This is a genomic window from Neisseria mucosa, from assembly GCF_013267835.1.
Lineage (GTDB): Bacteria > Pseudomonadota > Gammaproteobacteria > Burkholderiales > Neisseriaceae > Neisseria.
In genome coordinates, this window is sequence record NZ_CP053939.1 from 173,015 (window position 1) to 230,066 (window position 57,052).

The 57,052-nt window shown below is 49.1% G+C and carries 53 protein-coding genes (2 of these 53 cut by a window edge); 27 read left to right on the forward strand and 26 right to left on the reverse strand.

Annotation, left to right across the window (positions count from 1 at the left end; all coding sequences use genetic code 11):
- The 3 genes in view from infB to rimP are tightly spaced (at most 27 nt apart) and all read right to left on the reverse strand, a layout consistent with a single transcriptional unit that may run on beyond the window.
- On the reverse strand, window positions 1-1,431 hold the start of the coding sequence (gene infB, locus FOC66_RS00760) for a translation initiation factor IF-2 (protein WP_003745681.1). Its footprint begins 1,500 nt before the window's first position; only the first 1,431 of its 2,931 coding nucleotides appear in the window; its start codon is at window positions 1,429-1,431; its stop codon lies beyond the left edge, outside the window.
- An 11-nt stretch (window positions 1,432-1,442) separates the two neighbouring features.
- Entirely contained in the window at window positions 1,443-2,948 is a 1,506-nt protein-coding gene (gene nusA, locus FOC66_RS00765; protein WP_036493524.1) for a transcription termination factor NusA, read from the reverse strand.
- A 27-nt stretch (window positions 2,949-2,975) separates the two neighbouring features.
- Entirely contained in the window at window positions 2,976-3,407 is a 432-nt protein-coding gene (rimP, locus tag FOC66_RS00770; protein ID WP_003745685.1) for a ribosome maturation factor RimP, read from the reverse strand.
- A 343-nt stretch (window positions 3,408-3,750) separates the two neighbouring features.
- Between rimP and serC the strand changes: the two genes are divergently transcribed.
- Window positions 3,751-4,857, forward strand: a complete 1,107-nt coding sequence (serC, locus tag FOC66_RS00775) for a phosphoserine transaminase (protein ID WP_036493527.1) — start codon at window positions 3,751-3,753, stop codon at window positions 4,855-4,857.
- Between the two features lie 62 nt (window positions 4,858-4,919).
- Here serC and FOC66_RS00780 read toward each other — a convergent pair whose 3' ends face one another.
- From FOC66_RS00780 to rnhA, 3 genes are all read right to left on the reverse strand, one after another.
- Window positions 4,920-6,113, reverse strand: a complete 1,194-nt coding sequence (locus FOC66_RS00780; protein ID WP_003745688.1) for an LD-carboxypeptidase — start codon at window positions 6,111-6,113, stop codon at window positions 4,920-4,922.
- Between the two features lie 73 nt (window positions 6,114-6,186).
- Complete coding sequence (locus FOC66_RS00785; protein ID WP_003745690.1) at window positions 6,187-6,585, reverse strand: HIT family protein; 399 nt, start codon at window positions 6,583-6,585, stop codon at window positions 6,187-6,189.
- A gap of 248 nt (window positions 6,586-6,833) precedes the next feature.
- The gene (gene rnhA / locus FOC66_RS00790) at window positions 6,834-7,271 is read right to left on the reverse strand and encodes a ribonuclease HI (protein WP_036493767.1); all 438 of its coding nucleotides are present in this window, start codon (window positions 7,269-7,271) and stop codon (window positions 6,834-6,836) included.
- 325 nt (window positions 7,272-7,596) lie between these two features.
- Here rnhA and FOC66_RS00795 point away from each other — a divergent pair, with 325 nt between their 5' ends.
- The 4 genes from FOC66_RS00795 (at window position 7,597) to tehB (ending at window position 9,708) form a co-directional block, all read left to right on the forward strand.
- Window positions 7,597-7,992, forward strand: a complete 396-nt coding sequence (locus FOC66_RS00795) for a DUF5376 family protein (RefSeq protein ID WP_003745696.1) — start codon at window positions 7,597-7,599, stop codon at window positions 7,990-7,992.
- Window positions 7,989-8,339, forward strand: coding sequence for an EndoU domain-containing protein (locus FOC66_RS00800; protein ID WP_003745697.1), 351 nt, complete (start codon window positions 7,989-7,991; stop codon window positions 8,337-8,339). The genes FOC66_RS00795 and FOC66_RS00800 overlap by 4 nt, the downstream gene beginning before the upstream one ends.
- Window positions 8,340-8,341: 2 nt before the next feature.
- The gene (locus FOC66_RS00805) at window positions 8,342-8,716 is read left to right on the forward strand and encodes a DUF5376 family protein (protein ID WP_003745698.1); all 375 of its coding nucleotides are present in this window, start codon (window positions 8,342-8,344) and stop codon (window positions 8,714-8,716) included.
- Between the two features lie 122 nt (window positions 8,717-8,838).
- A complete protein-coding gene (gene tehB / locus FOC66_RS00810) occupies window positions 8,839-9,708 on the forward strand; it encodes an SAM-dependent methyltransferase TehB (protein WP_003745701.1) in 870 nt (289 codons plus the stop codon).
- A gap of 56 nt (window positions 9,709-9,764) precedes the next feature.
- Here the strand turns inward: tehB and FOC66_RS00815 are convergent, their stop codons facing one another.
- On the reverse strand, window positions 9,765-10,265 hold the full coding sequence (locus tag FOC66_RS00815; RefSeq protein WP_003745702.1) for a GNAT family N-acetyltransferase: 501 nt from the start codon (window positions 10,263-10,265) through the stop codon (window positions 9,765-9,767).
- 13 nt (window positions 10,266-10,278) lie between these two features.
- Window positions 10,279-10,815 (reverse strand): isochorismatase family protein, encoded by a 537-nt coding sequence (locus tag FOC66_RS00820; RefSeq protein ID WP_003745704.1) that lies wholly within the window; start codon window positions 10,813-10,815, stop codon window positions 10,279-10,281.
- Between the two features lie 153 nt (window positions 10,816-10,968).
- Between FOC66_RS00820 and argS the strand changes: the two genes are divergently transcribed.
- Window positions 10,969-12,687: an arginine--tRNA ligase gene (gene argS / locus FOC66_RS00825; protein WP_003745707.1), complete on the forward strand. Its 1,719-nt coding sequence runs from the start codon at window positions 10,969-10,971 to the stop codon at window positions 12,685-12,687.
- Between the two features lie 157 nt (window positions 12,688-12,844).
- Here the strand turns inward: argS and FOC66_RS00830 are convergent, their stop codons facing one another.
- Together FOC66_RS00830 and FOC66_RS00835 are read right to left on the reverse strand one after the other, a co-directional pair.
- Window positions 12,845-13,201 carry an STAS/SEC14 domain-containing protein gene (locus FOC66_RS00830; protein WP_003745709.1) on the reverse strand — a complete coding sequence of 119 codons (357 nt, stop codon included), beginning with the start codon at window positions 13,199-13,201 and terminating at the stop codon, window positions 12,845-12,847.
- A gap of 18 nt (window positions 13,202-13,219) precedes the next feature.
- Window positions 13,220-14,110: a DMT family transporter gene (locus tag FOC66_RS00835; protein WP_003745712.1), complete on the reverse strand. Its 891-nt coding sequence runs from the start codon at window positions 14,108-14,110 to the stop codon at window positions 13,220-13,222.
- 175 nt (window positions 14,111-14,285) lie between these two features.
- Here FOC66_RS00835 and FOC66_RS00840 point away from each other — a divergent pair, with 175 nt between their 5' ends.
- The gene (locus FOC66_RS00840) at window positions 14,286-14,633 is read left to right on the forward strand and encodes a hypothetical protein (protein WP_003686176.1); all 348 of its coding nucleotides are present in this window, start codon (window positions 14,286-14,288) and stop codon (window positions 14,631-14,633) included.
- Between the two features lie 73 nt (window positions 14,634-14,706).
- Here the strand turns inward: FOC66_RS00840 and FOC66_RS00845 are convergent, their stop codons facing one another.
- A complete protein-coding gene (locus FOC66_RS00845) occupies window positions 14,707-15,459 on the reverse strand; it encodes a CPBP family glutamic-type intramembrane protease (RefSeq protein ID WP_003745714.1) in 753 nt (250 codons plus the stop codon).
- A gap of 204 nt (window positions 15,460-15,663) precedes the next feature.
- On the opposite strand from FOC66_RS00845, the gene FOC66_RS00850 reads away from it, so the two are divergent.
- Window positions 15,664-16,062: a DUF350 domain-containing protein gene (locus FOC66_RS00850; protein ID WP_003745716.1), complete on the forward strand. Its 399-nt coding sequence runs from the start codon at window positions 15,664-15,666 to the stop codon at window positions 16,060-16,062.
- Window positions 16,063-16,263: 201 nt separating this feature from the next.
- Here the strand turns inward: FOC66_RS00850 and FOC66_RS00855 are convergent, their stop codons facing one another.
- Window positions 16,264-17,106 carry an outer membrane beta-barrel protein gene (locus FOC66_RS00855; protein WP_003745718.1) on the reverse strand — a complete coding sequence of 281 codons (843 nt, stop codon included), beginning with the start codon at window positions 17,104-17,106 and terminating at the stop codon, window positions 16,264-16,266.
- A gap of 406 nt (window positions 17,107-17,512) precedes the next feature.
- On the opposite strand from FOC66_RS00855, the gene FOC66_RS00860 reads away from it, so the two are divergent.
- The 7 genes from FOC66_RS00860 (at window position 17,513) to FOC66_RS00890 (ending at window position 24,874) form a co-directional block, all read left to right on the forward strand.
- Window positions 17,513-18,526: an SPFH domain-containing protein gene (locus FOC66_RS00860; RefSeq protein ID WP_003745719.1), complete on the forward strand. Its 1,014-nt coding sequence runs from the start codon at window positions 17,513-17,515 to the stop codon at window positions 18,524-18,526.
- Between the two features lie 162 nt (window positions 18,527-18,688).
- On the forward strand, window positions 18,689-20,209 hold the full coding sequence (locus FOC66_RS00865; protein ID WP_003745722.1) for a DUF4178 domain-containing protein: 1,521 nt from the start codon (window positions 18,689-18,691) through the stop codon (window positions 20,207-20,209).
- 1 nt (window position 20,210) lies between these two features.
- Window positions 20,211-20,357 (forward strand): hypothetical protein, encoded by a 147-nt coding sequence (locus FOC66_RS00870; RefSeq protein ID WP_162837292.1) that lies wholly within the window; start codon window positions 20,211-20,213, stop codon window positions 20,355-20,357.
- On the forward strand, window positions 20,354-20,737 hold the full coding sequence (gene speD / locus FOC66_RS00875; RefSeq protein ID WP_003745725.1) for an adenosylmethionine decarboxylase: 384 nt from the start codon (window positions 20,354-20,356) through the stop codon (window positions 20,735-20,737). Before FOC66_RS00870 ends, speD begins: the two co-directional genes overlap by 4 nt.
- A gap of 78 nt (window positions 20,738-20,815) precedes the next feature.
- Window positions 20,816-21,343, forward strand: a complete 528-nt coding sequence (locus FOC66_RS00880; protein ID WP_003745728.1) for a hypothetical protein — start codon at window positions 20,816-20,818, stop codon at window positions 21,341-21,343.
- A 167-nt stretch (window positions 21,344-21,510) separates the two neighbouring features.
- Window positions 21,511-23,202, forward strand: a complete 1,692-nt coding sequence (locus tag FOC66_RS00885) for a DUF4178 domain-containing protein (protein ID WP_003745729.1) — start codon at window positions 21,511-21,513, stop codon at window positions 23,200-23,202.
- A gap of 67 nt (window positions 23,203-23,269) precedes the next feature.
- Complete coding sequence (locus FOC66_RS00890) at window positions 23,270-24,874, forward strand: NAD(P)-binding protein (RefSeq protein ID WP_003745731.1); 1,605 nt, start codon at window positions 23,270-23,272, stop codon at window positions 24,872-24,874.
- Between the two features lie 65 nt (window positions 24,875-24,939).
- Here FOC66_RS00890 and FOC66_RS00895 read toward each other — a convergent pair whose 3' ends face one another.
- Together FOC66_RS00895 and edd are read right to left on the reverse strand one after the other, a co-directional pair.
- The gene (locus FOC66_RS00895; protein WP_003745733.1) at window positions 24,940-25,578 is read right to left on the reverse strand and encodes a bifunctional 4-hydroxy-2-oxoglutarate aldolase/2-dehydro-3-deoxy-phosphogluconate aldolase; all 639 of its coding nucleotides are present in this window, start codon (window positions 25,576-25,578) and stop codon (window positions 24,940-24,942) included.
- 196 nt (window positions 25,579-25,774) lie between these two features.
- Entirely contained in the window at window positions 25,775-27,610 is a 1,836-nt protein-coding gene (gene edd, locus FOC66_RS00900) for a phosphogluconate dehydratase (RefSeq protein ID WP_003745735.1), read from the reverse strand.
- Window positions 27,611-28,091: 481 nt separating this feature from the next.
- On the opposite strand from edd, the gene zwf reads away from it, so the two are divergent.
- The 5 genes from zwf to pgi all read left to right on the forward strand — a co-directional run bounded on the left by zwf (window position 28,092) and on the right by pgi (window position 33,969).
- Window positions 28,092-29,537: a glucose-6-phosphate dehydrogenase gene (zwf, locus tag FOC66_RS00905; RefSeq protein ID WP_003745737.1), complete on the forward strand. Its 1,446-nt coding sequence runs from the start codon at window positions 28,092-28,094 to the stop codon at window positions 29,535-29,537.
- Window positions 29,538-29,600: 63 nt separating this feature from the next.
- Window positions 29,601-30,296 (forward strand): 6-phosphogluconolactonase, encoded by a 696-nt coding sequence (pgl, locus tag FOC66_RS00910; RefSeq protein WP_003745739.1) that lies wholly within the window; start codon window positions 29,601-29,603, stop codon window positions 30,294-30,296.
- Entirely contained in the window at window positions 30,277-31,257 is a 981-nt protein-coding gene (locus FOC66_RS00915; RefSeq protein WP_003745741.1) for a glucokinase, read from the forward strand. Before pgl ends, FOC66_RS00915 begins: the two co-directional genes overlap by 20 nt.
- A 76-nt stretch (window positions 31,258-31,333) precedes the next feature.
- Window positions 31,334-32,182 carry a DNA-binding transcriptional regulator HexR gene (gene hexR / locus FOC66_RS00920; RefSeq protein ID WP_003745745.1) on the forward strand — a complete coding sequence of 283 codons (849 nt, stop codon included), beginning with the start codon at window positions 31,334-31,336 and terminating at the stop codon, window positions 32,180-32,182.
- Between the two features lie 143 nt (window positions 32,183-32,325).
- Window positions 32,326-33,969 (forward strand): glucose-6-phosphate isomerase, encoded by a 1,644-nt coding sequence (gene pgi, locus FOC66_RS00925; RefSeq protein WP_003745746.1) that lies wholly within the window; start codon window positions 32,326-32,328, stop codon window positions 33,967-33,969.
- 51 nt (window positions 33,970-34,020) lie between these two features.
- On the opposite strand, the gene FOC66_RS00930 is transcribed toward pgi, so the two are convergent.
- The 7 genes from FOC66_RS00930 to FOC66_RS00960 form a co-directional block, all read right to left on the reverse strand.
- Window positions 34,021-35,118, reverse strand: a complete 1,098-nt coding sequence (locus FOC66_RS00930) for an NnrS family protein (protein WP_003745750.1) — start codon at window positions 35,116-35,118, stop codon at window positions 34,021-34,023.
- A 182-nt stretch (window positions 35,119-35,300) separates the two neighbouring features.
- The gene (locus FOC66_RS00935; protein ID WP_003703682.1) at window positions 35,301-35,915 is read right to left on the reverse strand and encodes a CadD family cadmium resistance transporter; all 615 of its coding nucleotides are present in this window, start codon (window positions 35,913-35,915) and stop codon (window positions 35,301-35,303) included.
- Window positions 35,916-36,112: 197 nt separating this feature from the next.
- Window positions 36,113-36,805 carry an ATP-binding cassette domain-containing protein gene (locus FOC66_RS00940; RefSeq protein WP_003745751.1) on the reverse strand — a complete coding sequence of 231 codons (693 nt, stop codon included), beginning with the start codon at window positions 36,803-36,805 and terminating at the stop codon, window positions 36,113-36,115.
- Window positions 36,805-37,602 (reverse strand): ABC transporter permease, encoded by a 798-nt coding sequence (locus FOC66_RS00945; protein WP_003745753.1) that lies wholly within the window; start codon window positions 37,600-37,602, stop codon window positions 36,805-36,807. Before FOC66_RS00945 ends, FOC66_RS00940 begins: the two co-directional genes overlap by 1 nt.
- 128 nt (window positions 37,603-37,730) lie before the next feature.
- Entirely contained in the window at window positions 37,731-39,575 is a 1,845-nt protein-coding gene (locus FOC66_RS00950; protein WP_003745755.1) for a DUF262 domain-containing protein, read from the reverse strand.
- Between the two features lie 215 nt (window positions 39,576-39,790).
- The gene (locus FOC66_RS00955; RefSeq protein ID WP_003745757.1) at window positions 39,791-40,768 is read right to left on the reverse strand and encodes an ABC transporter substrate-binding protein; all 978 of its coding nucleotides are present in this window, start codon (window positions 40,766-40,768) and stop codon (window positions 39,791-39,793) included.
- A gap of 57 nt (window positions 40,769-40,825) precedes the next feature.
- Window positions 40,826-42,745 (reverse strand): TonB-dependent receptor, encoded by a 1,920-nt coding sequence (locus FOC66_RS00960; RefSeq protein ID WP_036493534.1) that lies wholly within the window; start codon window positions 42,743-42,745, stop codon window positions 40,826-40,828.
- A gap of 308 nt (window positions 42,746-43,053) precedes the next feature.
- Here FOC66_RS00960 and fumC point away from each other — a divergent pair, with 308 nt between their 5' ends.
- Entirely contained in the window at window positions 43,054-44,442 is a 1,389-nt protein-coding gene (gene fumC / locus FOC66_RS00965; RefSeq protein WP_003745761.1) for a class II fumarate hydratase, read from the forward strand.
- Between the two features lie 50 nt (window positions 44,443-44,492).
- Here the strand turns inward: fumC and FOC66_RS00970 are convergent, their stop codons facing one another.
- Both FOC66_RS00970 and argH read right to left on the reverse strand, forming a co-directional pair.
- Complete coding sequence (locus FOC66_RS00970) at window positions 44,493-45,017, reverse strand: hypothetical protein (protein WP_003745762.1); 525 nt, start codon at window positions 45,015-45,017, stop codon at window positions 44,493-44,495.
- Between the two features lie 167 nt (window positions 45,018-45,184).
- Window positions 45,185-46,564, reverse strand: coding sequence for an argininosuccinate lyase (gene argH / locus FOC66_RS00975; protein WP_003745764.1), 1,380 nt, complete (start codon window positions 46,562-46,564; stop codon window positions 45,185-45,187).
- Between the two features lie 93 nt (window positions 46,565-46,657).
- Here argH and FOC66_RS00980 point away from each other — a divergent pair, with 93 nt between their 5' ends.
- Both FOC66_RS00980 and acnB read left to right on the forward strand, forming a co-directional pair.
- Complete coding sequence (locus FOC66_RS00980; RefSeq protein ID WP_172884816.1) at window positions 46,658-47,695, forward strand: sensor histidine kinase; 1,038 nt, start codon at window positions 46,658-46,660, stop codon at window positions 47,693-47,695.
- Window positions 47,696-47,896: 201 nt separating this feature from the next.
- Complete coding sequence (acnB, locus tag FOC66_RS00985; RefSeq protein WP_003745767.1) at window positions 47,897-50,482, forward strand: bifunctional aconitate hydratase 2/2-methylisocitrate dehydratase; 2,586 nt, start codon at window positions 47,897-47,899, stop codon at window positions 50,480-50,482.
- 161 nt (window positions 50,483-50,643) lie between these two features.
- Here the strand turns inward: acnB and FOC66_RS00990 are convergent, their stop codons facing one another.
- A complete protein-coding gene (locus FOC66_RS00990; protein WP_003745770.1) occupies window positions 50,644-52,035 on the reverse strand; it encodes a DEAD/DEAH box helicase in 1,392 nt (463 codons plus the stop codon).
- A gap of 432 nt (window positions 52,036-52,467) precedes the next feature.
- Here FOC66_RS00990 and FOC66_RS00995 point away from each other — a divergent pair, with 432 nt between their 5' ends.
- Window positions 52,468-52,803, forward strand: a complete 336-nt coding sequence (locus FOC66_RS00995) for a hypothetical protein (protein ID WP_003745772.1) — start codon at window positions 52,468-52,470, stop codon at window positions 52,801-52,803.
- A gap of 190 nt (window positions 52,804-52,993) precedes the next feature.
- On the opposite strand, the gene clpX is transcribed toward FOC66_RS00995, so the two are convergent.
- The gene (clpX, locus tag FOC66_RS01000) at window positions 52,994-54,259 is read right to left on the reverse strand and encodes an ATP-dependent Clp protease ATP-binding subunit ClpX (RefSeq protein WP_003745775.1); all 1,266 of its coding nucleotides are present in this window, start codon (window positions 54,257-54,259) and stop codon (window positions 52,994-52,996) included.
- A gap of 313 nt (window positions 54,260-54,572) precedes the next feature.
- Between clpX and FOC66_RS01005 the strand changes: the two genes are divergently transcribed.
- Entirely contained in the window at window positions 54,573-55,481 is a 909-nt protein-coding gene (locus FOC66_RS01005) for a serine hydrolase (protein WP_430224630.1), read from the forward strand.
- Window positions 55,482-55,589: 108 nt separating this feature from the next.
- A complete protein-coding gene (locus FOC66_RS01010; protein WP_003745777.1) occupies window positions 55,590-56,363 on the forward strand; it encodes a M48 family metallopeptidase in 774 nt (257 codons plus the stop codon).
- 63 nt (window positions 56,364-56,426) lie between these two features.
- Here FOC66_RS01010 and FOC66_RS01015 read toward each other — a convergent pair whose 3' ends face one another.
- Complete coding sequence (locus FOC66_RS01015; RefSeq protein WP_036493773.1) at window positions 56,427-56,921, reverse strand: DMP19 family protein; 495 nt, start codon at window positions 56,919-56,921, stop codon at window positions 56,427-56,429.
- Window positions 56,922-57,034: 113 nt separating this feature from the next.
- Between FOC66_RS01015 and FOC66_RS01020 the strand changes: the two genes are divergently transcribed.
- Window positions 57,035-57,052: the start of a zinc-finger domain-containing protein gene (locus FOC66_RS01020; RefSeq protein ID WP_003745781.1), read on the forward strand. 180 nt of this gene lie beyond the right edge of the window; only the first 18 of its 198 coding nucleotides appear in the window; the start codon lies at window positions 57,035-57,037; the stop codon falls past the right edge of the window.

The window sequence follows — 57,052 nt, forward strand, 5'->3', positions numbered from 1 at the left end:
ACGCGGCAATGCTTCGGCTTCCACGGCTTCCACGCCTTCATCCAAGAATGCCTCTGGATCGTCGGCAGCAGCAGGTTTGCCGATGTGGCCGAGTTCTTCCACCACAATCAGGGCAGTGTCTTGGTCGATGGATTGGTTGATGGTGACCATCATGCCCATTTTCATCAGGGCTTTGACCACTTCGACGCCTTTAACGGCCATTTTGTGCGCCAAATCGGCAACGGTAATGGTTTCGGGAACCAAAACTTCGTGTACGACAGGTTCGGTCGGTGCTTGGAAGGCGTGTTGGTTCGGCTCGAGTTTGAGTTTCTTGCCTTTTTTGCCGCTGCGTACGCGCTCGTCGTCGCCGTTGCGTGCATTGTTGCGGTCACGGCCGCCTTTGCCGCCTTTGCCTTTGGCGTTGCGGCCTTGGTTCTCTTCGTCACGATCGCGGCGGTCGTCTTTTTTATTGCGCGCGTTGTGTTCGGATTTGCCTTCGCCGGCTGAGGATTTGGTTTTCTCGGCAGATTTGTTGCGTTCGCCTGATTTGGATTTGGCTTCTTTGGCAGATTTTGCTTCTTGCTCGGCCTGTTGTTTCATGGCTTCGCGGCGTGCTTGACGCTCTTGTTTTTCTTTCAACAAGGCTTCTTGATGCGCACGCAGGGCAGCGGCACGACGGGCTTCTTCATCGCGTTGAGCCTGTTCTTCCTCGCTGACGACAGGTTGAGGTACGGCAGGCGCGGCAGGTTTGGCTGCCTTTTTCGCTTCTTTGCCTTTACCGCCTTTGTCTTGTTTGGCTTTAGCAGGTTTTTTGGCTTCGGCCGGTTTTTCAGCTTCAACGGATTTTTCAGACGGCTTGGTGTCTGCTTTGGCTTCTACTTTAGCTTCTACGGCTTCAACCGGTTTAGCTTCTTCTTTTTTGGCTTCGGCAGGCTTGCTTTCTGCTTTTGGTGCGGCTTTGGCTGCTTTCAGTCTGGCTGCTTCGGCCTCTGCTTTGGCGCGGGCTTCGGCTTTTGCGGCTGCTTCTGCTTCAGCTTTGGCTTTTTCTTCGGCAGCTTTGGCTTTTTCTTCGGCAGCTTTGGCTTTTTCTTCGGCAGCTTTGGCGGCTGCTTTTTCTGCTTCGGCTTTTTGGTTTTCAGCCGCTACTTTGGCTTTGGCCTCCGCGGCCAATTCTTCGGAAGAAGGAATGGTAACGGCACGGCTGCGGCGGCGTGTTTCCACTTTTACGCCGTCAACGGTGCTGACTTCGGTTTTTTTGCGGCGGATGCTGATGGTGCCGCTGTTGCTGCCATTTTTCTTTTGCAGGTAAGCGGTCAGCAGTTGTTTGTCGTCAGTGGTCAGGCTGTCATTACCGCTGTTTTTGTTGACGCCGGCTTCTTTCAATTGTTTAAGCAAATCATCGACGGGGCGGTTTAGTTCGGCGGCAAATTGTGCTACGGTTGTATTACTCATTCAGTACCCCCTTAGTTGTTTTCTTCAGTAAACCAGTGTTCGCGTGCAGCCAAAATCACTTTTTTGGCTTCTTCTTCGTCAACACCGGTAATTTCGACCAATTCGTCAACAGACAATTCGGCCAGATCGTCGCGTTGGGTCACGCCTGCTTCGGCAAGCTTGCGCAACATATCGGAATCTACGCCGTCCAGATTGCGCATGTCTTCAGACACTTCGCCCAGTTTTTCTTCTGCCGCGATGGTCATGGTCAGGATGGCGTCGCGTGCGCGGTTGCGCAGGGTTTCAACGATTTCTTCGTCAAAGCCTTCGATGGCGAGCAATTCTGCCGCCGGAACGTAAGCCACTTCTTCCAATGTGGCAAAACCTTCTTCAACCAAAATATCGGCGGTTTCATCGTCGATGTTCAAGTGGGTAGTGAAGAGGTTGCGGATAACGGCGTCTTCGGCGGCATTGCGCTCGTCGGCTTCTTCAACGGTCATGATGTTCAGCTGCCAGCCGGTCAGGATGGAAGCCAGGCGGACGTTTTGACCGCCGCGGCCGATGGCCAGCGCCAGTTGGTTTTCATCAACAATCACGTCAACGGCGTGTTTGTCTTCGTCAATCACGATGCGGCTCACTTCGGCAGGAGACAGCGCGTTCATCACGAATTGGGCAGGCTCGGGAGACCACAAAACGATGTCGATGCGTTCGCCGGACAATTCGTTGCTCACGGCGTTGACACGGGAACCGCGCACGCCGATACAAGTACCCTGTGGATCGATGCGTTGGTCGTTGGCTTTAACGGCAACTTTGGCGCGTTGGCCTGGATCGCGTGCTACTTCGCGGATTTCCAACAGGCCGTCTGCAATTTCAGGCACTTCGTTGGCGTAGAGTTTGGCCAAGAAGTCGCCGCTGGTACGGCTCAAAATAACTTGTTTGCGGCCGGTATTGCCGATTTCGTCCACACGCAGGAAGAGGGCGCGGATGCGGTCGCCGCTGCGGAAGTTTTCGCGCGGAATCATTTCTTCGCGTGGAATCAGTGCATCAAGTTTGCCCGCGACGACTTCAACGATGATGCCGTGGCGCTCAACGCGTTTTACGGTGCCGGAAACGATGTCTTCTTTAGAAGCAAGGAACTCGTTCAGGTTTTGCTCGCGCTCCGCATCACGGATGCGTTGCAGGATGATTTGTTTGGCGGTTTGCGCTGCTTGGCGGCCGAAGCCTTCGTTTGGCAGCTGCTCTTCGTAGTATTCGCCGATTTGGATGGTGGTGCCGGGGATTTCTTCTTGGATTTCCTCGATGGTTTTTTCTACGTCGGGGTAGGTGTAGTCTTCATCGGCAACAATCAGCCAGCGGCGGAAGGTTTGGTATTCGCCGGTATCGCGGTCGATTTCGACGCGCACGTCCATGTGCTCGCGGTCGGCTTTTTTCTTGGCGGCAGTAGAGAGGGCGAATTCAAGGGCTTTGAATACGACTTCCGTTTCAACGTTTTTTTCACTTGCCAGCGCTTCGGCCAGCTGTAACATTTCGCGACTCATTTTCTAGAATCTCCAAGTAATCGGTTTTTAAAATTTAAATTCGGGGCGCAAACGGGCTTTGTCGATGTTGCTCAATTCGATTTGGGCGGTTTTGCCGTCGAAAGAGACGGTAACAATGTCGTTTTCGCAAGATTCGATGCGGCCGATGAAGTTTTTCTGACCATCAATCGGCAGGCGTGTTTTGATTTTGGCGTTCTGGCCGGCAAAGCGCACGAAGTCGGCGGCTTTTTTCAACGGTCGGTCAAGGCCCGGGCTGGAGATTTCCAAGCGTTTGTAGTCGATGTCTTCAACCATGAACACGCGGCTCAGATGGTTGCTGACAGTGGCGCAGTCTTCGACGGTGATGCCGCCTTCTTTATCGATGAAAATGCGCAAATCGCCTTGCGCGGTCAGTTCGAAATCGACCAGCTCGTAGCCCAAGCCGGGCAGGGTTTTATCAAGAATGCTTTGAATATCCATGCTTCTCCAGAAGTACATAAACAAAAAAATGGCCGCGCGGCCATTTTTCGTGTGATTTGAAAAATTGGCCTATTATAACTGTTTTCCAGATAAAAGAAAAGCGTTGATTTGGCGTGGATTTTTTGAAGTAATTGCTTAAATGGAAGGGGTGGGGATGAGGCCGTCTGAAAAGGGAATTGTTGACAAGTTTTGATGTGGCTTTTCTGGAATTTTTTTGGAAAACAAATAATTGGTGGTGCTTTGTTTTCAGACGGCCTTGGATTTCCTGATTTTTCGTGCTTGCACAATGTGCAAGGCGGTTCTACAATTTCTTCATACCCTCCGAAGAAGAAAGATGGCCGCTATGTCCGCACACCCGATTTATAATTTTTCCGCAGGTCCTGCCGTATTGCCGGAAGCCGTATTGCGTACCGCGCAACAGGAAATGCTCGACTACAACGGTACGGGTTTCCCCGTGATGGCGATGAGCCACCGTTCGGATATGTTTTTGAGCATTCTTCATCATGCCGAACAAGACTTGCGCCAGCTTTTGAATATTCCGTCCAACTATAAAATCCTGTTTTTACAGGGCGGTGCGACCACGCAATTCAATATGGTGGCCATGAATTTGGCGCACGGTTTTGCGACTGCCGACGCGGTGGTAACGGGCAACTGGAGCCGTATTGCCTATGAACAGATGAGCCGTTTGAGCAATGCCGAAATCCGTTTGGCCGCGCATGGCGGCGAGCAATATGCCTATAAAAACCTGCCTGCGGTGGAGGATTGGGATGTCAACCCGAATTCCGCGTTTGTTCATTTTGCGATTAATGAAACCGTAAACGGCTTGCAGTATCAAAACGTCCCCAAACTTTCAGACGGCCTGCCGCCGCTGGTGTGCGATATGTCGAGCGAGATTTTGTCGCGTGAGTTTGATGTATCCGATTACGGCCTGATTTATGCCGGCGCACAAAAAAATATCGGCCCCGCCGGTGCGACCGTGGTCATTATCCGCGAGGATTTGCTGGAGCGTTGTCCGAACGATATTCCCGATGTGTTCAACTACCGTTCGCACATCAACCGCGACGGTATGTACAACACGCCTTCCACCTATGCGATTTATATGTCGGGCTTGGTGTTCCGCTGGCTGCAAACGCAGGGCGGTGTGAAAAAAATTGAAGCGGTCAATCGAATGAAGGCACAAACCTTGTATGAGGCGATAGACGGCAGCGGCGGTTTTTACATCAACGATATTCATCCTGATGCGCGTTCCAAAATGAACGTGGTCTTCAAAACCGCAAGTGAGGATTTGGATCGCCGCTTTGTGTTGGAAGCTGAGTTGCAGGGCCTGTGCCTGCTCAAGGGCTACAAAACCGTCGGCGGTATGCGCGCCAGCATTTATAATGCGATGCCGCTTGAAGGTGTGAACGCGTTGGCCGACTTTATGAAAGATTTCCAACGACGTTACGGTTAAGACTTAAGATAAAAAGGCCGTCTGAAACTGGGTTTCAGACGGCCTTTTGATTTGAACAAGCCTTATTCGGTCACTTCTTCAGTAATGCTGTCGCGGTAGATGGTGCTGTCGTAAGTCGGCACGGGAGGCGGCAGCAGGTTGTTGAGCGTCAGCGCGGACGGATTCAGCGTCGGGTAGCCGCTGAAGGTGACGGAATAACCGCCGTTGCCGGTACTGCGGACTTTGGCATGCGCGCCCAACGGGAAAGTGGTTTTGTTGGTGATGTGGCCGAATGGGAAACCGGTCAACACAGGAATCTTGGCGGTGCGCGAAATGTGGTTGACGACGGCGGAGAAGTCGTAGCTGGAATCGTACGCATCGCGGATGGTGCCCATGCGGAAATCGCCGAAGATGATGGCGCGTTGTTTTTGCAAAACACCTGACAGATAAAGCGTATTGAGCATACGCTCGATGCGGTAAGGCTGTTCGCTGACGTCTTCGATAAAGAGGATACCGCCTTGAATGTCGGGCATGTAAGGCGTACCGGCGAGGGAAGCGAGTACGCTCAGGTTGCCGCCCCATAATGTGCCTTCGACGTTGACATCGGCGCGTTGGATGGTTGGGACATCAACGATGTTGACGTTGTTGGTTGTGCCGCGGATGAAGGAATCCATGGTAAAGACGCTGGGGTCAGCTTTGCCGAATTCGCTGTACACCATCGGGCCGGCAAAGCTCATCATATTGCCTTTGGCCAACAGAGCGAGTTGGACGGCGCAAACGTCGCTGAAGCCGAAGAACAATGTGCCGCGTTCGCGCATTCTGGCACCGAGTGAGGCGAAGTCGATTTGTGGCAGGATGCGTGCCGCGCCATAGCCGCCGCGCAAGCCCATGAGGACTTTGGGTGTTTCAACACGGCCGCCGGCAACGTCTTGGAAGTCGGCGGCGCGTTGGGCGTCGCTGCCGGCAAAGCGTTGGTAGCGGCGGCTGCCTGCCTGTTGGTTGGTTACGGTAAAGCCTGCATTGTAGAGGCGGGTCAGGCCGGTAGTCACGCGGTTGGGGTCTTCGGCGAAGCCTGACGGCGCAACAACGCGCAGGAGGTTGTCGCCGGAACGTGGCGGATGGGGTTGCTTAGGTTGCACGGTTTGGGCTTTCGCGGTGGTAGAAGTGGTTTTGGTTTGTGGCGTGGTAGTCGTGCCTGTGCCGCAGGCTTGCAGCAACCCTGCGCCTGCCGCGGCAGAGCAGGTACGCAGGAAATGGCGGCGCGTGGTGGAGTTCATTGAGGTTTTCCTTTCGTTATATGTTCAGACGGCCTGAATTGGGCGTGTCGGACCTTATAGGCCGTCTGAAAGTTTAAGCGATTAAGTTTTTGATTTGTTGCGGCCAATTTTCGGGCAAGGCCATACCGTGTTCGCGAGCGGGTGCGGCCCAAATCGGCGCGGGGAAGTTGGCGTCGTTTTCAAAGCGGGCGATGACGTGCCAATGCAGATGGGGCACAACATTGCCGAGGCTGGCCAGATTGATTTTGGCCGGGCGGAAGACTTGGCGCATTGCGGCTTCAACCTGATACACCATTTCCATGATTTCGTTGCGTTCGGCAGGGGAAAGGTCGGTCATCTCGGAAACATGGTTATTCCAAATGACGCGGCAGAATGCCGGTGCGCCGGCTTCGTTGTGGACGGCGATCACGCGCAGGTTTGGCGTTTGCAGCAAAATATCTTCGTTGTCGGCAGTGCAGATGGGGCAGGTCATGGGTTTTTCTTTCTCAGTCTGAATAGGAATCGGGTGATTGCCATCAGGATTTTTAGAATGAGGTAAATAGCAGTCAGCGTGATGAATGCGAAAAGCCACGGTTCAGGTATAAACCACCAAAATAAATAGGTGGGCGTGATTAAGTCGGCACATTCTTCGGCGGTCTTAACGTAGTCACACAAATTAATGCAATGACGGCAATACCAAACAAAGGCTTGAGATGTTTGAGTGCAGTCATGGATGAAGTGTCATACAAATTTTGCCGCCCCTTGATTGGCAAGCTCGTCAGCTTTTTCGTTTTCAGGGTGTCCAGCATGGCCTTTTACCCACGTCCAGCGGACATCGTGTTGTTGAACCAAACTATCCAGCTCTTTCCATAAATCGTCGTTTTTAACCGGTTTTTTGGCGGCGGTTTTCCAGCCGTTTTTTTTCCAACCGTATATCCAGCTTTCCATGCCGTTTTTGACGTATTGCGAGTCGGTGCAGATGACGACTTGGCAGCGGCGTTTTAAGGATTTCAGGCCTTCGATGACGGCGGTCAGCTCCATGCGGTTGTTGGTGGTTTCGGCTTCGCCGCCGAACAGTTCTTTTTCGTGTGTGCCGTAGCGCATAAATACCCCCCAGCCGCCTGCGCCGGGGTTGCCTTTGCATGCGCCGTCTGTGTAGAGGTAAACGGGTTTATCCATGGTCATGTCTTTGTCGAATAAGGCGGTATCATAACATAAGGCCGTCTGAAATATCGGCAAATACGGTTTGCGCGTGTAAAATACCCTGCACTTTATCATTCGTTAAGTTGTGCTGGATTGGCGTTAGTTAGGGCTAGAGGGATGTTGAAATCCAAGACTAAAAATGCGGTTAATTAATCAGAAGATATAGCTAAATATAGGAGGAAATCGAAATAAAGGATTGAATGAAAGGATTTCTAATCGCCAAAAAGATCATTACATCAACGAGCAAGAAAATAAAAATGTTTATAAGGTAACAGAGCCAATTGATTTTAAGTAGAAAAATATGAGAATTATATTTGAGTATTATTTTAATGAGGTAAAAAAAGAATTTATTCCAACATGTGACTCAGAGTTTAAGGGGGATTATATACCGTTAATATCTTATTTGAATGATGACTTAGGAGATAAAATTGAATATAAAGAATTTCTTAAGGATATTTTGAATATTTTGATAAATAATAGAGAAGAGGATATATCTTCTAATTCTTGGGGAGTGGATGTAGTAGGAGATAATGTTTATATATTCTTTTTATACGATTCAGATAATAAGCAATATCAAATTAAACTACCTAAAATAGAATTTATCTTTATTATTAGACGATGGATTGATTTTTTAAATAAATCGATTAAGGACCCAAACTACCAAGAAGTTATCGACTCAGAGGATGCTTATAAATGACAGTCATGATCGGTGGCCATGCCGCCTTAGGCAATATACGTGTTGATCGGATATTATATACTTATCCAAATGGCGTATATCTTGCACAAATTTCCGCTTTTGATAGTGAAACTAATCAATATATGACTAAAACTAACAATAATGGGGAGACCTTGATGTTTCCTCAAACGTGGACGGCAGATCGTATCAAAGTGGAAATTAATTCTGCTTATATGAATCAAGTAGATGATTTAGATTCTATTCGTAAAGCTGAAGGTATGTGGGTTGGCATTTCAAATTCAGGCGTACGTGTAGAAGGTTATACCTATCCTGTCGTCACGGCTTTCCCAAGTGCTGAGCAGGAGTAAAGATGAAACTTATTTTTACGTATATTCAACATAAAGGGCAAATTATTCCGGCTTGCTATTTGGAAGAAAATCACCAATTAAATCCATTAACCGGCTATTTGAATGATCCAATGGGTGGTCCAAATTATTTCTCTTTTTTGGATCATTCATTGTCAATCTTAACAGATGAGACGATTCAAGAAGCGGATATTTCTTCCAATTCTTGGAGTGTTGAGGTGATGAACAATCAAGTGAATTTTTATTTTCTCTTTGCTCAAGAAGAGGAGTCACTTTATCTCACTTTGCCTCGTGGAATTATGGTTGATGTGTTAAGGTTATGGCTGATTTTCCGAAGCCAAGAACCTGAAGAAGGCTTAATACAGCGCTTAGAGTTCTAGATTGGAAGGACGGTCAATTATCAAAGAGTTTTAAAATATCTCAAAATTGCCTGCACTTTATTGCCATTCAAAAAGCCTTGGCAGAAGCTGTGTTGAAACCGTCAAAATAGAAAGGAAATATGATGAGCGAACAGCAAGAATTGTTTTGTTACAAACAGATGCCTGTGTGGACGGCGGACGAGATTCCCGAAGCCTTGTTGTCCAAACACAATACCGCCGCCGGTACTTGGGGCTGCCTCAATGTCCTCCAAGGCCGTCTGAACTTCAATGAATTGGACGAAGCGGGCAATATTACGGCTACGCACGAGCTGACGCCTGAAAGCGATGATTGGATTATCCATCCGCAAGCATGGCACTTTATCGCGCCGCAAACGCAAGACACGGAAATCCAACTGTCGTTTTACTGCGAGGCGGCGGACTATTTCAATAAGAAATACGGCATGAGCGCGACACATTCGGCCGTCCGTGCCGCCGAAGACATCGTGCCTGTCGGCAAGGTTTTGGATATGGGCTGCGGTCAGGGCCGCAATGCGCTGTATCTGGGTTTGAAAGGTTTTGACGTTACCGCTGTCGATAATAATCCCCATGCGGTTCAAAACGTGGAAGAGCTGGCGCGTATTGAAGAGTTGAATGTCCGTGCGTTTGAATACGACCTCAACGCTGCCAATATTCAGGAAAACTTTGATTATATGGTGGCGACCGTGGTGTTTATGTTCCTGATGCCGCGTTACGTTCCTGACGTGATTGCCAATATGAAGGAACACACCAACCCCGGTGGCTACAATCTGATCGTGTCTGCGATGGATACGGAAGATTTCCCTTGCCCGATGCCGTTCCCGTTCAAGTTTGGCGAGGGCGAGCTGCGCGAATACTATAAGGATTGGGAATTGGTGGAATACAAGGAAGAGCTGGGCTCGATGCACGCGAAAGACGAATTCGGCAATCCGATTCAGTTTAAATTCGTCACCATGCTGGCGAAGAAACCGCAATAAAGGTTTTGCCGTCAAAAGGCCGTCTGAATTCAGTTTTCAGACGGTCTTTGCCGTAATCAATCCACAATCCTTTTACCCAAAATCACCACGTCTGCCAACATGGTTTCCAAATCGCAGACTTGCGGCAGCCGCCCCCATTCTTCAAATCCGAAACGGTGAAACAGGTTCAGGCTCGGATAGTTGTGGCCGAACACAAGCGCGATGACGTTGCGGATGCCTAAGGACAGCGCGCGTTCGAGCATGTGCCGCAACAGGATTTTGCCCACGCCTGCGCCGCGCATATCGTGGCGGACATAAACGCTGACTTCTGCGCTGATATGGTAGGCGTAGCGCGGATGGTAGTCGCTGAAACTGCCCCAGGCCAATACGGTGCCGTCGGTATCGTAAAGGGCGTAGATCGGGCGTTTGTCCGTGTGTGCGGCAAACCACATTTCGCGTTCGGCAACCGTGGTCGGCGACAAATCGGCCGTGGATTGGCGCGTGGCCACGGTGCTGTTGTAAATATCGACGATGGCGGGCAAGTCTTGGCGCAGGGCAGGGCGGATGGTGTATTGCATTTCAGACGGCCTTTTATTGAATCAGTTTGGAGATGGTCTTAAAGGCCGGATGTTTGGCATCGCCGAGCAGTTGGAACAAAATACTTTCGACATTGGAAACGGTAATGCCTTGACGGCTCATTTGCGCCAAACCATTGTCACGGTTGGCCGTTGTGCGCGAGGCGGTGCATTCAAAAGGCAGGGATACGGCGTAACCTTGCGCCTTCAAATCCAAGGCCGTCTGAAGCATACAGATATGCGCTTCTGCGCCCACTAAAATAACGTGTTTAATGTCGTTTTTGCGTAAGATTTCCTGAATTTCGGGTAAAAACGCCGAAAATCGGGTTTTCTCGACAACCGGCGTGCCTTCGGGCAACAGCAACGATACGGCGGACACGGTGTTGCCCAAACCTTTCGGATATTGTTCGGTTACGGCAAAGGGGATGTCCAAAGCCGTCAAGCCCTGAATCAGCAGGCGGCAGCGTTCCAACATTTCGTCCGCGCCGGAAAGGGCGGGCAGCAGGCGTTCTTGAATATCGACAATCAGACAAAGCGTATTTTTGGGGTTCATGGCTTTTCCTTTCAGACGGCCTTTACAGCAAAATCGTTGAATCAGAATGCAATCATATAACAAGCCGCTGGAAAAGTATTGCAGCTTGCCCTGTTTTAAAGCCTGAAATTCTTTTAAAATACCGCCTGATTTGAATTGATAGAGACCGACAACATGAATTTATACCAAACCGTCGAACGCGAAGCCGCCGCCGCCTTTGCCGCCGCAGGCATCGCCGACAGCCCCGTTGTTTTGCAGCCGACCAAAAACGCCGAACACGGCGATTTCCAAATCAACGGCGTAATGGGTGCGGCGAAAAAAGCCAAACAAAATCCGCGCGAGTTGGCGCAAAAAGTGGCCGAAGCATTGGCAGATAACGCCGTGATTGAAAGCGCGGAAGTAGCCGGCCCCGGCTTTATCAACCTGCGCCTGAGCCCTGAATTCCTCGCGCAAAATATTCAGACGGCCTTGAACGACGCGCGTTTCGGCATAGCGAAAACCGACAAACCGCAAACCGTCGTTATCGACTATTCCTCGCCCAATCTGGCCAAAGAAATGCACGTCGGCCATCTGCGCTCCAGCATCATCGGCGACAGCATTTCGCGCGTGTTGGAATTTATGGGTAACAATGTTATCCGCCAAAACCACGTCGGCGACTGGGGTACGCAGTTCGGCATGTTGGTCGCTTATTTGGTCGAGCAGCAAAAAGACAATGCCGCGTTTGAGCTGGCGGATTTGGAGCAGTTTTACCGTGCCGCCAAAGTGCGCTTTGACGAAGATCCTGCCTTCGCCGATACTGCGCGCGAATACGTTGTGAAGCTGCAAGGCGGCGATGAAACTGTATTGGCGTTGTGGAAACAGTTTGTCGATATTTCGCTCTCGCACGCCCAAGCCGTTTACGACACGCTGGGCTTGAAACTGCGCCCCGAAGACGTGGCGGGCGAATCTAAATACAACGACGATTTGCAGCCTGTAGTCGATGATTTGGTTCAAAAAGGTCTGGCGATCGAAGACGACGGCGCGAAAGTCGTGTTCTTGGACGAGTTCAAAAACAAAGAAGGCGAACCTGCCGCATTTATCGTGCAAAAACAAGGCGGCGGCTTCCTTTATGCTTCCACTGACTTGGCATGTTTGCGCTACCGCATAGGCCGTCTGAAAGCCGACCGCCTGCTGTATGTCGTCGACCACCGCCAAGCCCTGCACTTTGAGCAACTCTTTACCACTTCCCGCAAAGCAGGCTATCTGCCGGAACATGCAAAAGCCGAGTTTATCGGCTTCGGCACCATGATGGGTAAAGATGGCAAGCCGTTCAAAACGCGCAGCGGCGACACCGTGAAACTGGTTGACCTGCTGACCGAAGCCGTCGAGCGCGCCACTGCTTTGGTGAAAGAGAAAAATCCTGAATTGGGCGCAGACGAAGCAGGTAAAATCGGCAAAACCGTCGGCATCGGCGCAGTCAAATACGCTGATTTGAGCAAAAACCGCACCAGTGATTATGTGTTCGACTGGGACGCCATGCTTTCGTTTGAAGGCAATACTGCTCCTTACCTGCAATACGCCTACACACGCGTGCAAAGCGTATTCCGCAAAGCAGGCGAATGGGATGCAACTGCGCCAACCGTTTTAACCGAACCGCTGGAAAAACAGCTTGCCGCCGAGCTTCTGAAATTTGAAGACGTGCTGCAAAGCGTGGCGGACACGGTGTATCCGCACTACCTCGCCGCCTACCTCTATCAAATCGCCACCCTGTTCAGCCGCTTCTACGAAGCCTGCCCGATTTTGAAATCAGAAGGCGCAACCCGCAACAGCCGCCTGCAACTGGCGAAGCTGACCGGTGACACGCTGAAACAAGGCTTGGAATTGCTGGGTATTGATGTATTGGATGTCATGTAAGTTTTTGAATAAAAACGATGAAAGGCCGTCTGAAACTTTGCAGGTTGCAAGGTTTCAGACGGCCTTTTTTATGCTTTGAAAAATATTGTGATACCGTTGATTTTGAGCCTAAGCGGTTTTGAATTTGCTCAGGTAATGCGTTCAGACGGCCTTATCTTTATTTCAAATTGCTTGCCAACAACCAAGCCTGTGCTTCGGTAGCGTCGCTGAAATATTTGGGATGTTGGTTGGTTAAGAGGCTGGAAAGGCGCGCGCCGAGTTTGATCCAAATGTCGTCGGTAATGACGGCAACGCGGCCGAAGTCGGTTTCATGTTGGTTGAGGAATTTGATTTGTTCGACCGCCATATCGATGGTGAAGTCTTTCAGCATGGACAAGTCCAACAGGATGTCGGGCAGATGGATTTTTTGTTTCGCGGCCAACAAGGCTTCTTCCAATTGGCGGAAATCGTCCAAAGTGAACTCGTTGTACAGCGCTACGTTTAAGCCGTAAGATTGTTCGCGGATGGAAATCATGGTGTTCTCCTTGTTAAATTATTGCTTCATCAGAAATTTTTTGATTGAGGCCGGAGTAAAACTGCTGAACACGCCGCCTGCAACAATGATAACCATGCCGACAGCTTCCTGCCAAGTGATTTTATCGCCGAAAAGCAGTACGCCGGATAGGGCGGAGAAAACGACGGTCAGGTAGGAAAGCGAGGCAACGGTAAATTTCTTGCCGACCTTGTAGGCGCGGGTCATGGCCAGTTGGGCAATCATGGCGGAGATGCCGATGCCGGCCAGATAGGGCAGAGAAGAGACGGTCAGCGGATGCCAGCCTGTGATGGTACTCCAGACTGCGCCCATAATCAGGCCGGTAAGCGAGAGGTAAAACACCACGCGCCAGCCCGGCTCGCCCAAAAGCGAGAGTTCGCGTACCTGCAAATACGCCCAGCCCGACATGGCGCCGCCTGCCAGACTGACCAGCGCGGCAAATTCCTGTCCGCCTTGAAAAGAGGGGTTGAGCAAGAGGATAACGCCGATAAAGCCCATAACCAAAATGGCTTGGGTATAAAGCGTAATTCGTTCTTTTAAAATGAAAAATGAAAAAATGGCAAGCCAAATGGAGGAGGTGTAGTTGAGCGTGACGCCTGTTGCCAGCGGCAGATGCATGACGGAATAAAACGTGCACATCATGGCAAGTGTGCCGATGACGCTGCGGTTGAGATGGGTTTTCCAATACGGCGTGGAAAACGTGTTGCCTTGCGCTTTGGCCATGATGCCTAAGAACAGGGTGGAGACCAGCATGCGCCAAAAGACCAGCTCGCCGCTGGAAAAGCCGAATTGCGTTGAGGCGGCTTTGATGGAGAGGTTCATGACGGTAAAGCCGAGCGCGGCGATAACCATCCATGCCGAGCCGAGCGGATCTTTTCTGACGGTTTCCATTTGATGGGTGTGTAAAGCGATTTTATTAATAAGAAAATATTATACAGGTCAATCAGGCCGTCTGAAAAATATCGTTGGGTTTCAGACGGCCTTTTTATTAGAAAATGAGAATTATTATTGAATAATGAGGTGGGTTTTTATAGAATGGAAGCCCTGTTTTCAAGAAAGGCTAGTCATGAAAGTTTCCAATATTTCCGCTGTATTGCTGTCTGCTTTGTTTTCCGTTGCCGTTTCTGCCGCGCCTTTGGGAGAGGTTTCTTCCGAAAACGGTAAGATTTTCAGCGGCGAAAATTACATGGTCGTTAAGAAAGATATGAAAAAAGGGGAGCAGATTAAGCCGCATGATCATCCGGGTTTTAAAACGTTGATTTTTGCCGTTGGAAAAGGCAGCTTTGACGTGACGCTGAATCAGACTGAAAAACATACTGTCGGCGCAGGCTCTGTGCTGCGATTTGGCGGCGATGCAGTGATTGAGGCAGTTGCAACCGAAGATGCGGATGTGGCAATTACTTTGATTAAGTAAACCGATGGATGATAAAAGGCCGTCTGAAAAATGATGTTTCAGACGGCCTGGTTTATTCAGATGACCGTTGCCATTAAGCGCAAATCAAATAGATGAAGCCGGAGCCGAAGATATCTGCCAAGGCGTGAATCAGGAAAAACGGCAGCAGGTTTTTGACTTTGTATTTGTAGAAGAAGTAGTACATCAAGCCGAAAACAACGCCAATAACGGTCGCCCAAAGCATGCCTTGGTAAGTATGGAAGGAGACACGCACCAAGGTCGAATAGGCCAATGCCTGCCATTTGTATTTGTCTTCCACGCAGGTCAAGAGGCCGAGGAAACAGAATTCCTCATAAAAGCCGTTTAAAAGGCCGTAGAGGATGGCCATCGGTGCAAGGGCGGCAAATTTGTCGAAGATGGATAATGGTTTGATGTATTGGAAGATTTCAGTGGTAAAGTAATTGTAGCCGCCGCTTAATGAAGTTACCGCATCGGCGGTTAAGCCCATCAGGATAAAAATCACAGGTGTCCAAAACAACACGCCTAAATTAAAACGAATCGGCAATTGTTTGAAGTCGAAACGGCGGATAATGAGGTAAATCAGAGCAATAGCAAGCAGCGTCAACTGCAGGCTCATGTTTTCCGAATAAGCCACGCCGGTTACCGCAGTATCGCGCGCCTCTTCGGCAACGGCGGCCGTTTCCACTTGCGGCATCAGGCTGGCGATATAAAGTTGGGTGGAGCGGTAGGCAAATTGACCGAACAGGATGACGGTTACAATCAGCATATCAAACCAGCGTAGATGGCGCAAAGGCTCTTTGGGGCGGATGGCGGCGAGTATGCTCATATTCTCCTCTTTAATCTAATAAATAGCGGTGCGCAATAGTTACATAAATATACAAAAATCGTCAACAATTATCACAATAAAACATGAATTAAAAATCAGGCTGTTTCAGACAGCCTGAAGTGCTCCCCAAATGCCGTATTTTCTAAAGGGTTTATCTTCAAAAATATGGCATAATCACTTTATTGCAAACCAAGGAATCTTATCGTGAGTATTTCTCTGTCCCAATATCTGCTCTACCTGCAATACATGTTGGCAGGTATCGCCATGACTGTTGTTTTCGGTGCCGTATATCTGCGGATTACACCCGTTGAAGAATTGCGCCTGATTAAAAACGGCAACCTTGCCTGCGCCTTGTCGTTTGGCGGTGCTTTGGTCGGTTTCTGTCTGACACTGGCGTCAAGTATTGCCCACAGTGTCAGCTTCATAGATTTTATCCTGTGGGCCCTTGCCGCAGCCGTAATTCAGATTTTTGTCTATTTCGCCGCCACCATGATGATTAAAGGCGCTACCGCAGAACTCATCGGCAACAATGTTGCCGTCGGCGCGTTGTTTAGCGCAGTATCCATTTCGATTGGTATTTTGAACGCTGCTTGTTTGACTTGATGTTAATGGTTGGTTGGATAGCAAAAGATGTGCTGATCCTGACTCCTGTCTAGAAAAATTATCGGTAGATTTTTTTGACTGATAAGGTCTTATGTCTGATGGTATTGGCGTTATAGTGAAATTCTGAAAGCATCAAAAAATTCAGACGGCCTGTTATATACAAGGCCGTCTGAAACATTTTAACTACTTAAACTCATCAAATTAGAAAGAGTATTGCAATCTTACGCCCGCTTCGTGGGTGTGGTTTTTAGGTTCTATAGATCCCAATCCATATGAGTCATACTCTTCCGTAACGGTAAGGTTCGATTCTTTAACTTTCCAGCCGCGATAGAATGGAGCGAGGCTGATTTTGGAGCCGTTAGCGAATTTTTTAGATATAGGCACTTCAACCTCGATACCTTGTCCGCCGCCTTGTTTCATTCGGGTTTCTACCTGGTCGGGTTCGTAAGAATATTGGCGGCCTTTCACGGCACGATTGTAGGCAATGCGGGGAGATATCTCAAAGTTTGCAGGAAGGGCGATATTTACTCCGGTATTGATTTGCGCATATGTAGTTCGGTTTTTGCGGTCATAATCATTAGGATCAATGCGGCTGCTTAAGTCCCTCAGAACGCGGTGTCCCAAGCCGGCTCCGGCAGTAATGCTAAAGCGATCGTTAATCGGGAGTGTATATTCGTATAAGGCACGGATATCGTATGCGCGGCGTGGTGCATTTTTGAGTGTGGCTGAGCCATAACTTGCTGAATCGTCGATATAATCCTCAGTTATATATTGTACGCTTCCTGTGTAATCTGTTTTACCGCGCGAATAACGGCCTTCTAATTTTGCCGCATGGCGATCGTTGAAACGGTATTTTACGCCGGCATTAATAGACCATAAGTTGCCTTTTTGCTGCATTAAGCGACTACCATCTTTTTCGTATTCGCGATAGGTCTCGTTGTAATATTCGCTACCAACGGTAAATTCAACAGGGCGGGCAGCCTGTGTACTTACGGTAGCAGAGAGTACTAACACAGCAAAACAGAAATGAGCAGAATTTTTCATATAAATTCCTTTTACTTTATGAAAGCCAATGTGATAATTTGAAAATACAGCATGATGAATTTCTAGGATTTGATAAATATTAACAGGTGTAGTGAACGCTTGGTATGGTGTTTAATGATTTTCTACCTGTATTTGTCTTTTTTATGATATAGCGCAGGTAAAAGCAGAAAAATAGTGTAAAACAGAGTCTGCATGAATTTTAATGATATGTTAATGTTTCTGGGTCGGCTAGTGGGTTTAACACTAAAAATAGATAGAGCAACCCACTCTATTCCCAGGCATAAAGACATTTTGAATGTTAATATCGTATGACATTCTATTTATATAAAATAAGCGATATGACCGACTAGGCAAATTGACCTGACAGCCTATAAGTTATCCCTTCTTCTTCAAATAAGGAACTGCGATGTTCAACTTTATCAAGAAACAGTTTATCGACGTCATTCAATGGCCGAATCCCGACGACAGCCTGTTGATGTGGCGTTTTCCGATTGCCGATGAGGAGATCCAAAACGGTGCGAGCCTGACTGTGCGTGAGGCGCAGATGGCGATGTTTGTCGATGAAGGCGTAACCGCCGACGTGTTTGGGCCGGGGCGTTACACGCTCAATACGCAAACGTTGCCAGTACTGACCAACTTGAAAAACTGGGACAAGCTTTTTGAATCCCCGTTTAAATCGGATGTTTACTTTTTCAATACCAAACAACAGCTCGCACGTAAATGGGGGACGTCCCAACCAGTTACCGTGCGCGATGCCGAGTTTGGCGCGGTGCAACTGCGTTCGTTCGGTATGTATTCTTACCGCATCAGCGATCCGGCAAAATTCTTCAAAGAAGTCAGCGGTGTGGCGGCGCAATACAGCGGCGTAGATTTGGAAAACCAGCTGCGCAATATTGCAGTCACTCAACTGGCTGCTGCGTTTGGCAGCTCCGGTATTCCGTTTTTGGATATGGCGGCAAACCAAGTTTTGTTGTCGCAAAAAATCGGCGAATTGCTCGGTGCAGAATTTGCCAAGCTGGGTTTGGCGCTGGAAAACTTTACGGTTGAAAGCATTTCCTTGCCTGCTTCTATCCAGGCTGCGTTGGATAAGAAAATTTCGATGGGCGTTATCGGCGATTTGGGTCGCTACACCCAATATCAAACCGCCGAATCCATCCCGCTTGCGGCACAAAATGAAGGCGGACTTGCCGGAATCGGTGCAGGTTTGGGCGTGGGTGCCGGTATTGGTCAGGCGATGGCGGGTGCCATGTCTGGCATGATGCAGCCGAATGTGCAACAGGCTCAACAAAATGCTCAGCCGGTTGCCGAGGATCCGCAGGCGAAATTGGTGAAACTTAAGTCTTTGCTCGATAGCGGTTTGATTTCGCAAGAAGATTTTGACAAAGCCAAGGCTGAAGTGTTGAAACAGCTGATTGGTTGATCAATTGAAGGCCGTCTGAAAAATATCATTCAAAAGAAGCATTGAGCTGCTTCTGTGGAAAAGGTTTCAGACGGCCTTTCAAATGATTTGATTAAGCCTGTCCGACTTCAAAAACGTTAAGGCCGTCTGAAACATCCCAACCCATTCTGAAAAAGCAAACCCATGTCTCAAACTCCTTTCTTTAAAACCGACTGCCCAAGCTGCGGCGCACCTGTCGAAGCGCATTCTGCTTCCGCCGTGACGCTGGTGTGCGGCTATTGCAACAGCATGCTGGTGCGGCAAGATAACGGCGTTGTCGACTCCGGCCGCGATTCCGCGTTGCTGGAAGATTTTAGTCCGCTGCAAATCGGAACCAGCGGCACATTTGTCGCACAACGCTTTACCTTGGTCGGACGGCTTCAGGTGCAATACGACGATGGTGCGTGGAATGAATGGTATGCGCTGTTTGACGACGGCAGGGCCGGTTGGCTTTCTGAGGCGGGCGATTTGTATGTGATGACCATGCCGGTCGAAATCGATAATCCGCCGAGATTTGAAGACACGCGAGCCGGGTTTAGCGAGCTGATTTTTCAAGATAAACGCTATATTGCCTCCGATGTCCGCAACATCAGCTTGAAACATGCGGCCGCGCAGGGTGAGTTGCCGTTTGTTTTGAAAGAGGATGCAGAAAATCGGGTTTCCGACTGGCGTTGCGAAAACCTTTTCATCACGCTCGATTACAGCAGCGAAACACCTGAAGCCTTCTTCGGGCGGATGGTAAACCTAGATGATTTGAAGCTGGAAAACACCCGCAGCGAAGACGAAATCAAAGAAAGCGCAGGCCGTCTGAAAGGCAGTATTTCCTCAGAAAACTGTCCCAACTGCGGCTCGTCCGTCCACTGGGTCAACGGCCTCACCGCCCATCTCAACTGCCCAAGCTGCGGCAGCGAATTGGCAATCGGCAAAGACAAAGCCGAACTCATTACCGCCAACGCCATGCGAACGGCGCAGCAAAGCCTGTTTACCCTGCCTGTCGGCAGACAAGGCCGTCTGAAAAATCGCGAATTTTACGTTATGGGCGCGGTCAGATACGCCGAAACCGACGCACAGGAAACATTCGAAAACCTGTTCAGCGGCCTCAACCGTACGCTCACGCCCGAAGGGCAATGGTCGGAGTATCTGCTTTACAACCCTACACAGGGTTTCTTATGGTTGGTTGAATCTGATGAAGGTTGGAATATTTCCGAAACCTTGAACGATTGGCCGCGCCTCGACCGCAACCGCCAACCGCAAGGCTATGGCAAACTTTATGACTATGGCGGACAGGTTAAGGTTGCCAGCGGGGCGTTTTATTGGCGTGTCCGAAACGGTGATTTGAACTATTACAGCGATTACCGAGACGGACAAAGCCGTAAGCTTGGCTCCGAACTAAACAGTCACGAAATGGCATGGACTAGAAGTGCCCCAATTGCTTATCGGGAGATTGCAGATGCGTTTAATTTGACCAGCCAAGCTCCGCATTACACTGCAAACATGGCGGCGGACGGCATTGATAAATCATTAAGAATCATAATGACCTCCATCTTGGTTGTCGTCAACCTCCCTGCGCTTTTGACCGGCGACAGTTCTGCCGCACTTACCGTCATCTTTGTAGGATGCTGGTTGTTGTGGAGCATGGGTAAAAAAGACGAGGACGAGGATTAATATGTCAAGAATCACTTACATCATTTTCAGCACCATCATCATCGTCATCTCCATGATCATCAGCTATGGCTCTTCCGACTCCGACGGCTCGCGTATGCACTCCGGCGGCTATTACGGCGGCAGCGGTTATTCCGGAGGACATAAATGACCCATGCACCCGGTAATCATGGCCTATTGGACTTATATGGCTGCGATGAAGCCATCTTAAAAGATGAAGGCTGTCTGAAAACCGCTTTGGTAGCTGCTGCACAGGCCGCAGAAGCCACCATATTGACCGAACATTTTCACACCTTCGGCGGCGCAGGCGGCGTAACCGGCGTTTTGCTGCTTGCCGAGTCCCATATCAGCATCCACACTTGGCCGGAACACCGTTTTGCCGCTATAGATGCATTTATCTGCGGCGGTATGAAATTGGAAAAAGTGAAGGAAGTGTTGTGCAGGGAGTTGGCGGCAGAAAGGGCGGTTTGGACGGTTGCGCAACGTGGCGAAGGAATACTGGACGATATACAACCATTGGTTGAACAATAAAATCTATAAGACCGTCTGAAAAAATCGGCTGATAGTAAATTAGATAACAAATTTTGTATAAAAAGGCTTTTAAACAAAATGCTTAAAATAAAAGATTGGAAGAGAAACAGAAGTTTGCCATTGGTTATTTACTTGCTTGCAGGTTTGTTTTTGCTTGGAGTGGAAAGTGCCGAAGCAAAAAAATTAACACATGATCGTACCGAGTATTGCCGTAATCAAGTTTATGTCAGTAATAACCAAGGCGCATCCCTGCAAGCTCAACCGGACGATAAGGCATCTTCAATCGCTCAATTGCACTATATGCAATACCTTTGCGTTGTCGGTAATGACAGCAAAAATACCGAAGAAGGATACTCTTGGATAAAAGTAAAAAAAGTACCTTTGGCAATCAAAGAAAACCAAATCAGTTGCCATGATATGAGCCTACCTGACAACTGCACCAAACCTACCGATTTCCCGACTGAATGGAAAATCAAACCGCCCAAAGGCAAAAAATGTCGTCTTTCCACTCATGTTGATGATGAAGGTCAGTTGCTTATTGTCGCAAAAGGCGTTTGCCCGGCCGGATGGGTAAAAGAGAGAGATGTACAATTTTTTGCCGATTAGTAAACTTGGCTTTAGTTAAAGAAAACAAAGTTCATCATATGGCAGAACAATCAAGAAAAAAGATTTAACTTATTCTTTATTAAAAGACAGGCCGTCTGAAAGCATATTCAATCCGTTTTCAGACGGCCTTAAACCTTATGCTGATTAAACTGAAATATTGACGTTATATGGAAAAAACGCCTTTTTTTAAAACCGATTGCCCAAGCTGTGGTGCGCCTGTGGAGGCGTATTCCGCTACCGCCGTGACGCTGGTGTGTGGCCATTGCCACAGTATGCTGGTTGCTAGAAGCGGTAATGGGAGGAGCGGATATTTTGTTGCCAATTCAGGGCGTGATTCTGCGTTGCTGGAGGATTTTAGTCCGTTGCAGATTGGAACGAGAGGCGTTTTTGATGATCGGAAATTTACGCTGATTGGGCGATTGCAGGTGCATTACGATGTCGGCGCATGGAATGAATGGTATGTCTTGTTTGATGACGGGCAGACCGGCTGGCTTTCCGAGGTTGGCGATTTATATGCGATGACATGTTTGCTTGCCCAGAAGAGGAGACGGGGGCCGAAAAATTTTAAGTCGGTGAAAGCCGGTTCCAGTTCGTTGATCTTTAATGGCCAAACCTTTATTGCGTCAGACGTCCGCACCATACATTACCGTAATACCGATGCGCAAGGCGAGTTGCCGTTCAACTTATCTGGGAATCAAGCGACAGGCGAGGTTTGCGACTGGCGGCGGGGCAATTTGTTTTTGACCTTGGATTATTCGACTTTTCCAATGGACTCCTACTTCGGACGCATAGTCAGTTTGGACAGTTTGAAGCTGGAAAATAAGCGTAGTGATGATGAAATCCGTGAAAGTGCAGGCCGTCTGAAAGGAGAGATTCTTTCTGAAAACTGCCCTCATTGCGGCGCTCCTGTCCATTGGCCAAGTGGTGTTACTTCTTTCCTTTTGTGTCAGTCTTGCGGCAGCAGTTTGAACACGACAAAAGATACTGTTGCGTTGATGAAGGCAAATGCCCAAAGGAAAGAACAAGAAAACCTGTTTACGCTTTCCATTGGTACGAAAGGCCGTCTGAACGATACAGAATATCTGATTATCGGGGCTGTAAGATTTGCCGAAATATCGTCCTATAACCAAAATCAGTCCGAATACTGGACGGAATATCTGCTTTATAACACGCAACGAGGGTTTGCCTGGCTAATTGAGTCTGGAAAACGCTGGCGGCTGTCAAAAACCTTACACACATGGCCGGACTTTGATTCAAGTGGCAATCCTGCCGGTGAAATGTTGATTGATCATTACCGCGGGCGGGTCGAGGCAGCGGCTGGCGCTTTTTATTGGAAAGTCAAACAAGGCGATTTGCTTCATTATAAGGAATATAGCGGCAAGAAAAGTTATGGCAGGAATGTCATTCTGTGTTCCGAGCAGAGCAAGGATGAAATTGTCTGGAGTAAAAGCAGTCCTGTGTCTTACCGTCAAATGAGAAAGGCATTCGGCCTGTCTTTTGATACTAAGGAGATGCTCTCTTACTGGCTGAAGGGCGACAATAGAAATGTTGGGAGTAGAGATAATGTAGCCCGTATCATTGCTATGCTGATTCTTATCATCGTCAACCTTCCGGCCTGGCTGTCGCCGCACCTACGTAGCCCTGTCGGCATAGTGGTCAGTCTGTGTGCGTTGGTATGGATATGGATTTCTGACAGATATAAAAACGATCGTGATTACGAAGAAGAACGGGTGGGGACGATTATTTTCTTTGCTTTCATCATTTTCCTTACCGTCTTGTTCAACTATGTCAAAGCGGAAGACAGCGACTCATCGCATTCCGGCAGCTCCTATCATGGTTATTCGGCAGGGCATAAATAACGTGAGATCTGTTTAACCTCGTTGTACCGTTTCATTTTTATTTTTTCAGACGACCTTTTTATAAAACATGCTAACCCGCCGTCAATTTCTCAGTTACACTGCCGCGCTTGGCGCTGCCTCTGCTTTTTCTTGGCAAACTTACCAATACCTCAACCGTAAACCGCCGGTTTCTATTAACCGTGTCGGTTTGCCGTTGGGGCATTTGTTGCGCGACGGGAAATTGCTTAGTCCGCCGACCCGTCGTTATGAATGCAATACGCTGATACTTGGCGGCGGTGCGGCTGGGTTGGGGGCGTTGTGGTATTTGGCGAAGCATAATCACCGCGATGTATTGTTGGCAGAAGGGTTTGAACGCAATGGCAACAATGCCGCCTATACGTCTTCAGACGGCCTGAAAGCGCCGAGCGGTGCGCATTATTTGGCTTTGCCGTCGAAAGAAAGCGTGTATGTGCGCGAGATGTTGGCGGATTTCGGTATTTTGCAGTCGGACGGCAGCTTTAGGGAAACCGATTTGGTCTATGCGCCCGAATCGCGCCTCTTGTATCAGGATAAATGGGTGGAACATTTATTGCCGAAAGAAGATGCGGATTCTAAACGGTTTTTTGATTTAATCGGCCGTCTGAAACAGGCTTACGGCAATGACGGTAAGAAAATTTTTGCCATTCCGATTGCGTTATCATCGGTAGATGAAACATGGCGCAAACTTGATAGCTTGACGTTTAAAAAATGGCTTGAGCAGGAAGGTTATAACTCGCCCGAGCTTTTGTGGTATCTCGATTATTGTTGCCGCGACGATTACGGACAAGGCATAGCGCAAGTATCCGCCTTTGCCGGACTGCATTATTTTGCCGCCCGCAACAGCGCGGAAACCGTCCTCACTTGGCCCGAAGGTTTGGCACATCTTTCTGAAAACCTGCGTCGTCATGCCGGTTTGCAGGAAGGCTGGCAATGGCAGTCTGAAAACCGTATCCGTTTGGAGAAACCTGCTTCGGTTAATGCTTCTGCCGTCAAAATCAAACCGCTTTCAGACGGCCGGATTGAAGTGTGGTTGCGTGATAATGCAAAAGGGGAAACCGTTGCCGTCACCGCGCAACACCTTATCTCCGCCATGCCGCTGATGGTTGCCGCCCGCATTATTGAATCTCCTGAAAAATTTGGTCTGGATATTCCCGAATACGCGCCATGGCTGGTTTCTAATTTTGAACTGCACAGCTTCCCGAAAGAAAAAAACAACAGCGAACTTGCGTGGGACAATGTGGTTTACGGCAGCCAAGGGCTGGGCTATGTTGTTGCGACCAACCAGCTTATCCGGGTTGCCCGTCCCGAACGCACGATTTTTACCGCCTACGCCGCGCTCAACCACGATACGCCGCAAGCCGTCCGCCGCAAATTGCTTGAAGCAAGCGACGAAGAGCTGCTCCGGCTTGCCGCACAAGATCTGCTTACCGTTTACGGCGAAGGCTTTTGGCGGCATGTTTCCCATGTTGACATTACCGTCCGCGGGCATGGCATGAGCGTGCCGAAACCCGGCTATTTAAGCGATGAGGCTTTATTAAAAATCAGAAACCGAAATACTGGATTATTGTTTGCACACAGTGACTTAAGCGGCTATTCGGTATTTGAAGAGGCTTTGTATTGGGGTGTGGAGGCGGCACGGAAAGTGTTGGCTTAATTGATATAAAAAGGCCGTCTGAAATCATATTCAGACGGCCTTTTCTTTTTTAACCTATAACCTTATTAGGCTTTTGGTTTCAAAGCGGCAGCTTCGCGAGCTAGACGGGTGATGGTATCCCAGTCTTTGTTTTTGATGGCTTCTTTCGGAGTCAGCCATGAGCCGCCGACGCACAAGACATTAGGCAGCGCCAAGTACTCGGGTGCAGTTGCCAGGCTGATGCCGCCGGTCGGGCAGAAGCGCACGTCGGCGTAAGGGCCGTACAGGGCTTTGAGCATGGCTTTTCCACCGACGACTTCGGCGGGGAAGAGTTTGAGGGTGTCGATGCCGTGCTCCAAAGCCAGTTGGACTTCGCCCGGAGTGGCAACGCCGGGAATCAGGGGGATGCCGCTGTTGTGGCTTGCTTTGGCGAGGGATTCGTGCAGACCCGGGCTGATGGCGAAAACCGCACCTGCGTCTTCGACGGCTTTGAGTTGCTCAGGGTTGGTAACCGTACCTGCGCCGACGATGGCGTTGGGCACTTCTTTGGCAATTAGGCGGATGGCGTCGAGGCCGACGGGGGTGCGCAGGGTGATTTCGAGGGTGGGGATGCCGCCTTCGACAAGGGCGTGGGACAAATCGACAGCGGTGCTTAAGTCGTCAATCGCCATCACAGGCACAACTGCGCCGGCGGTCAGGATTTCGCGTGGGGTCAGTTTGGACATTTCAGTTCTCCAAGTGGGATAGGGGCATTTTTGTTGAGGTCAAACAGGAAGAGGCTAAGTTTTCAGACGGCCATTTTTGAAAAATGGGGGAAGTTGTTTATTCGAGGGCAAAGCTCACGCTATGTCTGCTCCGTTTAAACAGCTTTTATAATTTTTCAGACGACCTTCTATTCACGAAGGCCGTCTGAAACGGACATCAGGCAAATTCGCCGCCGAAGCTCATGGCACCGGTTTCTGCGCTGCTGGTCATGCTGCGGAAGTTGGCGAAGAGTTCGCGGCCGCAGCCTTGTTGGTTTGCGCTCAAGTCGATGTGTTCGACTTCGCGGGCGTTCCATTCGGCTTCATCAATCAGGACGTTGAGTTCGCCGGTAACGGAGTCGAAGCGGATCAGGTCGCCGGTACGGATTTTGGCGATGTTGCCGCCCATCAGGGCTTCGGGTGTCATGTGGATGGACGCGGGCACTTTGCCGGATGCGCCGGACATGCGGCCGTCGGTCAGCAGCGCCACTTTGAAGCCGCGGTCTTGCAGAATGCCCAAAGGCGGGGTCAGTTTGTGCAGCTCGGGCATACCGTTGGCGCGCGGGCCTTGGTAGCGGACAACACACACAAAATCGCGTTCCAACTCGCCGCGTTCAAATGCCGCCAATACTTCGCGTTGGTCGTTGAACACGATGGCGGGCGCTTCGATGATGCGGCAGCCTTCGCGCACGGCGGACACTTTAATCACGCCGCGACCGATGTTGCCTTTCATCAGGCGCAGGCCACCGTCCGGGGAGAACGGATTGTCAGCTTTGCGCAGGATGTCGTCGTTGCCGCTGGTTTCGGGGGCTTCGCGCCATTCGAGTTTGCCGTCGATGAGGAAAGGCTCTTTGGTGTAGTGGCGCATACCGTGTCCGACGACGGTATCGACATCGTCGTGCAACAGGCCTGCGTCCAGCAATTCTCGGATAACGAAAGGCAGGCCACCGGCAGCGGTAAAGTGGTTCACGTCGGCTTTGCCGTTGGGGTACACGCGGATCAGCAACGGGATGATGGAGGAAATTTCATCAAAGTCGTCCCAGTTCAAAATCACGCCTGCGGCACGCGCCATGGCGACGAGGTGCATGGTGTGGTTGGTCGAGCCGCCGGTCGCCATCAGACCAATCAGGGCGTTGATGAAGGATTTTTCGGTTAACATTTCGCCCAATGGTTTGATGGTACCGTTTTTAATGCCGCGCGCGAGGTGTCCGGCAGCGTAGCGGGTCAGGGCTTCGCGCAGGTCGGTGTAAGGGTGGACGAAGGCGGCGGCAGGCAGGTGTACGCCCATCATTTCCATCATCATTTGGTTGGAGTTGGCGGTGCCGTAGAAGGTACAAGTACCCGGGCTGTGGTAGGAACCCATTTCGCTTTCAAGCAAGGCATCACGGCCGACTTTGCCTTCGGCAAAAAGCTGGCGGGTACGGGCTTTTTCCTTATTGCCGATACCGCTGGACATCGGGCCTGCCGGGACGAAGATGCCCGGAATATGGCCGAAAGACAAAGCGCCGATCATCAGGCCGGGAACAATTTTGTCGCATACGCCCATAAACAGGCCGCCGTCAAACATTTGGTGCGACAGACCGATGGCGGTACTCATAGCAATCACGTCGCGGGAAAACAGCGACAATTCCATGCCGGCGTAGCCTTGCGTGATGCCGTCGCACATGGCGGGCGTGCCGCCGGCAACTTGGGCGGTCGCACCGTTTTTTTGTGCTTCGTCTTTGATTTGGTCGGGGAAGTCTTTAAACGGCTGGTGTGCGGAAACCATGTCGTTGTAGGCAGTGATGATGCCTAAGTTTGGGACGGTTTCCTGAAGCATTTCGATTTTGATGCTTTTGGGCATGGAGGCGTAGCCGTGTGCCAAGTTGCTGCAGCCGAGCTGGTTGCGCTCTAAGCGTCCCATCTGTTTGGCGCTGCGGATTTTCGCCAGATATTTTTCACGCGTCGGGCGGCTGCGCTCGATGATGCGCTCGGTAATTTCGGCGAGTTTCGGGTGAATAGGAGTGGGGTTCATGTGCGGTCTCCTGGCTAAACGATATGATAGGGATTTTGTTTGCGCGTTTCTGATTTTTGTATTGGGTATGTTTCAGACGGCCTTGAATTGTGGGAATGAATAATAAGGGCCGTCTGAATATTTGAAGATTTCTCTTCGAAGCGTCCGCATATTATAGTACAAAATCTGTAATTTTGTTACAAAATAATTTGCTAAATGTAAGAAATTTGATTTAAATCGAGGTATGGTCAATTCGTAAAACGAAGGGCTGCAAAAGTCATCAAACTTTTATGTTAAATCAAACAATTTGTAAAAATGAGAATAGACAAAATGTGTAGCCATGTGTAGTATTACTACTCATTAGCTCGCTTGTTTGAAATTTTGGTGCAGGCGATTGGTTTTTTACTGCTTATTGCTTAAAGGCTTTTGATTCTAATCGATTTTTATAGATGATGACAGTCCAAAAGTTTTGAAGCAAGCTTCCTCAACGAGAGATGAAACAATGAGTACACAGACAAATTTTGATTTGGTGTTGTTTGGCGCGACCGGCGATTTGGCAATGCGTAAACTTCTGCCTTGCCTGTATCAGGCGCATGTAGCCGGTTTGCTTCATCCCGAAGGTCGTATTTTGGGCGTAAGCCGCAGCGAATTGGATACCGCCGGCTTTTTGGCCAAAGTGGAAACGAATTCTAAAATCCATGTCAAACAAAACTTCTCAGAAGAAGCGTGGGCATCGTTTATCCAACGTCTTGAGTATTTGAAAGTCGATGTGACAAAGAAAGACGACTTCATTGCTTTGGGCGACTTGGTAAAAGCACGCAAGAATACTGAAAATGTCGTGATCTACCTCTCAACTGCGCCGAAATTCTTTGCACAAGCCTGTGAAAACCTTGCCGAAATCGGTTTGAATGCCGATAACGTGCGCGTGGTTCTGGAAAAACCGCTGGGTACAGACCTGGCTTCTTCCCAGCAAATCAATACAGATGTGGCCCGTTATTTCAAAGAAGAACAAATCTACCGTATCGACCATTATTTGGGCAAAGAAAGCCTGCAAAACCTGCTGGCCTTGCGATTTGCCAATGTGATGTTCGAGCCTTTGTGGAACAACAAATACATTGAAAGCGTACAGCTGACCATTGCCGAGCAGTTGGGCGTGGAAGAGCGCGGCGAGTTCTACGACATTACCGGCGCATTGCGCGATATGGTGCAAAACCACTTGATGCAAATGCTGTGCATGACTGCGATGGAAGCACCCGCCAGCTTGGATGCCGATGCCGTGCGCGATGAAAAAGTGAAAGTCATCAAGGCGTTGAAACCGCTGACCATCGAATCCGTCAATGAAAATGTTATTCGCGGCCAATATGTTGCGTCAAACGGCATGAACGGCTATTTGGAAGAAGTCGATGTACCGAAAGACAGTTTCACTGAAACCTATGTCGCCATTAAAGCCGAAATCGAAAACGAACGTTGGAAAGGCGTACCTTTTTACTTGCGTACCGGCAAACGTATGGCAGGCAAAGTAGCGGAAATTGTGTTGAACTTCCGTCCGCTGCAAAACCATATTTTTGACAACAGCCAAGCCGCGCCGAATCGTTTGGTTATTGAGCTACAACCGACCGAATCTGTCCGCCTTTACACGCAAGTGAAAACCCCGGGTGCAGGCAATAAAGTGGAAGTAACGTCTTTGGGCGTGGATTTGGGCAAAGCCGTAGAAGGCCGCCGCGCCGAGGCTTATGAGCGTCTGCTGCTGGATGTGATTAACGGCAAACTCGCTTTGTTCAACCGCCGCGACGAACTCGAAGCCGCTTGGGAATATGTGATGCCGATTTTGGAAAACTGGGCGAACAATACAACGCCTCCACATGCTTACGAAGCCCATTCTTGGGGTCCTGAAGCTGCGCGCGTGCTGTTAGCGCGCGACGGCAACAAGTGGCACGAAGAGCAATAATATTTCTTTCAGACGGCCTTGTTTTCCAACAAAAGGCCGTCTGAAACCATGAAAGGACGAAACATGTTTGTTTGGCACGAACAAGAAAACGCTGCAACTGCCGCGCAAGCTTTGGCCGATGCCGTTGCCGCCGCACTGCAAACCGCATTGAATGAGAAAGACCATGCGGTTTTGGCCGTTTCCGGCGGTCGTTCGCCGATTGCGTTTTTCGAGGCTTTGTCGCAAAAAGATTTAAATTGGCAAAACATCGGCATTACTTTGGTGGACGAGCGTATTGTCCCGACCACGCATGCCGACAGCAATACGGGCCTGGTGCGCGAATATCTGCTCAAAAATAACGCGGCCGTTGCCACATGGATTCCGGTTGTTGAAGACGGAAAATCTGAAACTGAATTACAACCAGAAGTTGTTGTTGCTTACGCATTGAAACATTACAAGCAACCTGACGTGCTGGTGTTGGGCATGGGTTCAGACGGACATACGGCGTCGTTGTTCCCTCAAGCGCCTCAATTACAGGCCGCAATCAATGAAGCCGATGACCCGACATTGATTCATACCACGCCGGTTACCGCGCCGCATGAGCGCGTAAGCATGACTTTGGGTGCGATTGCCAAAACGCCGAATGTGTTTTTGGCCATTCAAGGCGCAGAGAAAAAAGCAGTATTTGATAAAGCTGCCGCAAGGGCCGATACCGAATATCCGACCAGCCTGATTCTCAATCATCAAGGAATTAACTGCCATGTCTACTATGCACACTGAAGCTTATCCCCGCCTGGTCGCCGACATCGGCGGTACGAATGCCCGTTTTGCGCTTGAAACTGCCCCGCAAGTGATTGAGAAGGCTGAAGTTTTACCATGCAAAGATTACGATACTGTCGTTGATGCCGCTAAAACTTATTTGGAACGCGCAGGCAGCCCGAAAGTTTTGCACGCCGCCTTTGCGATTGCCAATCCGATTTTGGGCGATTGGGTGCAAATGACCAACCACCACTGGGCGTTTTCCATCGAGACCACCCGTCAGGCTTTGGGTTTGGAAACCTTGATTCTGTTGAACGACTTTACCGCCCAAGCTTTGGCAGTGACCAAAACCGAAAAGAAAGACCTGGTACAAATCGGCGGGCAAAAGCCCATCGAATTTGCGCCTAAAGCCGTTATCGGCCCGGGTACAGGTTTGGGTGTCAGCGGTTTGGTGCACAGCGCCGCAGGCTGGGTGGCTTTGTCAGGCGAGGGCGGCCATACCAGTTTTCCGCCGTTTGACGATATGGAAGTGTTGATTTGGCAATACGCTAAAAACAAATACGGTCATGTTTCTGCCGAGCGTTTCTTGAGCGGCGCAGGTTTGAGCCTGATTTACGAGGCATTGGCCAAACGCGACAACATCAAGCAATACCGTCTGAAGCCGTCTGAAATTACCGATAAGGCATTGAGCGGGACTTCTCCGCTTTGCCGTCAGACTTTGGATATTTTCTGCGCCATGCTGGGTACGGTTGCTTCCAATTTGGCTTTGTCATTGGGTGCGCGCGGCGGCGTGTATTTGTGCGGCGGCATTATCCCGCGCGTGTTGGATTACTTTAAAACGTCCCCGTTCCGCAGCCGCTTTGAAAATAAAGGTCGCTTTGAGGCTTATCTTGCCGCTATTCCCGTGTATGTCGTATTGAGCGAGTTTCCGGGCATCGTCGGCGCAGCGGCGGCATTAGACAATCATTTAAATAACGTTTAAACACACAAACGGCGGTGCAGGGCAGGGGTGGAGAAAACCCTTGTCCTGAACGTCAAAAAATCAAAGGGTAGAGTATATGTTAAGCAAAATCAGCGAATCATTGTCCAACCTCTCCGGCGCAGAACGCAAAGTTGCTGAATCTGCGCTGGCCGAGCCGAAATGGTTCGTTCATGCCGCTGTGGCGGAAATTGCCGAGCGTGCGTCCGTCAGTCAGCCGACAGTAATCCGTTTCTGCCGCAGCCTGGGTTACAAAGGCTTGCCTGAGTTCAAACTTGCTTTGTCTGCCAGCATCGGCCACGAAGGCATGCCTTACGTTCATGAAGAATTAAACGCCGATGACAACATGGGCAGCGTGGTTGAAAAAGTATTGGGCAATGCCGCAGCCTCCCTCTTGGGCGAGCGCCGCTTCCTGAAAGAATCCGAGCTGGAAAACGCGATTGCCATTCTGATGCACGCGCGACGCGTTGAGTTTTATGGTGTCGGCAACTCCGGCATCGTAGCCCAAGACGCGCAACACAAATTTTTCCGCTTCGGCATGTCCACTGTTGCTTATGTCGATACGCATACCCAGCTGATGGCGGCTTCCGTATTGACCGAGCAGGATGTGCTGGTGGCGATTTCCAATACCGGCTCGTCTATCGAATTGCTGGACGCGGCCAGTATCGCCAAAGAAAACGGCGCATCCGTTATCGCACTGACCCGCAATGATTCGCCGTTGGCCCAAATGGCCGATTGCGTATTGAGCATTGCCACTCAGGAAAATGCCGAGCTTTATACGCCTATGGTGTCCCGTCTTCTGCAATTGGCCGTTATCGACATTCTTGCCATCGGCTTGGCCTTACGCTTGGGCGATACCGCCAGCACGCAACTGCAAAAAAGTAAGAAAAGCATACACAACAAACACATCGAATACGATAAAGATTGATTCTTCACTGACATTTTCAGACGGCCTCGTCCCATATCCAGGCCGTCTGAAACCTCAAAAAACGGAAACCATCCCGTTCCCGTTTCAGACGACCTCACGGCCGTTTTCTCAACAAAACTGTCCACTATCCAGGAGAGCATCCGATGAAACACCTTCACGATTTACCGGCTTGGTCAAAATTATGGATACATTTTGACGAAACCAAAGAACAACACATGCGCGAAATGTTCGATCAAGATCCCGAACGTGCCGAGCGTTACTGGCTGCAAGTCGGCGGCCTGACACTGGATTATTCCAAAAACCGTATCAACGATGAAACCATGGCACTGTTGTTCGAGCTGGCGCGTGAAGCAGGCGTACCGGAACGGATGCAGCAAATGTTCCACGGTGAAAAAATCAATACAACGGAAAACCGCGCCGTTCTCCACGTCGCCCTGCGTAACCGCACCAACGCCCCCATCGTCGTAGACGGCGAAGATGTGATGCCTAAAGTCAACCATGTCCTGCAACGCATGGGCGAATTTGCACACGAAGTCCGCAGTGGCAGCTGGTTGGGCTATACCAACCAAGTCATCACCGACGTCGTCAACATCGGTATCGGCGGCTCCGACCTCGGTCCGCTGATGATGTGTACCGCGCTCAAACAATTCGGCCATCCGCGTTTGAACATGCACTTCGTCTCCAACGTGGACGGCTCCCAACTGCGCGACGTATTGTCCAAAGTCCACCCCGAGACCACCCTCTTCATCATCGCCTCCAAAACCTTCACCACCCAAGAAACCCTGACCAACGCCCTGACCGCGCGTAAATGGTTCTTGGATCATGCAGGCGATGAAAGCGCCGTGGCCAAACACTTCGTTGCTGTATCGACCAACCAAAAAGCCGTAGCCGAATTCGGTATCGATACCGCCAATATGTTTGAATTTTGGGACTGGGTCGGCGGACGATACAGTCTTTGGTCAGCTATCGGCCTGCCGATTATGCTGTATCTCGGCGAAGAGAACTTCATCGAAATGCTCAACGGCGCGCACCTGATGGACCAACACTTCATCAATACGCCGCTAGAGCGCAACATGCCCGTCATCCTTGCCCTCATCGGCATCTGGTACATCAACTACTACGGCGGCGGCAGCCACGTCATCGCCCCTTACGACCAACACCTCCACCGCCTGCCCAAATTCATCCAGCAGCTCGATATGGAGAGCAACGGCAAACAAGTGACCCTTGACGGCAAACCGGTCGGTTACGAAACTTCCCCGATTATTTGGGGCGAAACCGGTATCAACGGCCAGCACGCATTCTTCCAGCTGCTGCACCAAGGTACGCACATCACGCCGATTGACCTCATCGCCTCGCTTGAAAAACGCAGCAATTTGCAAGGCCATCACGAAATCCTGTTGGCCAACGTCTTTGCCCAAGCCGAAGCCTTTATGCGCGGCAAAACCCCAGACGAAGTCCGCGCCGAACTCAAAGCCCAAGGCATGGAAGCAGAGCGCATCGAAGAGCTGGTTCCGCACAAAACCTTCTCAGGCAACCGCCCGACCAACCTCATCCTCATGGACAAAATCAACCCGCGCAATATGGGTAGCCTGATTGCCATGTACGAACACAAAACCTTCGTTCAAGGCATTATTTGGGGCATCAACAGCTTTGACCAATGGGGCGTAGAACTCGGCAAACAACTGGCTAAAACCATTCTTGCCGAATTGAACGGCGAGACTGAAGTGCAAAAACACGACAGCTCGACTACACGTCTGATTAATCTTTATTTGAACGCCAACAAATAAAGCATTTATTTAAAGCTAAGGTCGTCTGAAACTTTCAGACGGCCTTTTGTTTTATTCCGGATCATCCGTAAACGCATTTTCCCGAAATATCGGTACAAATGTGAAAAGATACAGTACGAATACGACGATGGTCAGAATCGCGGGGATGGTAATGAAAAATATCGGGTTCACGTTCATTAAAAAGGTGCGCGAGACGGCGGCCATAAAGAGCAGGGGAACGGCAATGCGGCAGAGTTTTGGGTAGTCGAGTTTGGTAAAACCGCTGTGCCATAATCCGGCGGTCAGCCACACCATCATCACGCCGCCCATCATGCCGCCGAGTGTAATCAGATGCAGGGGCGTGGAGGCGGGCAGGTTTTGCAGTTTCGCCGTGCCTGTCCACAGATAGCCTGCAGCGGCAAAAAGCTGGAGCAGGTAATAAGTGCGGACGTAGTGTTTGTGCAGGAGTTCGTGATGGTGAAGCTCACGCAGCTTGGCGAGCAGAATGAAGCCGACGGCAAGCGCGGTAAAACCGGCGGTTTGCGCGGGCAGCCAAAGTTCGGCGGCGGCGTGCAGCAGCAGGAAGGTAATGGCGATGTTTTTATAGACGACGTTGGGGATGAATACGGGGTCTTTCAGACGACATTCTTTAAGAGCTTCCGCACCCAGAAGGACGCTGACGCGGACGGATACGAACATCACCGCTGCCATGTTCAGATGCACTTGCGCGCGCAACAGGTTTAAATCGCCAGTCGCGGCATAGGCCGTCTGAAAAACGGTAAACGCGGCAAGCAGCATTAACAGGGCGAAGTTGTCAGTGTTGCGGTCGAGCCAAATCAGCCAGGCGCAAAACAGCAGCAACACCAGCCAATAGGCAGCAACGAAAAACGAGGCAGGTTGCGGCGCAAACGGCAGCAGGATGGATGCGGCAAGCAACAATGCCGCCATCAAAGTAGCGACAGGTTTCAGACTGCCTTGATAGCCCGTCCATTCGAGCATGGCGGCAGTCAAAAAACCACCATATGCCGCAGGCAGCATGAGTTCCAAGAAGATTTGGCGGTGCAAAATGACGGCTCCGGGGCTGATGAAAAAGACCACCGCGCCGAGTATGGCAAGCACCGCTGCGCCGACGAAAAACGGCCGCATGGGGTGGGTGAAAAATTTATTCATGGCTTGGCTTGATTCTGCATGAAGATGCTTTCGGATATGGGTTTATTGGGTGGACAGGGCCGTATCTTTTGCCAAAGAGGCAAGCCTGTGGCCTGCTTGCCCTCTCTCTAACCCTCTCCCTGTGGGTTAGGGAGAGGGCAACGAACCGCAAGGTTTGTCAGATACTCAAATGCCCGTATCATTCATATTATTGATATTATTGTTCGAATTGTATTATTTTCAATAATAATAAATAACCCTAAACCAATATAAATAACAGCCATTATCCAACGACTAAACTTCTCTACAATTTCACCAACACCTGAAATATTAGCCAATCTTTGTGCTGTATATACTAAAACAAAAATCAATATTAAAAATACAAGAAGAGTAACTAATAAGTCGACAAGATCTAAAGTCACAAAGTAAGGAACAAAAAGTCCAATATTATCTGCACCACAACTAGCAACTGTAACCAAAGCAACAATACCGACTAATTTTGACAACCCTTTTTCATCCAATTCTTTTTTAGCTCTTTTTTCGCCCTCACAATCGTCGTAAATAGCAACTTTAATACCTAAGTAAATCGGTATTAAACCTAATAAACCCAACACCCATTTTTCCGGAACATAATTCAAAACAAAAGCTAGAAATAAACTAACTAATATTAAAATTACAGAACCTAAATATTGTCCGATATAAATATCTCGATATTCTTTTCTAGTATTTGCTCTAGCAAAAAATATTAATAGTATTACCAACAAATCTACTGCTGTAGCAATATATAAAACAGCAGCAGTAATCACAGTCGAAAACATAAAGCACCTCATAATGAATCCCCTGCCTCCTTGGTACCACGGCTTTTTCAAAAACCGAATCGCGTTCGGATAACAGATTCGTATCTTTCGCTAAAGAGGCAAGCCTACGGCTTGCTTACCCTCTCCCTGGCCCTCGCCCCGTGGGAGAGGGTTAGGGAAACGAACCGCAAGGTTCGTCAGATACTCAAATGCCCGTATTATTCATAATAATGAATCCCCTGAAACTCCCTTGCCACCACTGCTTCTTCAAAAGCAGAATCGCGTTCGGACAGCGGCGAGGGCAGGGTAATTACGTTTTGCACGTTCATGCCCTTAGCGGAAAGCAGCATGATTTCATGGCTTAGGCGCGCGGCTTCAAAGCGGTCGTGCGTTACCAGCATACACGCCATGCCCTGCCGCTCGATTTTTTCCACCAGCATGGCAACCAAAATATCGCGCAAATCGCGGTCCAAACCGACAAACGGCTCGTCCAGCAAGGCTAGGTCGCAGCCGCACAGCAGCAGGCGCAAAAACGCCACCCGTTTCGCCATGCCGCCGGACAACTCGGTCGGATATTTGTTCAAATCGCCCGCAGTCAGCCCGACTTTCGCCGCCAGTGCGATGATTTCGCCTTCATCGGGTTTGTCCATAAAAATCGCGATATTCTGCATCGCGGTCAAGTTTTCAGGCAGGCGATTTTCCTGAAACAGAAAACCCGTTTTGCGGAAAGTATTGCGTATCGTGCCCGATTTTGGCGTTTCCAAACCGGCAATCAATCGCAAAACCGTCGTCTTGCCGCAGCCGCTCGGCCCGAATAAAGCTTTTACTTCGCCATGTTGCAGATTCAAACTGAAATCGCGCACGATGGGGTCACGGAGAATTTCAAAACGCACGTTTTCAAGACGGAGCATCATCTTCTCCACGGCATAAACAAAATTTCCAAAGGCTTGGTAATCAGGTATTCAAACAGCGACACAAACACGATAACCAACACCACATAAGCCATCACCGTCGAAGTCTCCAGCATCGCCCTCGCGTCCGCAATACGCGCGCCCACGCCTTCGCTCGCGCCCAAGAGTTCCGCCATAATCACTACCTTCACCCCCATCGCCACCGCCACGCCGATGCTGGAAATCACATAGCCCGTCAGGTGCGGGATATACAGATAACGGATTTTTTTCAGACGGCCTAATTTATAAGCGTCAAACAACTCCTCATGCTGCTTGTTCACGCTCGCCATTCCGACTGCCGCACTCGCAAACGTCAGCGGCGCAACCAAGACAATGATGGTAAACAGCACGCTCGGATTGCCGAAACCGAACCAAAACAACGCCATCACCACCCAAATAATCGGCGGCATCGCCAACAAAACCGTAATCACAGGCTTAAGCAACGCCATCGCCGTCTTAAAACTGCCCGCCACCAGCCCCGCCGCTAGTCCTGCTACCAAAGCAACCGAAATGCCCACCACAGAACGCCACAGCGAAATCCCGATTTCGTTTTCCTGAAAATGTTTCAATAAATCTAAAGACTTTTGAAACACCTCCACCGGCGCAGGCAGCATAAACTCGCCGAACACGGCACTGCCCCACGCCCACAACGCCACTACCACCATCGCCACGCTCAAACCGGCAAAGCCGCTCCAAAGGTAGTCGATGATGTAAAACACCGCAGGCTGCGGTTTGCGTATTTTGTCGGTTTTAATCATGGTTTGAGTGTTGGTTGAAGGGGATGGTTTGGGGACGGTAGATCATCTGAAAAAATGGTGATTGGGTTAGATGGAACACCGTAACCCAACCTATACTTACTTTTTGAATTTAGCAATTTTTATGATTTCTAGTTTTTTAATTCATGATCCCAAATTTGCTCACAAATAGCTTGATAAAGTTTTTGTCTTTCATCAATATCTTTCTTTTTAAATTCGGTATGAGCTCGAAATGGTAAATTTAATTCATTTGTTGGATTGATGAAATTAGGATTTTTCTCATATGCCAACGGACAAAGTGATTTTACCAATAAATTTTCTTTTATATAGTGAGTATGTTTTTTTTCATATGGTAAATCCCCATAAGATTGATTTATACCCCTTGGTAATAATACCAAATCACCAATTTTATTTCGGTATTGTTTGAACTCATGTTCTTGCTTAAACTCATCAGTATGATCTAAAAATTTATCAGCCCAAATATGCTCTACTTCAAAAGGTTTTCCTGACTCTGGCTGGAAATAACTTACAAAATTCGTATTTATTCCCGCTTTCTGTTCAACCCAAGCAGTAATACGAGAAAGTAAAAATTTTACGAATCTATAATTTTGTCCATGAAGTCGGAAGTCAGCCATCCCATTAAATGATTCTTGCATTTCAGAAAGTTTCTTAGAGAGTATGGCTTTCAGTTCATCAATATTTTTTCCTCTAATATCTTTAACTAAAAGATACATGGTATAACGAATTGAATTTGCTGAAAATTTCCTAAAGTTAATGGAGCGTTTTACAACAAATGTTTCAATATAACGTGCAACTATATTTATTTTCCTACAAACTATTTCTTCACTATCGGAAAGATTTAATGGAGAAAGCATTAATGGAAAACTTAATGTTGGAGCAATACCCCATTGATTTATATAATAAACATACTCAAGTCCTGTGGTTAGCGTTTTTTCTGCATTAAGAATCTTAATATAAGATTTCAAATAGAATTTGAAATCTTTTTGAATAAAATTTTCAAAAGTTTGGTCATCATTCTCATCTAACCCAATTTTCTTTAGATTATCTCTAACCCAGCTATGAAAACGAGTCCCTATTTTTTCAAAATCCTCATTTTGTGAACCTACTCCACCTGAACGAATACTATCAGCATACTTAGCTCTTAACCAAGATTGGAAAAATCTCTGTTCTTCATCCCTTTCAAAGGATTTAAGGTCTATCATCGCTTTCTTCCATTGCTCATTAGATAGCTTTCGTTTATCAGAATTTTTAAATCTAGATAAAATAAATCCTTTCAACATCTCAGATGGTGTAAGATTTAATCCTCGATCATTCATGGTTTCAAAAATGGTATAAGCATTTTCATCTGAATATGCAATAATTTCTACCATAATAACGTTATACTTTAGCCAATCTATAAAGAATGGAAAAGCTTCATTTTTTAACTCTTCGGGAAATGCCTCCACTATATCCTGATAACGCTTTGCCATGTTTATTGTTGATTCATCATCATCTTCATGTGGATTATATTCACCATGATTAAATAATGCTTCAAGGCAGGTAACTCTTTCTTCTACTGTAATATTAAAAGACTTATTTCCACGAAGTTCTGAAAAAATCATTGATTCGATCTTTTCTGATTGATTCAATTCTTTTTGTAAATTATTGAGATAAATTAAAAATAAAGTAAGTGAAGTTAGACGCTGCTGCCCATCAATAATACTGCGTTTTCCATCTTTTAAACTTACTACAAATGGACCAAGATAATAGTTATTATATTTTTCTCCTTCCTCTCGTTTATCTCCAGATGTATATTCTGTAAGAAAAGTAGACGTTAAATCAGTAACTAATGCTTCAATATGTTTTTTTTCCCAACTGTATTCACGCTGAAAAAAATCTACTGTATATTTTTGTTCATTTAATACATCAAATACATTTCTATGATGTGCTTCAATTTTGTTTTTAAAGTTACTCATTATTTTCCTTGGGTTTTATAAAATTAAATTATAACATTATGTATGTTTTTAGAATATATTTATCAAGGTAATCGTTACATATTTTCTAAACTTTATTTTGTGTATTAAAATTTTTCCTAAGCTATTCAGTTAACTAATGCCTTGATGAGCCGTCTGAAAATAGAAGATTGAATACTCACGACTATTCTACACTTTCAGACGGCCTCTCTCCCATTTTAAGCCAAGAAGAACCCGTTATCCGGCAGCTTGCCGCCTAAAAGTTTTGGGTTGAACTGCATTAGGATTTCGTAAAACTTCAAAATCTCGTTTTTCACTTCGCTGCCTTTGGTTACCGTCAGCCGCGCGCCGTCCAAGCCCATGACTAGGGCGGGTTCGGGGGCGGGGAGGTAGTTTTTGCCGATTTTCGCGGCGCTTTGGCGGTTGGCGAGTATCCAGTTGAGCGCGTTTTTCAAATCCTGATGGAAGAGGTCGAACTGCGCTTTGTGCGCGTGGAAATATTCTTCGTTGGCGATGATGCCTGCCATCGGAATCAGCGGTTTGGTGTCAAACGCCTGTCCCCATGCTTTCACCAAGTCAAAGCCGCGCACGACGTTTACCCCCATGGTTTTGCCTTTCAGTAGGCTGGCGGTTGCCATCGGTTCTGGCAGGATGGCGGCGTGGTAGTCCTTGCTCAAAAACAGTCCGACTGCTTCGGGCGGTGTGGCAGTGTAAGTGATGCCGACTTTGTGTGCGTCGATTTTCAGTTTTTTCAACAAAGCTTGCAGCACGATGTCGGGCATGTCGTTTTTAAATGGCACAAGGATTTTTTTGCCGACCAAATCCTGCGGCGAGGTAATCGCGCTGCCTTTGCACATCAGCTGCGTGATGCCGTTGGTCAAAATATTCACCATGCCGACTTTCTGCCCTTGGTTGCGCAGGTTCACGCCGACATTGCTCGGACTCATCATGACTTTAAATTGTCCGCTTGCTACGCCTGCACGCAGTTGATCGGGCGAACGCCAAATTTTCAGCGATACATCCGCCTGTTTCGCCAGCTTGCCTTGCAACGCCGCTACGGCAATGGTAACGCTGGGCATCGCCGGTGCGCCGTACACGGTAAATTGCTCTTTACCGGCTGCCAACAATGAAGGCGAAACGCCTGCGGCTGCCAGCGCGGCGGTCATTTTTAAGAAATCGCGTCTTTTCAGTTCCATTTTTTATCTCCTAATTCTTAATAAGCCAATGCAGGCATTCTTTCAGACGGCCTGATTTTAAAATGCCGCATGCAAACTCAACCAATATGTCCTGCCCGGTGCATACACTACACTGGGCGACAGGGCGAGGACGTGGTCGCCGCTGATGTATTCGGCGTATTTTTTGTTGAACACGTTGTTCACGCCCAAGCGCAAGCCGTATTTGTCTTTGATGTTTACGCCTGCGTAAAGGTCGGCAACGGTAAAGCCTTTGGCGGCTTCGCGTTTGTCTATGCCCAGACCGCTTGCCGCGTCAAAATCGCCGCGCGTTTGTTTGGCGACAAAGCGTGTTGCTGCGCCGATGTTGTAGCTGCCGTGGGCAAAGTAGTTTTTGTAGTCGGCTTGGACGGCGGCTTCAAACGGACGGATTTGATAGAGCGGTCTGCCGTCGGTTTCGTTGTGTCCGTAGTTGTAGGTGGCTTTGATACCTGCCGCCCAATGCGGATTGAAGTTGTAACGCGCGTAGGCCTGCGCGGTAAACAATCGTGCGTCCACGTTGCGTGTGATGATGCCGCCGCCTTTGGAAGCCGTGCCGCTTTGTCCGTGGGCGCGGTCAAAAATAATCAGGTCTTTGACTTTGTCCGCCACAAGTGTGCCGCCCACGTTCCAGCCTGCGCCTGCGAGCGAGTTCATGTAGCCGTTGTAGTAGTCGTTGCGGCTGTCGGCGTTGAGCTTGATGCGGTTGTGTTTTTCGGTTTTCAGCAGGGGATTGCCTGCGATGGCGGCGGCTGGGGTTTGGTTCATCAACGCGCCGTTCATGCGGTTTTGCACGATGGCGGCAAGCGAGTTGAAGCGTTCGGTGTTGTCGCCGATGCGTTCTAAGTGAGCAAGGGAAACGCTGTATTTTTGCGTTTCAGACGGCGTGAAATCGTATTTGAGTTCGCCGGAGAAGGCATGGCGGCGAACTTTGCCGTTGAAGTCGTAGCCGTAATGGGTTTTCCAGATTTGTTGCGATGAGGCGAAGGCAAGGTTGCGGTTCATCGGATGGGCGGGCTGCGCTGTATTTTTGCGTACGTCCGCTTCGTTGATTTCGTAGCTTAAGCCCAAACCCAGTTTGTGTTGGTCGTTGAACTTGTAAGACAGGGTATCGGCGATGCGCCAGCGGTCAATGTGCACATCGGCGAAACGGTAGCCGTTGAGGAAGTCGCGCATGGCGGTGTGGGCGTTGCGCTCGCCGTTTTGGCTGTCGTTGCGGTAGCTGACGGCGACGTTGTTGTGGAATTTACCAAAGTCCGCATCGTGTTTGAGTGAGAAGTCGTACACTTTGCGGTCAAGCTCTACGAATACTTGCTGCGGCGTGTTGTTTGGACGCAGAGAGTAATTGTCGGCATGGCGTTTGAGTTTGATGATGCCTGCTTCCGCGCTGACCGTATTGCTCAAATCGGCATTGCCCCAACGCGCGTTGAGTTTGGCGATGTGGCGTTCGGTATCCAATGCGTCATTGACGAACTGCGGTTGGCGGTCGTTGTTGATGTCATCGTGTAGATAGGTGAGGCGGTATTCTTGATTTTCAGACGGCACGAAACCGAGTACCAAAGCTTGATTAAAACGGCTGTATTTCCAATCTGTTTGATTGCCGTCGCCGTCTTTATAGCCGTTGGCCTTGGTGTGATTGAGGTTGACCACGCCGTACACTTTCGCCCCGCGCGCTTGCGCGGTAATGGAATTGTAAAAGCTTTTGCCGTAAAAACCGCTGTTTGCTTTCAGCGGACGGAAGGCTTGGTCTATGTTTTCGGTAACAAAGTAATGATCGCTGCGGTCGGTGCGGTCAAATTGGTTTTCGGGGAAATAGCCTTGTGCGGCGGTCGGTGCAATCGGTTTGGGAGGGGAAAAGGTTTTGACAGGCTGGATTTCATCAGGGTCTGCCAAGGTTTCGGCAAAGCCGTTTGCGGCGGCAAAACCGCTCATTAACAGGTAAACCAAATGTTTTCGTTTCATCTTTATCTCCTGATAATCATTTTTATTCATTATGCTCTTGGAGAGAAACAAAGTAAAGAAACGATAAGGTATTTATTGTCGATAAATACCTAACGTAGAACACAAATCGGCAAGGAGGAAAATTTTTAGAAGAGGGGAGCGGCGGCGCAGGTTGTATTTGCTCCGAAATCGGGTTTTATCTTCTATTAATATTTCAGGTTGATAAAGCAAAAGGCCGTCTGAAAACCTCTCTCTTTTCAGACGGCCTTTTGCTGGGTATAATAAATTTACGAATCATTATTATTTCTGTTTAAATGTAGGAGAAACGCATGAGTACCCGTACCGAACACGACACCATGGGCAATGTCGAAGTCCCGTCCGAAGCCTATTGGGGCGCGCAGACCCAGCGTAGCTGCAACAATTTCAAAATCGGCGGCGAAACCCTGCCGCAGCCGCTGATTTATGCTTTGGCGCTGGTGAAAAAAGCCGCCGCCGCCACCAATGTTTCCCTCGGCAGGATTAAGCCTGAGCAGGCGGATTTGATTACGCAGGCGGCGGATGACGTGTTGAACGGCAAGCTCGACGGGCAGTTTCCTTTAGTGGTTTGGCAGACCGGCTCCGGCACGCAGTCCAATATGAACATGAACGAAGTGCTGGCGAACCGTGCCAACGAAATCGCCGGTACGGGTTTGGCGGCGTACCAGCCCGTCCATCCCAACGACCATGTGAACCACGCGCAATCGACCAACGACGCGTTCCCGACCGCCATCCACGTCGCCGCCGCGATTGAAATCAACCGCCACCTCATTCCGGCGGTAAAAGCCCTACGCGACACATTGGACAAAAAAGCCAAAGAATTCGCCCCCATCGTCAAAATCGGCCGCACCCATTTGCAGGATGCGACGCCGTTGACTTTGGGACAAGAATTTTCCGGCTACGTTTCCCAGCTTGACCACGGCTTAGGCCGTCTGAACGACGCGCTCAAAGGTTTATACGAACTCGCTTTGGGCGGCACGGCGGTCGGCACAGGTTTGAACAGCCATCCCGAATACGCCGAAAAAGCCGCCGCCAAACTCGCCGAACTGTCCGGCCTGCCGTTTGTCAGCGCGCCGAACAAATTTGAAGCCTTGGGCGGACGTGATGCCGCCGTTGCCGCTTCGGGCGCATTGAAAACGCTGGCGGCAAGCCTGAACAAAATCGCCAACGACATCCGCTGGCTGGCAAGCGGCCCGCGCTGCGGTTTGGGTGAAATTAAAATCCCCGAAAACGAGCCGGGTTCGTCCATCATGCCGGGCAAAGTCAACCCGACCCAATGCGAAGCGATGACCATGGTGTGCTGCCAAGTGTTCGGCAACGACGTTACCATCGGCATGGCGGGCGCGTCGGGCAATTTCGAGCTGAACGTCTATATGCCCGTTATCGCCTACAACCTCTTGCAATCCATCCGCCTCTTGGGCGATGCGTGCAACAGCTTCAACGAAAACTGCGCCGCCGGCATCGAACCCGTACCAGAAAAAATCGATTATTTCCTGCACCATTCCCTGATGTTGGTTACTGCGTTAAACCGCAAAATCGGCTACGAAAACGCCGCCAAAGTTGCCAAAACCGCCTATAAAAACGACAAATCGCTGCGCGAAACTGCCGTTGAGTTGGGCTTGCTGACAGGCGAAGAGTTTGACGAACTGGTTGTCCCCGCCGATATGGTTCATCCGCGTTAAGCTTTAATAATGAAACATGCCGTCTGAAAATGTGTTCAGACGGCATGTTTTTATGCTGCGCTTGTCTTTTCTTCGAATAGGGCAAAAATCATTGGCATCAGATTGACGACCATTAGAAACATTATTGAGCTCAAAAATGTACGCCAGGCATAATGCCACGCTTCCTTTCTGTCTGCTTGAGGTAGGAGCGATGCAGAATAGCGGTTGTGTAGGGTTTTTGCGGTGTCATTGTTTTCTAAATAGTCCAACGAAAGTACCAATAATTTGCCTGTGTCCTTGTGTTGTAAGAATTTGGCATGTTCAACCCAGATGCCCGGCTTGGCGTGTTCGCATAAAGATTCAATGCCGACGCAAGAGGCTAAGCTGTTTTGGTTGTTTTGCAAAATCGACAGCTCGTTTTTTTCGGCCTGCATGGTGGCGGCGGAGGTTTGATGAAGGTATGCGCTCATGCCGTTGCGCTCTATTGCTTGGAAATCATGGAGCTGGCTGAATCCGCCATTTTCCCAGGCGACGAATACGGCATAGCAGCCGCTGAATAGGCAGATCATAGCCAATTTTAAGACAATGTTTTTCATCCTCGCTCCTTTTTTTGAAGACGGCGGCAAAGTCAGGAGGCGTGTTTTCTCGTTTGAAGGTAAGTTTAGGTTTTATCAGTTTTTATTGTGAGGTTGAGTGTAACACAGGTAATCAAAAGGCCGTCTGAAAATTTTCAGACGGCCTTTTATTATGTGTTTAGATGGGTTTAAGCCAACAATTTACGCCAGCGTTTCACTTGGAAACGGACTTGTTCAGGCGCGGTGCCGCCCAAGTGGTTGCGCGCGTTTAAGCTGCCTTCGGGTGTCAGCACGCTGTAAACGTCGTCGGCGATCAAACCGCTGAAACCTTGCAGGACTTCAAGCGGCAATTCGCTCAAATCAACACCTGCTTTATCGGCATGGCGCACGGCTTGGGCAACGACTTCGTGGCTGTCGCGGAAAGGCATGCCTTTTTTCACTAAGTAGTCCGCCAAGTCGGTAGCCGTTGCAAAGCCCTGCATTACAGCGGCACGCATATTGTCGGGTTTGACGGTCACGCCGCGCATCATGTCGGCGTAAATGCGCAGGGTGTCGATAAGCGTGTCGGCAGTGTCAAACAAAGGCTCTTTGTCTTCCTGATTGTCTTTGTTGTATGCCAAAGGTTGCGATTTCATCAGGGTAACCAAGCCGATCAGGTGTCCGATGACGCGACCGGATTTGCCACGTACGAGTTCGGGTACGTCGGGGTTTTTCTTTTGCGGCATGATAGACGAGCCGGTGCAGAAACGGTCGGCAATATCGATAAAGCCGAAACGCGGACTCATCCACAAAATCAATTCTTCGGAAAGACGGCTCAGGTGAACCATAATCAGGGAAGCGGCGGCGGTGAACTCAATGGCAAAATCGCGGTCAGATACGGCATCGAGCGAGTTTTGGCAGATTTGTTCAAAGCCCAACAGCTCGGCGGTAATTTCGCGTTGAATCGGGTAGGTGGTACCAGCAAGGGCTGCGGCGCCGAGCGGCATACGGTTGACGCGTTTGCGACAGTCGGCCATGCGCTCGAAATCGCGGCCGAGCATTTCAACGTAGGCGAGCATGTGATGCCCGAAGCTGACCGGCTGTGCAACTTGCAGATGGGTAAAGCCGGGCATGACGGTTTCCGCGTTTTGCTCCGCCAAATCAACCAAGGCCGTCTGAAGGTTTTGAATCAGGCTTTGAATAACGGTAATTTGATCGCGCAGCCACAGGCGGATGTCGGTGGCGACTTGGTCGTTGCGGCTGCGGCCGGTATGCAGGCGTTTACCGGCATCGCCGATTTTGTCGGTGAGGCGGCGTTCGATGTTCATGTGGACATCTTCCAAATCCAGCGACCAGGAAATCGTTCCTTCCTTGATTTCTGCTATAATCTCGGCCATGCCCTGACGGATGGCGGAGAGGTCGTCTTCGCTCAAAACGCCCGACTGTGTCAGCATTTGCGCGTGTGCCAGCGAGCCTTGGATGTCCCATTCTGCCAGCCGTTTGTCAAAATCAATCGAGCCGGTATATTTTTTGACCAGCTCGGAAACAGGTTCGTTAAAACGGCCTGACCAGGTTTTGTCCTTGCTCATATCAGCATCCTTAAAATATAAATAAAAAAACAGGGTCTACGTCTTCAATATAGCAGACCCGTCTATACATTATGAAAGAAAACGGTTGAAATCATGTCTATTATACGTCAAATAAACCAGAATTTCGCAGTGCCGGATTTGCGAAATTCCGCAACTCTGGTGCGCCTGCTCATTGTTTTGTTAATCAGTTTGTTTATCTTTCCGTTGATGACGGTATCGGGCGTGCCTTATCCGGAACAGATTTTCCAACATTTTTCATGGGCTTGCCCCGTCATCCTCTTAATTTTACTCAAGGTCTATTTCTTACAGGCATTTGCGCCGTCCCTGCTTCGCTCGCAGTACAGTGTCGTGGTTTCCTACGTCTCCAACCTGCTGATTTTCTTGTTTGTCGATCTAGTGATTTTGAAGACAGAGATGTGGCCGCTGATTCAACACTTCTTCTTGCTGACTTTTTTTTGTTTCAGCTTCATGTACATCGAAGCAGCCCGCCGCAACAGCCTTGCGCCTTCCATTTCCGAAGCCAGGCTGAGCGCGTTGACGGCGCGTATCCGTCCGCATTTCTTGTTTAACAGCCTAAATGCCGCCATCAGCTTAATCCGTCTGCGTCCGTATGATGCGGAAACTTTGCTGGAAAATCTGGCCAATCTGTTCCGTGCACAACTGCGCGACGGTAGTCAAAACAGCACCTTAGGGCAGGAAATCGAGTGGGCGCAGGAATATATTGCCATCGAGCAAATCCGCATGGGACATATGCGCGTACAGGTTATGTGGCAACACCATGCGCCCGACGATGCGGAGACGCCGCATCTGTTGCTGCAGCCGCTTTTGGAAAATGCCGTATTTCATGGTGTCGAATCCTCCCACCGTCCAGGGATAATTACGGTATTAACAAAATTGGAAAAATCCTCTATTTTCATCAGTATCGAGAATCCGTACGGAACAGAACCTAACGAAAATACCAAGCCGCATAAAGGCAATTCTATGGCCTTACGCAACCTGAAAGAGCGCCTGACTTTGATGTATGACACCGACGCGAAAATCAGAAGCATCCAATCAGACGGCCTGTTCCGCGTTGAAATCATATTGCCATACCGTAAAAAATCAGCGGAAGTTTCCCGTCTGTTTGGCTAAAACGCGTAGAAGAGGGCGGCTTTGGATAAGTTAGACTATTAATACATTAAATAAAATAGTTTAAATTTATTACATTCAGCAACATAAACTGTTCCCATTTTTTGAAAACTGGTCTATGATGGTCAAAAGGATTGTTCACAATCCTTAATTGCAAATCATTTGCAACTGCCCAGAAGAAAAAACAGAAAAAGGAACAAAGAGATGTTAGAAGCCTATCGTAAAGCCGCCGCCGAGCGCGCCGCCCTTGGTATTCCCCCCCTTCCTCTGACTGCTCAGCAGACTGCTGATTTGGTTGAGCTGCTGAAAAATCCACCTGCCGGTGAAGGTGAGTTCTTGGTTGAGCTGTTGGCTCACCGCGTACCACCCGGTGTGGACGATGCCGCCAAAGTTAAAGCCTCATTTTTGGCTGCCGTTGCCGAAGGCAGCGCATCCAGTCCGCTGATTTCCCCTGAGTATGCTACCGAGCTGTTGGGTACCATGCTTGGCGGTTACAACATTCATGCACTCATCGAACTCTTGGACAATGACAAACTTGCACCTATCGCTGCAAATGGTCTGAAACACACTCTGTTGATGTTTGACTCTTTCCACGATGTTCAAGAAAAAGCCGAAAAAGGCAACAAATACGCGCAAGAAGTATTGCAATCTTGGGCGGATGCCGAATGGTTTACTTCTCGTGCCAAAGTTCCTGAAAAAATCACTGTTACCGTCTTTAAAGTCGACGGAGAAACCAATACAGACGACCTCTCTCCTGCACCTGATGCATGGAGCCGCCCCGATATTCCGCTGCACGCGCTGGCCATGCTGAAAAACCCGCGCGACGGCATCACGCCCGACAAACCGGGCGAAGTCGGTCCGATTAAATTGTTGGAAGAACTCAAAGCCAAAGGCCATCCGGTTGCCTACGTCGGCGACGTGGTCGGTACCGGTTCTTCACGCAAATCCGCGACCAACTCCGTCATTTGGCATACAGGCGAAGACATCCCGTTCGTTCCGAACAAACGTTTTGGCGGCGTCTGCTTGGGTGGCAAAATCGCACCGATTTTCTTCAATACTCAAGAAGACTCCGGCGCATTGCCGATTGAAGTCGATGTATCAGCTCTGAAAATGGGCGATGTCGTCGATATCCTGCCTTATGAAGGCAAAATCGTGAAAAATGGTGAAACCGTTGCCGAATTCAGCTTGAAATCACAAGTATTGCTGGACGAAGTGCAAGCGGGTGGCCGTATCAACCTAATTATCGGTCGCGGTCTGACTGCCAAAGCGCGCGAAGCCCTGAAACTGCCTGCTTCCACCGAATTCCGTCTGCCTCAAGCACCTGCCGAAAGCAAAGCCGGTTTCACGTTGGCCCAAAAAATGGTTGGTCGCGCCTGCGGTTTGCCGGAAGGCAAAGGCGTGCGTCCGGGTACTTACTGCGAACCACGCATGACTACTGTCGGCTCGCAAGATACTACCGGTCCGATGACCCGCGACGAGTTGAAAGACTTGGCTTGTTTGGGCTTCTCCGCCGATATGGTGATGCAGTCTTTCTGTCACACCGCCGCTTATCCGAAACCTGTCGATGTCAGAACCCATAAAGAATTGCCTGCCTTCATCTCTACCCGTGGCGGTGTATCCCTGCGTCCAGGCGACGGCGTGATTCACTCATGGCTCAACCGTCTGCTGTTGCCTGATACAGTCGGTACCGGCGGCGACAGCCACACCCGTTTCCCTATCGGTATTTCCTTCCCTGCCGGTTCCGGCTTGGTTGCTTTCGCAGCAGCCACCGGTGTGATGCCACTCGATATGCCTGAGTCCGTACTGGTACGCTTCAGCGGCAAACTGCAACCGGGCGTAACCCTGCGCGATTTGGTAAATGCCATTCCACTGTACGCGATTAAACAAGGTTTGCTGACCGTTGCCAAAGCCGGTAAGAAAAACATCTTCTCCGGCCGTATCCTCGAAATTGAAGGCCTGCCTGATTTGAAAGTAGAACAAGCTTTTGAATTGACCGACGCATCCGCCGAACGCTCCGCAGCAGGCTGTACCGTGAAGCTCAATAAAGAGCCGATTATCGAGTACATGAAATCCAACATTGTGTTGATGAAAAACATGATTGCCGACGGCTATCAAGACCCGCGCACTTTGGAGCGCCGCATCAAAGCCATGGAAAAATGGTTGGCGAATCCTGAGCTGCTCGAAGCAGATAAAGATGCCGAATACGCCGCTGTGATTGAAATCAACATGGACGACATCAAAGAGCCGATTATTGCCTGCCCGAACGACCCTGACGACGTGTGCTTCATGTCTGAACGCTCCGGCACTAAAATCGACGAAGTGTTCATTGGTTCTTGTATGACCAACATCGGCCACTTCCGCGCCGCTTCCAAACTCTTGGAAGGCAAGTCCGACATCCCCGTCCGCCTGTGGATGGCGCCGCCGACCAAAATGGATGCGAAAGAGTTGTCTGACGAAGGTCACTACGGCGTACTCGGCCGTGCCGGCGCGCGTATGGAAATGCCGGGTTGCTCATTGTGTATGGGTAACCAAGCACAAGTACACGAAGGCGCGACTGTCATGTCCACTTCCACCCGTAACTTCCCGAACCGCTTGGGTAAAAACACCTTCGTTTACCTCGGCTCGGCTGAGTTGGCGGCAATCTGCTCCAAACTAGGTAAAATCCCGACTGTTGAAGAATACCAAGCCAACATCGGTATCATCAACGAGCAGGGCGACCAAATTTACCGCTACATGAACTTCAACGAAATCGACAGCTACAACGAAGTAGCCGAGAAAGTAAATGTTTAATGTAACAAGGTAAACCGATTTTCAGACGGCCTTAAATAACCAAGGCCGTCTGAAACGGATAAATAAAGGACGTGTTCATTACGTCCTTTTTATTTTAGGTTTAATAAAAGGCTGTCTGAAAGATATATTTCAGACGGCCTTTTAGTACAAAACAGCGTGGTTTATTTTACGCCAAAACCAGGTTGGAGTAAGGCGCAAGGCTGACGCTCGTGACGGCTGCGGCGTGTTCTGCCAGCAATTTTGCCGCAGGCAATACCCGGGTCATTTTTGTCTTCTGTTTTTTTCGAGTTTTTGTCCGACTTGCTCGCATATTCGCTGCGTTTGTTTCTGTCATCACGGCGGGAGCGACTGTCGTTGTGTTGATTCTGGTGTGTTTCAGCTTCATCTTGGTTGCTGTTGCTCCACCAATGCGGCTCGAAGCCTTCGATGCGTTCTACTTTCAAATCGCTGCCGGTCAGCTCTTTAATGGCTTCAAACATTTTTTGTTCGGTTTTATCCATCAAGGAAATAGCAACGCCATCGGCACCAGCCCGGCCGGTACGTCCGATGCGGTGGACGTAGTCTTCGGGTTGGGTCGGCAACTCGTAGTTGATGACGAAAGGCAACTCGGCAATATCCAGGCCGCGTGCGGCAACGTCGGTGGCAACCAAAACGCGTAATGTGCCTTCTTTAAAGGCATTGAGGGTTTCCAGTCGGCTTTGTTGGGATTTGTCGCCGTGGATGGATTGCGCGGCGATATGGCGGCGGACGAGGTCGCGGGTAACTTGATCGACGCTTTGTTTGGTTTTGCAGAAAACAATAACTTGATTCATATGCAAATCAACAATCAGGCGTTCGAGTAGATTGCGTTTTTTGAGTGCATCAACGGCAATGATGTGTTGCTCGACATTGGCGTTGGTGGTATTTTGCGCGGCCACCTCGACCATTTCAGGCGTATGCATAAAATCTTGTGCAAGCTTGCGGATAGGCGGTGAGAAAGTGGCGGAGAAAAGCAGGGTTTGTCGCTGTTTGGGCAACATCTGCATGATTTTGCGGATGTCGTCGATGAAACCCATATCCAGCATACGGTCGGCTTCGTCGAGTACAACGATTTCGACTTTGTTTAAATTGATGTTTTTTTGTTTGACGTGGTCGAGCAGTCGGCCAACTGTGGCAACAACGATTTCGCAACCGGCGCGCAAGTCGGCAGTTTGTTTGTCCATATTGACGCCGCCGAAGAGGACGGTGTGGCGCAAAGGGAGGTTTTTAATGTATGCCTGTACGTTTTGGTCGATTTGATCAGCCAGTTCGCGGGTCGGGGTCAATACCAGCATGCGGACGGGGTGCATGGCCGGGGAAGTGCTGGATGTGGCGTAGCGTTTCAGGCGTTCGAGGCTAGGCAGCATAAAGGCGGCGGTTTTGCCTGTGCCGGTTTGGGCGGCGGCTAAAAGGTCGTGTCCGGCCAACGCCTTAGGAATGGCTGCGGCCTGGATAGGCGTCGGGTTTTCATAACCCTGATCGGTCAGGGCAGAGACCAATTCGCTGCCTAAACCGAGTGAAGAGAAAGGATTCATGATAGCGGCTTTCTGTTCAGACGGCCTTTTGCATAATAAGGCCGTCTGAAAAAATCTGATTCTGAAATGGACAAACCGCAGTATGGTGTCGATTCTGCGGTTTGAAAAAAATGGGGTACGGAAAATCCGTCAAGTAGTCCATTATGCCATAAAACGAAGGACTCCCCAAATGATGGCGACAGCTTTGATTGGCCTGATTTTGATATTTTTACAGTCTAAGAGAAGAAAAATCAATTGATCGGCAAGGTTTTGAGTTTATTGAGGATTAAGCATTTGTCTTAACGTCAATAGGATTAATTTATCAAAAACTTACAGGCTAAAATGAAACTAAATTGGAATTGGGTACTCAATATTGAGGTGCAGGGCTGGTTGACAGCCTGTATCTCCCGTTTAACGGTAAACCATAAAATTAAAATTTAGGAATATACAATTATGAAAACTTTATTGATCGCTCTTGCAACCGGTAGCCTGATGTTGGCAGCTTGTTCTTCTTCCAAACCTGCTGAAGAAGCGGCAGCGCCACGCGTCACTGTTGAAGAAGCAATGACCCAATGCCAACAGGCATCTGGTGAAAATGCTGACCGCGCTGTGTTTGATGCCTGCATGAAAGACAAAGGCTATCAACGTACCGCTGAATCAGCTGCTTCCGAGCCTGCTGCCTCTGAACCAGTAGCAGCGCCTGAGGCTGTTGCTCCTGAAGCTGCCGCATCCGAGCCTGCTGCTAAAGCCGCTCCTGCAAAAAAAGCTGCTAAAAAAGTGAAAAAATAAGCTTCATAAAATTCAAGGTAGTCTCGCTCATCAATACTCCGGATGAAAGCAGGCTGTAGAGCAACTTGAAGACAAAGGCCGTCTGAATATGTTTCAGACGGCCTTTGTTTCGTATATGGAATTGTTCGGCAATATGATTTAATTCAAAAAAAGACGTGTACGGTTACACGTCTTTTTCAAAGAATCAGTTTTACTGTTTGTATTCGCTGCCGTCTGCACGGAAAAGTTTTGGCTGATCGCCTTTTTCCACCACTTCTTTATTGATGACGACTTTGGCGACGTCTTTCAAATCTGGCAGGGCATACATGGTGTCCAAGAGGCAGCGTTCGACGATAGAGCGCAGGCCACGCGCACCGGTTTTGCGTTCCATTGCCAGTTTGGCGATGCTGCGCAAAGCGTCTTCTTCAAACTCAAGACTGACATCTTCCATTTCAAACAAGGTTTGATATTGTTTGACCAAGGCGTTTTTCGGTTCGGTCAAGATATTGACCAAAGCATCTTCGTCCAATTCCGCTAATGTGGCAATCATGGGCAGACGGCCGATCAACTCGGGAATCAAACCGAATTTAATCAAGTCTTCAGGCTCGACGGTTTCAAACAGGGCTGAAATATCGGCGTTTTCATCTTTGCTGTGTACCGCTGCACCAAAGCCGATACCGCCTTTTTCAGTGCGTTGGCGGATGACTTTTTCCAAGCCGGCAAATGCGCCACCGCAGATAAAGAGGATGTTGGTAGTATCAACGTTGATGAATTCTTGGTTTGGATGTTTGCGGCCGCCTTGAGGGGGAACGCTGGCTACCGTGCCTTCAATCAGTTTCAGCAAGGCTTGTTGCACGCCTTCGCCGGATACGTCGCGCGTGATGGACGGATTGTCGCTTTTGCGTGAAATTTTATCGATTTCATCGATATAAACGATGCCGCGCTGGGCTTTTTCAACGTCAAAATCACATTTGCCCAAAAGTTTGGTGATGATTTGTTCGACGTCTTCACCGACATAACCGGCTTCGGTCAAAGTTGTGGCATCCGCCATGACAAAAGGTACATCCAGTTTGCGCGCCAAAGATTGCGCCAACAGGGTTTTACCTGAGCCGGTAGGGCCGATGAGCAGGATATTGGATTTGGACAACTCGACTTTGCCCTCCGCTTTCGGGTGGCGCAGGCGTTTGTAGTGGTTGTAAACCGATACTGCCAACGCTTTTTTTGCGTGTTCCTGACCGATAACGTGGTCGTTGAGGTTGGCAACGATTTCGGCCGGGGTAGGCAGTTTTTTCTCGGCGTTTTCTTCTTTCGCTTTGACAAGCTCGTTTTCAATTTCGCCGAACTCGTTGTCTTGCAGCATTATGCCGCAAGTTTCTACACATTCGTTGCAGATGAAGGCGTGTTCGCCTTCGATCAGGTTTTTAACGTCGTTTTCGGACTTCCCGCAGAATGAACAGGTGCGTTTTTCTTCAGACATAATAATTTCTTCGTATGGTTGTATGGAGGCTGTGTTGTAAAGGGGGAACAGATATTTCGGGCGTATTGCCGGATTGAGGGAATGCCTCTGACAAAGGAGCCTAAGTATAATGACTATCTTGTGTTTTTTCAAATCAGAGCAGGCATTGCGCCGTATCGTCTAAGAAACAGATGCGGACGTTGGATTTGAATATCTCGCAAACAAACGCAAAGTTTTCTCAACTCGCTTTACAATTGTTGAAAAATTTAACAGAATGTTGAATTAAATGTATTTTTTTGAATTGGCAGATATGAAAATCTATAAAACTTTAGGAATGGTATGGACAGGTGTGGCATTGGCCTTTGCTTCTGCGCCTGCCGTTGCCAATGATATGGATGTATTGGGACAATTTTTGGAGCAAAATTTCCCAGTGCAAAATGACCCGCTGGAAGCTTTTGCATTGAGTCATGCCGACCAAGTCGAAGCTCAAGCCGCTTTGGCAGGTCCTCTGCTGTCTTCGCAATCTGCTTTGATTTTCAATAATAAAACCGGTGAAGTGCTGTATCAGAAAAACCCTGATCGTGTCATGCCGATTGCCTCTATTTCTAAATTGATGAGTGCGATGGTGGTGTTGGATGCGCATCTCGATATGAACGAGCCGATTACGATTACCGAGGCTGAAATCGACCGCCTGAAAGGTACAGGCAGCCGTTTGAGCATCGGCACGACGCTGACACGCGGCGAACTGTTGCACCTGAGCCTGATGAGCAGTGAAAACCGTGCTACTCATGCATTGGGCCGTACTTATCCGGGCGGTATGAGCGCATTTGTTGCGGCTATGAATGCCAAAGCGCAAAGCCTGGGCATGAGCAGCAGCCGTTTCTATGAGCCTACCGGTTTGAATTTCCAAAACGTTTCCACTGCACGCGATTTGAACCGCATGGTTGCGGCAGCCAGTAAGTATCCGCTGATCCGTAAAAATTCGACTTCAAATTACGGCTCGGTTTGGACGGCAAATGGTCGTCAAAACTACAAAAACTCCAATGCCTTGGTGCGTGAGGGCAGCTGGAATATCGAATTGCAGAAAACCGGCTATATTCGTGAAGCAGGACGTTCTATGGTGGTTAAGGCCAATGTACAGAATCAGCCGATTACCATTGTATTGCTCAACTCTCCGTCTTCCACAACCCGCGTGAACGATGCGCGTAAGATTGAGTCTTGGATGCTGCAGCGCCGTTCTTAAATATTACGCTTAAAGGCCGTCTGAAACCGTTCAGACGGCCTTTTGTGTAAAGGGTATTAAATTTGGGTACAATGTCGTTACATTAATTTTAAAACACAGAGAGAAAACATGTTGAAAAAATGGAATAAAAAATATTGGGCCGGTATGGGTGTGATTTTGGCGTTGACCGGCTGTACTTCTGTAGCGGATATGGTTGGCTATGATACTGCGACTTTGAATGAAGATGCTGCCAAAAGTTACTCACAAGTCATTCAAAACGCGCGTGGTCAAAAAGCTTTGGATGTTTCATCTCCAACTGCTCAACGCGTTCAACGCGTGTTTGCACGTCTGCGTCCTCATGCTGAGCGCGCCAACAAAACCGGCGTGCCTTTCAACTGGCAGATGAACGTTATCCGCAGTGATGAAATGAACGCATGGGCAATGCCAGGCGGTAAAATGGCCGTGTACACCGGTATAGTAGAGAAATTGAAGCTGACTGATGATGAAATTGCCGCCGTTGTCGGCCATGAAATGACCCATGCTCTGTTGGAACACAGTAAAAAAGCCTTGGGCGGACAAGTATTGACCGGCTTGGGCGGTTCGATTTTGGCCAGCTCAACCGGTGTGGATGGTGATTTGGTCGGCTTGGGTGCAGATTTGTTGGCAACCAAACCGTTCTCACGCCATCAGGAAAGCGAAGCGGATGCCGGCGGTGTGCGTTTGATGGCTGAAGCAGGCTACAACCCTGAGGCTGCGGTAAGCGTGTGGGAAAAAATGAACAAAGTACAGGGCGGCAGCTCATTGTCTATTTTGTCGACCCACCCGACCAATCAGGCGCGTATCAATGCAATCCGTAAAATGTTGCCTGAAGTAATGCCGATTTATCAGAAAAACAAGCGTTAATTCGATGTATTGATGATTTTGCCGGTTTGAACAGATGATTCAAACCGGCAAAGTTTTATGGTTTCAGCCTGACAGTTTGGCAAATTTATCCCAATTTGCCTGAACGTAGGCTGCCGCAGTTTCCAAGTCTTCGTCGGCAACGTCATAATAATCGCCGTCAAGCTCTTCAAAATCGGGAAAAGCTTTGCGGATTTCGTCGAAATCCTTTTGCTCGTCTGCCATTTTTTCAATGGCTTCGCCGTGTTTTTCGTACAAGGCTTTGGCTTTGTCTAAGATTTTCGGTATCGGTTTGATGCGCCAGCGGCGCAGGCTGTCGGCAACCGGGTTGCCAAAGATGTATTCTCCGTATCCTGAAGCGATAAGCTGTACGAAGCCGCCTTCTTGAACTTGGCTGTCGAGGTAGCAAAGGGCGGTCAATGTATGCTGTTCGTCGTTGAGGCCGGACATTTCCTCGTCGCCTGCCTGTTCGGTGTGGTCCAAATAGGCTGCGCTGAGTGTATAAAGAAATGAGGCGGAATCGGAAGTATCGAAATCTTGAAGGCGGAGCAGGGTAGTCATCATCATCAAAGGCCGTCTGAAAAAAGTGATTATATAATGTTTTCAGTCTGAACCTAGCAGCCGTTTTGCTTTACAATATCGGAAGATAAGAAAACATAGTGAGGAACCAAACCATGAGTACACAGTCTGAA

Excerpts from the sequence above, each read along its gene's own strand:
- FOC66_RS00860 (WP_003745719.1), top strand. The coding sequence starts at position 17,513 with ATGTTCAACTTTATCAAGAAACAGTTTATCGACGTCATTCAATGGCCG.
- FOC66_RS00855 (WP_003745718.1), bottom strand. The coding sequence starts at position 17,106 with ATGAAAAATTCTGCTCATTTCTGTTTTGCTGTGTTAGTACTCTCTGCT.
- FOC66_RS00960 (WP_036493534.1), bottom strand. The coding sequence starts at position 42,745 with ATGAAACGAAAACATTTGGTTTACCTGTTAATGAGCGGTTTTGCCGCC.
- FOC66_RS00870 (WP_162837292.1), top strand. The coding sequence starts at position 20,211 with ATGTCAAGAATCACTTACATCATTTTCAGCACCATCATCATCGTCATC.
- FOC66_RS00815 (WP_003745702.1), bottom strand. The coding sequence starts at position 10,265 with ATGCAATACACCATCCGCCCTGCCCTGCGCCAAGACTTGCCCGCCATC.
- serC (WP_036493527.1), top strand. The coding sequence starts at position 3,751 with ATGTCCGCACACCCGATTTATAATTTTTCCGCAGGTCCTGCCGTATTG.
- FOC66_RS01015 (WP_036493773.1), bottom strand. The coding sequence starts at position 56,921 with ATGACTACCCTGCTCCGCCTTCAAGATTTCGATACTTCCGATTCCGCC.
- FOC66_RS00980 (WP_172884816.1), top strand. The coding sequence starts at position 46,658 with ATGTCTATTATACGTCAAATAAACCAGAATTTCGCAGTGCCGGATTTG.
- FOC66_RS00890 (WP_003745731.1), top strand. The coding sequence starts at position 23,270 with ATGCTAACCCGCCGTCAATTTCTCAGTTACACTGCCGCGCTTGGCGCT.
- hexR (WP_003745745.1), top strand. The coding sequence starts at position 31,334 with ATGTTAAGCAAAATCAGCGAATCATTGTCCAACCTCTCCGGCGCAGAA.
- argS (WP_003745707.1), top strand. The coding sequence starts at position 10,969 with ATGAATTTATACCAAACCGTCGAACGCGAAGCCGCCGCCGCCTTTGCC.
- FOC66_RS00930 (WP_003745750.1), bottom strand. The coding sequence starts at position 35,118 with ATGAATAAATTTTTCACCCACCCCATGCGGCCGTTTTTCGTCGGCGCA.
- FOC66_RS00780 (WP_003745688.1), bottom strand. The coding sequence starts at position 6,113 with ATGAACTCCACCACGCGCCGCCATTTCCTGCGTACCTGCTCTGCCGCG.
- rimP (WP_003745685.1), bottom strand. The coding sequence starts at position 3,407 with ATGGATATTCAAAGCATTCTTGATAAAACCCTGCCCGGCTTGGGCTAC.
- pgl (WP_003745739.1), top strand. The coding sequence starts at position 29,601 with ATGTTTGTTTGGCACGAACAAGAAAACGCTGCAACTGCCGCGCAAGCT.
- edd (WP_003745735.1), bottom strand. The coding sequence starts at position 27,610 with ATGAACCCCACTCCTATTCACCCGAAACTCGCCGAAATTACCGAGCGC.
- clpX (WP_003745775.1), bottom strand. The coding sequence starts at position 54,259 with ATGTCTGAAGAAAAACGCACCTGTTCATTCTGCGGGAAGTCCGAAAAC.
- argH (WP_003745764.1), bottom strand. The coding sequence starts at position 46,564 with ATGAGCAAGGACAAAACCTGGTCAGGCCGTTTTAACGAACCTGTTTCC.
- FOC66_RS01010 (WP_003745777.1), top strand. The coding sequence starts at position 55,590 with ATGTTGAAAAAATGGAATAAAAAATATTGGGCCGGTATGGGTGTGATT.
- FOC66_RS00830 (WP_003745709.1), bottom strand. The coding sequence starts at position 13,201 with ATGATTTCCATCCGCGAACAATCTTACGGCTTAAACGTAGCGCTGTAC.
- FOC66_RS00865 (WP_003745722.1), top strand. The coding sequence starts at position 18,689 with ATGTCTCAAACTCCTTTCTTTAAAACCGACTGCCCAAGCTGCGGCGCA.
- FOC66_RS00820 (WP_003745704.1), bottom strand. The coding sequence starts at position 10,815 with ATGAACCCCAAAAATACGCTTTGTCTGATTGTCGATATTCAAGAACGC.
- FOC66_RS00950 (WP_003745755.1), bottom strand. The coding sequence starts at position 39,575 with ATGAGTAACTTTAAAAACAAAATTGAAGCACATCATAGAAATGTATTT.
- FOC66_RS00840 (WP_003686176.1), top strand. The coding sequence starts at position 14,286 with ATGAAAGTTTCCAATATTTCCGCTGTATTGCTGTCTGCTTTGTTTTCC.
- FOC66_RS00895 (WP_003745733.1), bottom strand. The coding sequence starts at position 25,578 with ATGTCCAAACTGACCCCACGCGAAATCCTGACCGCCGGCGCAGTTGTG.
- acnB (WP_003745767.1), top strand. The coding sequence starts at position 47,897 with ATGTTAGAAGCCTATCGTAAAGCCGCCGCCGAGCGCGCCGCCCTTGGT.
- pgi (WP_003745746.1), top strand. The coding sequence starts at position 32,326 with ATGAAACACCTTCACGATTTACCGGCTTGGTCAAAATTATGGATACAT.
- rnhA (WP_036493767.1), bottom strand. The coding sequence starts at position 7,271 with ATGGATAAACCCGTTTACCTCTACACAGACGGCGCATGCAAAGGCAAC.
- FOC66_RS00845 (WP_003745714.1), bottom strand. The coding sequence starts at position 15,459 with ATGAGCATACTCGCCGCCATCCGCCCCAAAGAGCCTTTGCGCCATCTA.
- FOC66_RS00990 (WP_003745770.1), bottom strand. The coding sequence starts at position 52,035 with ATGAATCCTTTCTCTTCACTCGGTTTAGGCAGCGAATTGGTCTCTGCC.
- nusA (WP_036493524.1), bottom strand. The coding sequence starts at position 2,948 with ATGAGTCGCGAAATGTTACAGCTGGCCGAAGCGCTGGCAAGTGAAAAA.
- FOC66_RS00805 (WP_003745698.1), top strand. The coding sequence starts at position 8,342 with ATGAAACTTATTTTTACGTATATTCAACATAAAGGGCAAATTATTCCG.
- FOC66_RS01005 (WP_430224630.1), top strand. The coding sequence starts at position 54,573 with ATGGTATGGACAGGTGTGGCATTGGCCTTTGCTTCTGCGCCTGCCGTT.
- FOC66_RS00880 (WP_003745728.1), top strand. The coding sequence starts at position 20,816 with ATGCTTAAAATAAAAGATTGGAAGAGAAACAGAAGTTTGCCATTGGTT.
- FOC66_RS00800 (WP_003745697.1), top strand. The coding sequence starts at position 7,989 with ATGACAGTCATGATCGGTGGCCATGCCGCCTTAGGCAATATACGTGTT.
- speD (WP_003745725.1), top strand. The coding sequence starts at position 20,354 with ATGACCCATGCACCCGGTAATCATGGCCTATTGGACTTATATGGCTGC.
- FOC66_RS00955 (WP_003745757.1), bottom strand. The coding sequence starts at position 40,768 with ATGGAACTGAAAAGACGCGATTTCTTAAAAATGACCGCCGCGCTGGCA.
- FOC66_RS00835 (WP_003745712.1), bottom strand. The coding sequence starts at position 14,110 with ATGGAAACCGTCAGAAAAGATCCGCTCGGCTCGGCATGGATGGTTATC.
- zwf (WP_003745737.1), top strand. The coding sequence starts at position 28,092 with ATGAGTACACAGACAAATTTTGATTTGGTGTTGTTTGGCGCGACCGGC.
- FOC66_RS00795 (WP_003745696.1), top strand. The coding sequence starts at position 7,597 with ATGAGAATTATATTTGAGTATTATTTTAATGAGGTAAAAAAAGAATTT.
- FOC66_RS00940 (WP_003745751.1), bottom strand. The coding sequence starts at position 36,805 with ATGCTCCGTCTTGAAAACGTGCGTTTTGAAATTCTCCGTGACCCCATC.
- FOC66_RS00945 (WP_003745753.1), bottom strand. The coding sequence starts at position 37,602 with ATGATTAAAACCGACAAAATACGCAAACCGCAGCCTGCGGTGTTTTAC.
- FOC66_RS00935 (WP_003703682.1), bottom strand. The coding sequence starts at position 35,915 with ATGTTTTCGACTGTGATTACTGCTGCTGTTTTATATATTGCTACAGCA.
- FOC66_RS00915 (WP_003745741.1), top strand. The coding sequence starts at position 30,277 with ATGTCTACTATGCACACTGAAGCTTATCCCCGCCTGGTCGCCGACATC.
- fumC (WP_003745761.1), top strand. The coding sequence starts at position 43,054 with ATGAGTACCCGTACCGAACACGACACCATGGGCAATGTCGAAGTCCCG.
- FOC66_RS00785 (WP_003745690.1), bottom strand. The coding sequence starts at position 6,585 with ATGACCTGCCCCATCTGCACTGCCGACAACGAAGATATTTTGCTGCAA.
- FOC66_RS00970 (WP_003745762.1), bottom strand. The coding sequence starts at position 45,017 with ATGAAAAACATTGTCTTAAAATTGGCTATGATCTGCCTATTCAGCGGC.
- tehB (WP_003745701.1), top strand. The coding sequence starts at position 8,839 with ATGAGCGAACAGCAAGAATTGTTTTGTTACAAACAGATGCCTGTGTGG.
- FOC66_RS00995 (WP_003745772.1), top strand. The coding sequence starts at position 52,468 with ATGAAAACTTTATTGATCGCTCTTGCAACCGGTAGCCTGATGTTGGCA.
- FOC66_RS00885 (WP_003745729.1), top strand. The coding sequence starts at position 21,511 with ATGGAAAAAACGCCTTTTTTTAAAACCGATTGCCCAAGCTGTGGTGCG.